General features: G+C 74.1%; 50 protein-coding genes and 1 pseudogene (2 of these 51 running past the window's edge). 28 read left to right on the top strand and 23 right to left on the bottom strand.

Going from position 1 to position 55993, the window contains the following annotated elements; all coding sequences use genetic code 11:
• Window positions 1-250: the beginning of an ABC transporter permease gene (locus OG422_RS27180; RefSeq protein ID WP_405746635.1), read on the bottom strand. It extends 746 nt beyond the left edge of the window; the window shows 250 of its 996 coding nt (coding positions 1-250); it begins with the start codon at window positions 248-250; its stop codon lies beyond the left edge, outside the window.
• Window positions 250-1845, bottom strand: a complete 1596-nt coding sequence (locus OG422_RS27175; protein WP_405746633.1) for an ABC transporter substrate-binding protein — start codon at window positions 1843-1845, stop codon at window positions 250-252. The genes OG422_RS27180 and OG422_RS27175 overlap by 1 nt, the downstream gene beginning before the upstream one ends.
• 346 nt (window positions 1846-2191) lie before the next feature.
• Between OG422_RS27175 and OG422_RS27170 the strand changes: the two genes are divergently transcribed.
• The 4 genes from OG422_RS27170 to OG422_RS27155 all read left to right on the top strand — a co-directional run bounded on the left by OG422_RS27170 (window position 2192) and on the right by OG422_RS27155 (window position 4460).
• Window positions 2192-3067 (top strand): hypothetical protein, encoded by an 876-nt coding sequence (locus tag OG422_RS27170; RefSeq protein WP_405746630.1) that lies wholly within the window; start codon window positions 2192-2194, stop codon window positions 3065-3067.
• A gap of 152 nt (window positions 3068-3219) precedes the next feature.
• The gene (locus OG422_RS27165) at window positions 3220-3669 is read left to right on the top strand and encodes a hypothetical protein (protein ID WP_405746627.1); all 450 of its coding nucleotides are present in this window, start codon (window positions 3220-3222) and stop codon (window positions 3667-3669) included.
• A complete protein-coding gene (locus OG422_RS27160) occupies window positions 3654-3809 on the top strand; it encodes a hypothetical protein (RefSeq protein WP_405746624.1) in 156 nt (51 codons plus the stop codon). Before OG422_RS27165 ends, OG422_RS27160 begins: the two co-directional genes overlap by 16 nt.
• A 219-nt stretch (window positions 3810-4028) precedes the next feature.
• Window positions 4029-4460 (top strand): hypothetical protein, encoded by a 432-nt coding sequence (locus tag OG422_RS27155; RefSeq protein ID WP_405746622.1) that lies wholly within the window; start codon window positions 4029-4031, stop codon window positions 4458-4460.
• A 58-nt stretch (window positions 4461-4518) separates the two neighbouring features.
• Here OG422_RS27155 and OG422_RS27150 read toward each other — a convergent pair whose 3' ends face one another.
• Window positions 4519-5742, bottom strand: coding sequence for a S1 family peptidase (locus OG422_RS27150; protein WP_405746620.1), 1224 nt, complete (start codon window positions 5740-5742; stop codon window positions 4519-4521).
• A 95-nt stretch (window positions 5743-5837) separates the two neighbouring features.
• Here OG422_RS27150 and OG422_RS27145 point away from each other — a divergent pair, with 95 nt between their 5' ends.
• Window positions 5838-6362 (top strand): cell wall hydrolase, encoded by a 525-nt coding sequence (locus tag OG422_RS27145; RefSeq protein WP_405746617.1) that lies wholly within the window; start codon window positions 5838-5840, stop codon window positions 6360-6362.
• A gap of 172 nt (window positions 6363-6534) precedes the next feature.
• On the opposite strand, the gene OG422_RS27140 is transcribed toward OG422_RS27145, so the two are convergent.
• The 7 genes from OG422_RS27140 to OG422_RS27110 form a co-directional block, all read right to left on the bottom strand.
• On the bottom strand, window positions 6535-7887 hold the full coding sequence (locus tag OG422_RS27140) for a hypothetical protein (protein WP_405746615.1): 1353 nt from the start codon (window positions 7885-7887) through the stop codon (window positions 6535-6537).
• Between the two features lie 146 nt (window positions 7888-8033).
• The gene (locus tag OG422_RS27135; RefSeq protein WP_405746613.1) at window positions 8034-9176 is read right to left on the bottom strand and encodes an acyl-CoA dehydrogenase family protein; all 1143 of its coding nucleotides are present in this window, start codon (window positions 9174-9176) and stop codon (window positions 8034-8036) included.
• Window positions 9173-10354: an acyl-CoA dehydrogenase family protein gene (locus tag OG422_RS27130; RefSeq protein WP_405746611.1), complete on the bottom strand. Its 1182-nt coding sequence runs from the start codon at window positions 10352-10354 to the stop codon at window positions 9173-9175. Before OG422_RS27130 ends, OG422_RS27135 begins: the two co-directional genes overlap by 4 nt.
• Complete coding sequence (locus tag OG422_RS27125) at window positions 10351-11349, bottom strand: NADPH:quinone oxidoreductase family protein (RefSeq protein ID WP_143944066.1); 999 nt, start codon at window positions 11347-11349, stop codon at window positions 10351-10353. The genes OG422_RS27130 and OG422_RS27125 overlap by 4 nt, the downstream gene beginning before the upstream one ends.
• A 184-nt stretch (window positions 11350-11533) precedes the next feature.
• On the bottom strand, window positions 11534-12721 hold the full coding sequence (locus OG422_RS27120; RefSeq protein ID WP_405746607.1) for a glycosyl hydrolase family 18 protein: 1188 nt from the start codon (window positions 12719-12721) through the stop codon (window positions 11534-11536).
• A 199-nt stretch (window positions 12722-12920) separates the two neighbouring features.
• A complete protein-coding gene (locus OG422_RS27115; RefSeq protein WP_405746604.1) occupies window positions 12921-13403 on the bottom strand; it encodes a hypothetical protein in 483 nt (160 codons plus the stop codon).
• A complete protein-coding gene (locus OG422_RS27110) occupies window positions 13400-14080 on the bottom strand; it encodes a helix-turn-helix domain-containing protein (RefSeq protein ID WP_143942171.1) in 681 nt (226 codons plus the stop codon). Before OG422_RS27110 ends, OG422_RS27115 begins: the two co-directional genes overlap by 4 nt.
• Before the next feature lie 191 nt (window positions 14081-14271).
• Here OG422_RS27110 and OG422_RS27105 point away from each other — a divergent pair, with 191 nt between their 5' ends.
• From OG422_RS27105 to OG422_RS27075, 7 genes are all read left to right on the top strand, one after another.
• The gene (locus OG422_RS27105; protein ID WP_405746599.1) at window positions 14272-15483 is read left to right on the top strand and encodes a pyridoxal phosphate-dependent aminotransferase; all 1212 of its coding nucleotides are present in this window, start codon (window positions 14272-14274) and stop codon (window positions 15481-15483) included.
• A gap of 245 nt (window positions 15484-15728) precedes the next feature.
• Complete coding sequence (gene egtA, locus OG422_RS27100; RefSeq protein WP_405746596.1) at window positions 15729-17024, top strand: ergothioneine biosynthesis glutamate--cysteine ligase EgtA; 1296 nt, start codon at window positions 15729-15731, stop codon at window positions 17022-17024.
• Window positions 17021-18337, top strand: a complete 1317-nt coding sequence (egtB, locus tag OG422_RS27095) for an ergothioneine biosynthesis protein EgtB (RefSeq protein ID WP_405746594.1) — start codon at window positions 17021-17023, stop codon at window positions 18335-18337. The genes egtA and egtB overlap by 4 nt, the downstream gene beginning before the upstream one ends.
• Before the next feature lie 44 nt (window positions 18338-18381).
• Window positions 18382-19137, top strand: a complete 756-nt coding sequence (gene egtC / locus OG422_RS27090; protein ID WP_405746591.1) for an ergothioneine biosynthesis protein EgtC — start codon at window positions 18382-18384, stop codon at window positions 19135-19137.
• The gene (egtD, locus tag OG422_RS27085) at window positions 19134-20096 is read left to right on the top strand and encodes an L-histidine N(alpha)-methyltransferase (RefSeq protein WP_405746588.1); all 963 of its coding nucleotides are present in this window, start codon (window positions 19134-19136) and stop codon (window positions 20094-20096) included. Before egtC ends, egtD begins: the two co-directional genes overlap by 4 nt.
• Before the next feature lie 139 nt (window positions 20097-20235).
• Window positions 20236-21141: a phosphatidylinositol-specific phospholipase C gene (locus OG422_RS27080; RefSeq protein ID WP_405746586.1), complete on the top strand. Its 906-nt coding sequence runs from the start codon at window positions 20236-20238 to the stop codon at window positions 21139-21141.
• Window positions 21142-21321: 180 nt separating this feature from the next.
• A complete protein-coding gene (locus OG422_RS27075) occupies window positions 21322-22332 on the top strand; it encodes a hypothetical protein (RefSeq protein ID WP_143942165.1) in 1011 nt (336 codons plus the stop codon).
• A 37-nt stretch (window positions 22333-22369) separates the two neighbouring features.
• Here the strand turns inward: OG422_RS27075 and OG422_RS27070 are convergent, their stop codons facing one another.
• Window positions 22370-23407: a phosphatidylinositol-specific phospholipase C domain-containing protein gene (locus tag OG422_RS27070; RefSeq protein WP_405746583.1), complete on the bottom strand. Its 1038-nt coding sequence runs from the start codon at window positions 23405-23407 to the stop codon at window positions 22370-22372.
• 201 nt (window positions 23408-23608) lie between these two features.
• On the opposite strand from OG422_RS27070, the gene OG422_RS27065 reads away from it, so the two are divergent.
• The gene (locus tag OG422_RS27065) at window positions 23609-24121 is read left to right on the top strand and encodes a DUF2165 domain-containing protein (protein WP_405746581.1); all 513 of its coding nucleotides are present in this window, start codon (window positions 23609-23611) and stop codon (window positions 24119-24121) included.
• Window positions 24122-24200: 79 nt separating this feature from the next.
• Here OG422_RS27065 and OG422_RS27060 read toward each other — a convergent pair whose 3' ends face one another.
• A complete protein-coding gene (locus OG422_RS27060; RefSeq protein ID WP_405746578.1) occupies window positions 24201-25373 on the bottom strand; it encodes an FAD-dependent monooxygenase in 1173 nt (390 codons plus the stop codon).
• Between the two features lie 357 nt (window positions 25374-25730).
• On the opposite strand from OG422_RS27060, the gene OG422_RS27055 reads away from it, so the two are divergent.
• From OG422_RS27055 to OG422_RS27040, 4 genes are all read left to right on the top strand, one after another.
• A complete protein-coding gene (locus tag OG422_RS27055; protein ID WP_405746575.1) occupies window positions 25731-26459 on the top strand; it encodes a PAS domain-containing protein in 729 nt (242 codons plus the stop codon).
• 64 nt (window positions 26460-26523) lie between these two features.
• Window positions 26524-26985: a universal stress protein gene (locus OG422_RS27050; protein ID WP_143942160.1), complete on the top strand. Its 462-nt coding sequence runs from the start codon at window positions 26524-26526 to the stop codon at window positions 26983-26985.
• A gap of 150 nt (window positions 26986-27135) precedes the next feature.
• On the top strand, window positions 27136-27351 hold the full coding sequence (locus tag OG422_RS27045) for a dodecin (protein WP_143942159.1): 216 nt from the start codon (window positions 27136-27138) through the stop codon (window positions 27349-27351).
• A 134-nt stretch (window positions 27352-27485) separates the two neighbouring features.
• Entirely contained in the window at window positions 27486-28925 is a 1440-nt protein-coding gene (locus OG422_RS27040) for an amino acid permease (RefSeq protein WP_405746572.1), read from the top strand.
• Window positions 28926-29004: 79 nt separating this feature from the next.
• Here OG422_RS27040 and OG422_RS27035 read toward each other — a convergent pair whose 3' ends face one another.
• Window positions 29005-29472 carry a hypothetical protein gene (locus OG422_RS27035; protein ID WP_405746569.1) on the bottom strand — a complete coding sequence of 156 codons (468 nt, stop codon included), beginning with the start codon at window positions 29470-29472 and terminating at the stop codon, window positions 29005-29007.
• A 407-nt stretch (window positions 29473-29879) separates the two neighbouring features.
• Here OG422_RS27035 and OG422_RS27030 point away from each other — a divergent pair, with 407 nt between their 5' ends.
• A complete protein-coding gene (locus OG422_RS27030; RefSeq protein WP_405746566.1) occupies window positions 29880-32255 on the top strand; it encodes a GH92 family glycosyl hydrolase in 2376 nt (791 codons plus the stop codon).
• A 58-nt stretch (window positions 32256-32313) separates the two neighbouring features.
• On the opposite strand, the gene OG422_RS27025 is transcribed toward OG422_RS27030, so the two are convergent.
• The 5 genes from OG422_RS27025 to OG422_RS27005 all read right to left on the bottom strand — a co-directional run bounded on the left by OG422_RS27025 (window position 32314) and on the right by OG422_RS27005 (window position 38045).
• Window positions 32314-32526 (bottom strand): EF-hand domain-containing protein, encoded by a 213-nt coding sequence (locus OG422_RS27025; RefSeq protein ID WP_143944688.1) that lies wholly within the window; start codon window positions 32524-32526, stop codon window positions 32314-32316.
• 69 nt (window positions 32527-32595) lie between these two features.
• The gene (locus OG422_RS27020) at window positions 32596-35052 is read right to left on the bottom strand and encodes an ABC transporter (protein ID WP_405746563.1); all 2457 of its coding nucleotides are present in this window, start codon (window positions 35050-35052) and stop codon (window positions 32596-32598) included.
• A 20-nt stretch (window positions 35053-35072) separates the two neighbouring features.
• Window positions 35073-36347 (bottom strand): NAD(P)/FAD-dependent oxidoreductase, encoded by a 1275-nt coding sequence (locus OG422_RS27015; RefSeq protein WP_405746561.1) that lies wholly within the window; start codon window positions 36345-36347, stop codon window positions 35073-35075.
• Window positions 36344-36538 carry a ferredoxin gene (locus tag OG422_RS27010; protein WP_143941284.1) on the bottom strand — a complete coding sequence of 65 codons (195 nt, stop codon included), beginning with the start codon at window positions 36536-36538 and terminating at the stop codon, window positions 36344-36346. Before OG422_RS27010 ends, OG422_RS27015 begins: the two co-directional genes overlap by 4 nt.
• A gap of 316 nt (window positions 36539-36854) precedes the next feature.
• The gene (locus OG422_RS27005) at window positions 36855-38045 is read right to left on the bottom strand and encodes a CapA family protein (protein WP_405746558.1); all 1191 of its coding nucleotides are present in this window, start codon (window positions 38043-38045) and stop codon (window positions 36855-36857) included.
• Window positions 38046-38687: 642 nt separating this feature from the next.
• Here OG422_RS27005 and OG422_RS27000 point away from each other — a divergent pair.
• The 4 genes from OG422_RS27000 (at window position 38688) to OG422_RS26985 (ending at window position 43620) form a co-directional block, all read left to right on the top strand.
• On the top strand, window positions 38688-41039 hold the full coding sequence (locus tag OG422_RS27000) for a glycosyl hydrolase family 95 catalytic domain-containing protein (RefSeq protein ID WP_405746555.1): 2352 nt from the start codon (window positions 38688-38690) through the stop codon (window positions 41037-41039).
• 143 nt (window positions 41040-41182) lie between these two features.
• Window positions 41183-41956 (top strand): triose-phosphate isomerase family protein, encoded by a 774-nt coding sequence (locus OG422_RS26995; RefSeq protein WP_405746552.1) that lies wholly within the window; start codon window positions 41183-41185, stop codon window positions 41954-41956.
• Window positions 41957-42020: 64 nt separating this feature from the next.
• On the top strand, window positions 42021-42491 hold the full coding sequence (locus OG422_RS26990; RefSeq protein ID WP_251076563.1) for an RpiB/LacA/LacB family sugar-phosphate isomerase: 471 nt from the start codon (window positions 42021-42023) through the stop codon (window positions 42489-42491).
• Between the two features lie 115 nt (window positions 42492-42606).
• Entirely contained in the window at window positions 42607-43620 is a 1014-nt protein-coding gene (locus OG422_RS26985; protein ID WP_405746550.1) for a zinc-dependent alcohol dehydrogenase family protein, read from the top strand.
• 93 nt (window positions 43621-43713) lie between these two features.
• On the opposite strand, the gene OG422_RS26980 is transcribed toward OG422_RS26985, so the two are convergent.
• Entirely contained in the window at window positions 43714-44871 is a 1158-nt protein-coding gene (locus tag OG422_RS26980; protein ID WP_405746548.1) for a glycoside hydrolase family 88 protein, read from the bottom strand.
• A gap of 449 nt (window positions 44872-45320) precedes the next feature.
• On the opposite strand from OG422_RS26980, the gene OG422_RS26975 reads away from it, so the two are divergent.
• On the top strand, window positions 45321-47162 hold the full coding sequence (locus tag OG422_RS26975; protein ID WP_405746545.1) for an alpha-L-fucosidase: 1842 nt from the start codon (window positions 45321-45323) through the stop codon (window positions 47160-47162).
• 146 nt (window positions 47163-47308) lie between these two features.
• Here OG422_RS26975 and OG422_RS26970 read toward each other — a convergent pair whose 3' ends face one another.
• On the bottom strand, window positions 47309-47479 hold the full coding sequence (locus tag OG422_RS26970) for a hypothetical protein (protein ID WP_251076564.1): 171 nt from the start codon (window positions 47477-47479) through the stop codon (window positions 47309-47311).
• A 413-nt stretch (window positions 47480-47892) separates the two neighbouring features.
• Between OG422_RS26970 and OG422_RS26965 the strand changes: the two genes are divergently transcribed.
• Complete coding sequence (locus tag OG422_RS26965; protein ID WP_405746541.1) at window positions 47893-49323, top strand: lipase maturation factor family protein; 1431 nt, start codon at window positions 47893-47895, stop codon at window positions 49321-49323.
• Here OG422_RS26965 and OG422_RS26960 read toward each other — a convergent pair.
• Window positions 49217-50302, bottom strand: a complete 1086-nt coding sequence (locus tag OG422_RS26960; protein ID WP_143941293.1) for a tetratricopeptide repeat protein — start codon at window positions 50300-50302, stop codon at window positions 49217-49219. The two genes, OG422_RS26965 and OG422_RS26960, sit on opposite strands and share 107 nt — an antisense overlap.
• Before the next feature lie 335 nt (window positions 50303-50637).
• Between OG422_RS26960 and OG422_RS26955 the strand changes: the two genes are divergently transcribed.
• Together OG422_RS26955 and OG422_RS26950 are read left to right on the top strand one after the other, a co-directional pair.
• Window positions 50638-51825 carry a lactonase family protein gene (locus OG422_RS26955; RefSeq protein ID WP_405746537.1) on the top strand — a complete coding sequence of 396 codons (1188 nt, stop codon included), beginning with the start codon at window positions 50638-50640 and terminating at the stop codon, window positions 51823-51825.
• Entirely contained in the window at window positions 51822-52163 is a 342-nt protein-coding gene (locus OG422_RS26950; RefSeq protein ID WP_405746534.1) for a hypothetical protein, read from the top strand. Before OG422_RS26955 ends, OG422_RS26950 begins: the two co-directional genes overlap by 4 nt.
• A gap of 88 nt (window positions 52164-52251) precedes the next feature.
• Here OG422_RS26950 and OG422_RS26945 read toward each other — a convergent pair whose 3' ends face one another.
• Window positions 52252-53142, bottom strand: a complete 891-nt coding sequence (locus tag OG422_RS26945) for a PaaX family transcriptional regulator C-terminal domain-containing protein (protein ID WP_405746532.1) — start codon at window positions 53140-53142, stop codon at window positions 52252-52254.
• 46 nt (window positions 53143-53188) lie between these two features.
• On the opposite strand from OG422_RS26945, the gene OG422_RS26940 reads away from it, so the two are divergent.
• Both OG422_RS26940 and OG422_RS26935 read left to right on the top strand, forming a co-directional pair.
• A complete protein-coding gene (locus OG422_RS26940; RefSeq protein ID WP_405746530.1) occupies window positions 53189-54835 on the top strand; it encodes an acyl-CoA dehydrogenase family protein in 1647 nt (548 codons plus the stop codon).
• Window positions 54836-54949: 114 nt separating this feature from the next.
• Window positions 54950-55449: pseudogene (locus OG422_RS26935) on the top strand (GrpB family protein); the annotation flags it as partial.
• Between the two features lie 129 nt (window positions 55450-55578).
• Here OG422_RS26935 and OG422_RS26930 read toward each other — a convergent pair.
• Window positions 55579-55993, bottom strand: partial view of a DUF6801 domain-containing protein gene (locus OG422_RS26930; protein ID WP_405746527.1) — the 3' portion only. The gene runs 392 nt beyond the window's last position; only the last 415 of its 807 coding nucleotides appear in the window; its start codon lies off the right edge, out of view; its stop codon occupies window positions 55579-55581.

Below are 55993 nucleotides of genomic sequence, written 5' to 3'. Positions count from 1 at the left end.
CGGTGAGCCAGTGCCACCACCGGCCGATCAGCGGCTGGTCGACGCCGAGGTTGTGGCGCAGCTGGTCGAGGTTGGCCTGCGAGGCGGTGAGCCCGGCGTCGCCCGCGTAGGCACGGACCGGGTCGAAGGGCGAGGCGGCGGCGACGGCGAAGACCCCGAAGGTGACGGCGAGGAGGACCGGCACGGCGAGCAGCGCCCGCCGGCCGGTCATCCGCGCCATCGCCGCCCAGGGCGGGGAGGTGCGCGTCATCACGTGGCGGGCTGCCAGTCCTCGACGTTCCACCAGGGCCCGGAGGCCAGGCCGTGGTCGTGCGGTTCGGTCTGGGTGGTCAGGCCCTTCCAGCGGTCGGCGATCACATAGACGTGGTCGACGTGGGTGAGGAAGGTGTAGGCGGGGTTGTCGACGAGGCGGCGCTGGACGGCGTCGTAGGCGGCCTTGCGGGTGGCCTTGTCGTCGGTGCGGCGGGCCTCGGTGAGCTTGGCGTCGACGGTCTTGTCGGCGTAGCGCGACATGTTGTTGAAGCCGTCCCCGGCCAGCGAGGAGTGCAGCAGGAGGTACTGGTCGAAGTCGGGATCGGCGGGGCTGCCGCCACCGGCGAGGACCGCGTCCTTGGCCATGCGCGGCTCGATGGCCTCCCAGGTGCCGGATTCGACCTTGGCCTCGATACCGGCCTTCTTGGCGTCGGAGGCGAAGGCGAGGGCGTGTTCCTGGCGGAGCTTGTCGCCGGAGAGGTACCAGAGGGTGAAGGAGGCGCGCTGGTGGCCCTTGGTGCGGATGCCGTCCGGGCCCTTCTTCCAGCCGGCGTCGTCCAGGATGTGCTCGGCCTTCGTCAGGTCGTGCGGGCGCTCGGTGCCCTTCGCGAACCAGGGGCTGTCGGTGGGCACCGGGCCGTAGGCGGGCTTCCCGGCGCCGTTGAGGATGCCCTTGACCATGGCCTCGCGGTCGACGGCGAGGTCGAGGGCGCGGCGGATGGCCTTGGCGCCGGTGACCGGGTTGCCGGTGGGCAGCGTGACGTTGCGGTAGTCGAAGGTCGTGGCGGTGACGGTGGTGCGGTGCTTGTCGCCCTTGAAGGTGGCGGCGAGTTCCGGCGGCAGGATGGCGCCGTCGAGGTCGCCGGAGCGCAGCCGGGTGGCGCGGATGTCGTCGTCCTTGATGATCGCCATGGTGAAGTTCTTCACCTTCGGCGCGCCGCCCCAGTAGTGCGGGTTGGCCTTGAAGGTGAGCTTCTCGCCCTTGGACCAGCGGGTGAGGACGTACGGGCCGGTGCCTATCGGCTTGGTGGTGAATGCGCCGTGGTTGATGTCCTGCTTGCCCGCGATGTGCTGCGGGGCGATGGGCAGGACGGCGCGCTCGGCGAACGGCGCATAGGGGTACTTGAGGTGGAAGACGACGGTGTGGTCGTCCTTCTTCTCGACGTTCTTGAGGGCGTCCAGCTCCGCCTTGGAGGCGTTGTTGGTCTGGGAGTCGAGGATGGTGGAGTAGGTGAAGACGACGTCGTCGGCGGTGAAGGGCTTGCCGTCGCTGAAGGTCACGCCGCGGCGGAGGCCGAAGGTGTAGGTCCGGCCGCTGTCGGTGATCTTGGGCAGTGCGGTGGCGAGTGCGGGCTTGAGACGCATTTCGGCGTCGTGGGTGAGCAGCCCGTCGAAGATCTTGGAGTTGCCGTCCTTGCCGTAGCCGAGGAGCGGGCTGAGCGTCTCCGGTTCGTACGCGATGCCGACCACCGCGGAGTCCGTGCGTCCGGTGGCAGCCTTGCCGCCGTCCGGTGTGGAACAGGCCGCCGCGCTCAGCGCGAGGCCGGCCGCCAGCGTCACCGCGGCGGCTCCCCGTAGGAACCGGGCCGTCATCCTCATGACTCCTCTGCATAGGGATCGCTATTGCATGGTCAACGCAATTAAAGCGTACGTAAAGGGACGCTGACGAAGCGGGGCGGGTCTGATAGTGGCCGGTACCGGTCGGTGACCGGTCGGGCACCCGCCGCGGCCCCGGGCGGCCGGTGCGGCAGCGGTTCCGGCGTGCGGACCTCGGTGGCAGACTGCTGCCCCCAACGGGACGGGGGCGACCGTGAGCGGCGATCAGAGCGGTGGGACGGGACAGGGGCCGACGCGGCCGGGGCGACGCGCTCGTGCGTGGCGGTGGATCCGGACCGAAGGCCGGTTCGTCGCCGACACGGTCCATCCGGAGTCGGCCGGGATGAGCCGCGGGCGGCGGCTGGCCACCTACGGCATCGCGCTTCTCTGCGCGGCGTTCCTGGTGGGCCTGGGGCTGGCGCGTTCCTACTTCACCGCCGGGACCGAGGCGCGCATCGGGGACAACGCGCAGAGCGCTCTCGACGCCGAGAAGGGCTACCTCCACGCCGCGTTCCGCCCCATGCTCCGCGGCGCCTACGGTCCCCCGTACTCCGCCTTCTCCCGTGCGCCGCTGAGCGCGCGCGAGATCGACGGGGTCCACCGCGGCGAGTACGACAGTTCCGTGCTGCGGGACAGCGTGGCGGCCACCGGGTTCAGCCTCGGCGCCCAGGACGCCTCGCCGGGCAGCGGTCAGGTCTCCTACGTCGACCTGGTCAGCGACAGCAGCTCGATGATCACCGTGACCGGTATCGACGCGACGCACATCCGCTGCCGGAAATCCGGGATGGTCGCCGAGATCCACACTCCCGCTCAGGGGGATTCGCCGATCAAGGGGCTGGCGTACAAACTTCAGGACCGCGCCGGAACGCCGAACGGGTTCATCACCGACATCGAGGATCCGCACTGGGGCGAGCCGTACTTCGCTCACCACACGATTCCGCTCGGCGGCGCGGCGGCCCCGCAGACGTTGAGCGTCCTGGGCGTCGCCGACCCCGGCGCGTACTGCACCTGGGACCTGGAAGCGCACTTCACGACCGACGACGGCGCGGAGCACCACACCCGGCTCAACGCCGAGCCCCTGGTCACCGAGGGCGGGCCCGGCAACGGGCTCGGCACCCAGCATCTCCAGGTGGATCTCGCCACGCAGATCCGGTGGCGGTGCGAGCACGGGCAGCGGAAACCGGAGGAGTGCGGCGGCGTGTTCCGCATCCGGCCGTAGGGCCCCACCCCCTGAACCCTCTCGCTCGCCGAACGCCCCTAAGGTGCAAGGAAGATCGCGAACCTGGGGCAGGGGACGAGTGGCGAACGTGGCGAACGAGCGGGATGAGGCACCGACGCGCAGGCGGGTCCTGTGGGGCATGTCCGCGCTGGATGACGTTCGTCCGCGACATCCGCGAGACCGAGGGCGTCGACATCCCCCCGCACGTCGCCGCGATCGAGGACACCGAGGCATATCTGACGTACGTGCTGCCCCGGATGCGTCCCGAACAGCGCTTCCTGGCCACCGAGTTCTCCCTCGTACGGTGCTGGAGGCAGCATCTGAGCGATCCCGTGCCCGCGTCGTTCGCCCGGCGCCGCGGCATCGCGGCGGACACCCCGGTCCGGCGGGCGCTCCGGGACGCCGCCGCACACCCGCTCCGGCAGGCCGACTGGAAGCAACTGCTGCTCGGCAGCGACTGGTTCGGCTCGCACCGGAAGTTCCTGACGCACCAGATGCAACGGTTCCGGGCCACCGGCCGCCTCGCGGTCGTCGCGTACGGCGTCGCCCAGGGCCCGCCATGGTCCGCGACATCGGGCCGGATTCCGTGCCCTGGCTGCTGAACAGCGTCTACTCCGACCTCACCGCCCAGCCCTCCGCCGACGGCACGCCCGCCCCCAACCCGGCCTGGTACGAGGAGTTCCGGGCCCTCCAGCGGACCGAGGACCGCCTTCCGGTGCGCACCGGGACCGTCCCGGTCTGACGCGGGCCGTCCGGCTCCCCCGTACCGCCCTGTCCGCACCTCACAGCGAATGGTCATGAATCCGTAATGCCGCCCACATCGGACGCAACCCGCGGCGTGCTCCGCCCCTCTGGAGGGGTGGCAGGAGCGTGACCGCTCCCGCTCGACCGTTACACCACGAGTGAACGACGACATGCTCCGTGGATGCCACCTGGGGGAGCTCCGCGGGAAGGGAAGTCCATGACCAGGACGGTAAAGACCGAGACGACCATGCCGAGTCGGCGGCGCGCGGCCGTGACCGGCGCGCTGGGGCTGGCCGCGGTGGCGCTCACCGCCGTGCCCGCCCACGCCAAGGGCACCGTGGAGGTGACGGCGCCCCGCACGGCGGCCGTCGGCAAGACCTTCACGGTCACCGCGCACGGGGACGATGACGCCGCCTCCTACCTGCGGATATGCCTGCAGGAGCGCAGCGGCGGGCAGGCGTGGCACCAGGTGACCTGCGGTGCCGTCGTCGAGCGGGGCGGCGCGGAGGCGCAGGCCGTGGCGCACCCGAAGAGCACGCATCGCGGCCCGGTGGAGTTCCGTGCGGTGGCGTACGGGCTGACCGGACCGCACGACCAGCACCCCAAGCAGTGGCGGACCTCGACCGTGGCGACGGTCCAGGTCCGCTGACGCACCCGGGGCCCCGGATCCGTGACGAACCCGCCGCGGATCCGGGGCCCACGGCCGGTCAGGCGCCGCCGGTCGTGAGGGTGAGCTGCCACTTCGTCAGCGCCTCGTCGACCGGCTGGAAGACCGTCAGGGTGTCGCCGCCGCCGCTGCACGTCGCGGTGGAACCGCCGGAGTGGATGCCGACCGCCTTCGGATCGCCGGGCTGGCTGACGTACGCGCCGCCGGAGTCGCCCGCGGTGGAGCAGGCGTTGGTGAACGACAGCCCGTCGACCACTGCACTGCCGTAGTCCACGGTCTGGTCGACGGCGGTGATCTCCCCGCAGTGCCAGCCGCTCGCCTCGCCGGAGCGGCACACGGACGTGCCGACCACGCCCTCCTGCGAGCCGGTGACCGCGGCGGGGGCGCCGCTCTGGCCGGCCACATCGGGGCTCAGTTGCCAGTCCGGCCGGTCCACGTCGACGAGACCGAAGTCGCCCTCGCGGTCGTCGACGCTGTGGGTGCCGCCGCGGTTGGAGGTGCCCAGTCGGCTGCCGTCCTTGCCGTACGCCACCTGGTCCGCGCTCTCGGTGCAGTGACCAGCCGTCAGGAAGCCCCGGCGGCCGCCGCCGGTCACGGAGAAGCCGATGGAGCAGATGCCCTCGTCGCCCGGCATCCACTTCTCGCCGCCGACAACCGTGCCGCCCTGCTGACGCGGCGCGTCGGCGGTGCGGACGGCGCGGACCGCGATGCCGGTGGGCGCGCCCAGCTGCTGCGCCGCCTCGACGAAGGAGTCGGTGGCGGCGGTCCGGGTGCGGGTGTCGATCCGGACCGTGAGGGCGTTGGCGCGTGCGTCGACGCCCCAACCGGTCACGCCCGGCACGCCCTTGCCCGCCCTGGCGTCGATCTGTTCCAGCAGCCCGGTGAGCTGGGCGCGGCTGTGGGTGACGCGCTGCGCGACGGCCCCGGCGTCCTTGACCCGCCGCGCGTCCGCGTCCCCGGTGACCGCGACGACGAGCTTGCCGCTCTTCTTGTCTAACCACGTTCCGGCGGCGCGGCCGGCCAGCGCCCGGCGCACCGCCTTCGCCGCACGCGCCGCCTCCGCCTCCTGCGCGAGCCGGGCCCGCGCCCCCTCCGGCGTCAGGCCGAGGTCCCGCCGCATCGCGTCGAGCATCCCGCGGTTCGTGGGCTGCGGGCTCGGGTCGGGGGACGGTGCGGCGTGCGCCGTGGCGAGCGGGGCGACGGCGGCCAGGACGACGGCGGCGGCCGCACCCCGGACGGCGGCCGTGCGGTGGCGACGGTGCATGGAGCTCTCCTCGCGGGTCGGATACGTCGGCCCGTCGAGCCTCCTCGACCCCGCCACCGTCGGCGCGGGCAAGATCGCCGCGGCATGATGGCCCGATGACGTCCGACACGCGGCACACCGGCCCCGGGCCGTGCGGCCCCGACCCGTTCGGCGGGCTGCCCCGGGCCCTGCGCGACATCGCCTACTCGGCGGCCCGCCATCCGGGAGCGGGGTCACCTGATGGCTCGTCACCGGGCGGGGACGGCGGCCCCGATCTGTCGGCGGGCGCCAACTGCCAGCTCTACGCATACGCGGTGCTGCGCCATCACGGGCTGGGGGTGCCGCCGCTGCGGTCGTCGGAGCTGTGGGCGGACACGGTCGCCACCCGCCGCGTCGCGGCCGCCCGCCCGCTGGACCTGGTGCTCTTCGACGGCGGTCCGGTGGCCGGACGCCCGGAGGGATACGGCGCGCACATCGGGGTGCACCTGGGCCCGGACCGGGTGCTGCACCTGTGCAAGGAGGTCGGCCACCCGGCGGTGTGGGGCTACGCGGACTTCGCGGCGCGGGCGCGGTATGCGCGGGTTTTGGGGGTGAAGCGGGTGGTACGGGGGACGGACCCGGAGGCCGGGGCGGCGGGCTGACGCCCGGTGGCGGGGCGGGCCACCGGGTGCTCGTCCGATGGGCGGCGGTGGCCGCCCGGTGGCGGTGGGCCGGTCACACCGGGGCCCGGCGGCGGGCTCCCCTCGTCGGCCGGCCCGTGCGGTGGCGGCGGCGCGAGCCGTGGACCGCGCCACCCTCCCCCGGACGGCCCCGTCAGAATCCCCCGCCGAACCCGTCCCCGCCGCCTCCGCCTCCGCCGAAGCCCCCGCCATCGCCGTCCCCGAACCCGCCGCCGAAGTCGCCGGGGTCGAAGTCGGAGCCGGAGAAGTCGCCGCCCTCGGTGCCGCCGAGGTCCGCGCCGTAGGCGTGCGGGGCCGTCATCAGATTGCCGAGCACGGTGCCCACCAGCATCGCGGGCAGCAGCCCGCCGCCGAAGTAGCCGCCCGCCCAGGGCGCGTAGGCGGGACCGGCGTCCCAGTAGGGGCGGTCGCCCTCGGCGGTGCGGACCGTGCGGGCCAGCGGCTCCCGGCCGTCGTCGAGGCGCGCCTTGTCGGCGGCGCAGACCGGGACGGTGCGCGGGGCGCCGCCCTCCGGGGCCCACGCCACGTCGACCACGGACGGCCCGTGACGCGGGTCGAAGAAGCACGGCAGGCGCCGCTCGGGCAGCGGGGCGCCGGTGCGGCGGGCGGCCAGCGTCGCGAGCGAGAACCGCCCGTCCTCCAACGCCGCGGTCACCGCCCGCACATCGTCCGGCTGCTCGGCCGCCGCCATCGCCGACTTGGCGGTCTCGTACGCGTCGAGCGCATGGCCGTAGTCGGCGCGCATCGCCTCGTCGGCGCCGGGCTCACCGGGCCGGAAGTCCAGCCGGTCCAGCTCCTCGCCGAACGCGGTGATGTCCTCGTCGACGACGACCCGCAGATCCTCCAGGGCGGCCCGCTCCTGCTCGGCGCGGCGGCGCCGGTTGCGGCGGGCGAGAGCGTACGCGCCGCCACCGCCGACGACGGCCAGTACGCCCAGCCCGACGAGGGTGCCGGTGCCCGGTCCCCCGCCGCCGTCGCCCTCCCAGGCGGCCGGGGCGTGGCCACCCGCCTGGTGGACGGCGGTGTCGACGAAGCTGTTCAGCCGCTCATCGACGGACGGGTATCCGGAACGCTTGACCGCGCCGACGAGGTTCTGCACGGCGCTCCGCTGCATCACCCGGGAGTCGGCCCCGGCGTTGAAGCCGTCGCCGAGCTCCACGGCGTAGACGCCGCTGATGCCGGTCTTGGTGCGCAGATCGCGCAGCAGGGTGTCGGGGTGGTACTCGGCGGCGCGGGGCAGCACCACGACGAAGACCGGCTTGCCGGAGTTCTCGATCTTCTTGGCGAGGGCGTCGGCCCGCTCGCGGGGCAGCAGTCCGGCGGCGCGCGGATCGACGTAGACCGGGCCCTTGCGGAGGGCCGCGGCGGCCTCGTCGAGCCCGCCCGCCGCCCGCGCCGGGGACGCCGGAGCCGCAACGGGCACCAGCAGCGCAGCCAGAAGGACCAGGAGGGGCAGGAGCAGCACACGACGGCTGACGGTCTTCATGCCCACGACGCTACCCGAACAGCGTATTCAAGACATCAGTCGCGACGGCGAGAAGCGAGGCCGGGCGCCCGGGGAGCCCTCGCGGACGACGTCCGGACGGCTGGGGCGGGGAGGGGCCGCCGCGCATACCTCCCCGCCCCGGGCGGTCACGGTGCGGGCAGCTCCACCAGCTCCGCCAGGGCAGCGCGGTGGCGGCCCGGGGCACCGAGCGCACTCTCGTCGCTCTTGGCCCGCTTGAGGAAGAGGTGCACCGGGTGCTCCCAGGTCATACCGGTGCCGCCGTGCAGCTGAAGGCACTCCTCGGCGGCCCGCACCGCGACCGGCGCGCAGTACGCCTGGGCCACCGCGACCGCGACCGGCGCGTCCGGGCTGCCGGTGGCCAGCGCGTCGGCGGCATGGCGGGCCGCGGCGCGGGCGGAAGCGATATCGAGCCAGAGGGCGGCCATCCGGTGTTTGAGCGCCTGGAAGGAGCCGACGGGACGGCCGAACTGGGTGCGGGTGGTGGTGTGCCGGACGGCCGTGGTCAGACACCATTCGGCGAGGCCGAGCTGTTCCGACGCGAGGAGCCCGGCGCCCGCCGTGAGCGCGGCGCGGACCGCCGCGACGGCGCGTTCACCGGTGGCCAGCGGCGTCCCGGCCACGCCGTCGAGGGTGAGCGTGGCGAGCGGGCGGGTCAGGTCGAGCGGGGTGAGCGGGGTCGTGATCACGCCCGTGGCGGGCGCGTCGACCGCGTACAGGGCAGGGCCCTGCGGGCCGTCGGCGGGGACGAGCAGCACCTCGGCCGACGGGGCGTCGGCGACGGAGGTGACCGTGCCGTGGAGGGCGCCGTCCGCATCGGCCCGGACCGGCGGCGCGGTGCGGAACGGCTGGTCGGGGGCGGTGGGCCACGGCACGGCGAGGACGCCGACGGTGCCGGCGGCCAGCCGGGTGAGCAGCGCGGCGACCGGCTCCCGCCCGGTGTCGCAGCCCAGCAGCGCGGTGACCGCGATGACGGCGCTGGTCAGATAGGGCACGCGGGCGACGGAGCGGCCGGTCTCCTCCAGCACGACGGCGGCCTCCCGGGCGCTCGCGCCCGCCCCGCCGAACTCCTCGGGGACCAACAGCCCGGCCGCGCCGATGCCGTTCGCCAGCGCGTCCCACAGACCGGCATCGCAGGCGCGGCCCGATTCGAGGTCGGCGAGGACGGTGGCGGGGCCACTGCGGGCGGCGAGCAGGGCGCGGACGGCGGCACGCAGATCGTCCTCGGTCTCGCCGTAGAGCAGGTCGGATGCGGGCGTGTCGGCGGTCATCGGGGGAGGTCCTTCCACGCGACGTCCTTGTCGGTCCGCGGCTCGGGCGGCAGTCCGAGGACGCGTTCGGCGACGATGTTGAGCAGCACCTCGGAGGTGCCTCCTTCGATGGAGTTCCCCTTGGCGCGCAGATAGCGGTACCCGGCCTCGCGCCCGGTGAAGTCGACGGTCTCGGGGCGGCGCAGCGTCCAGTCGTCGTACGTCAGGCCGTCCTCGGCGAGGAATTCCAGGTCCCAGCCGCTGATCTGCTGGGCGAGGCGGGCGAAGGCCAGTTTCATGCCGCTGCCCTCCGGGCCCGGGGCGCCCTTGGTGAGCTGCTGGCGCAGCCGTTCGCCGGTGAGCCGGGTGACCTCGGCGTCCACCCAGAGCGTGAGCAGCCGCCCATGGAGGTCGTGGGTGCGCAGTTCGGGGCGGGCGCGCCAGTCGGCGGCGGCGATGCCGATCATGCCGCCCTCGCGCGGGGTGGGGGCGCCGCCGATGGCGACCCGCTCGTTCATCAGGGTGGTGCGGGCCACCTCCCAGCCCTGGCCGACCTCGCCGATGCGGTGACTGTCGGGCAGCTGGACGCCGGTGAGGAAGACCTCGTTGAACTCGGCCTCGCCGGTGATCTGCCGCAGCGGCCGGACCTCCACGCCCGGGGCGGTCATATCGCAGACGAAGTACGTCAGGCCCTGGTGCTTGGGGAGCGCCGGGTCGGTGCGGGCCACGAGGATCGCCCAGCGGGCGAGGTGGGCGCTGGACGTCCAGACCTTCTGGCCGTCGATCACCCAGCGGTCGCCGTCGCGGACGGCGCGGGTGGCGAGTGCCGCGAGGTCGGATCCGGCGCCCGGTTCGCTGAACAGCTGGCACCAGACCTCCTCGCCGGTCCACAGCGGCCGCAGGTAGCGGCGTTGCTGAGCGTCGGTGCCGTGGCGCAGCAGGGTGGGCGCGGCCATGCCCAGGCCGATGGAGAGGCGGCCGGGGTCGTTGTCGGGGGCGCCCGCGGCGGCCAGTTCGGCGTCGACGACGGCCTGGAGGGTGCGCGGCGCGTCGAGCCCGCCGAGCCCTTCGGGGAAGTGGACCCAGGCGAGGCCGGCGTCGAAGCGGGCCCGCAGGAAGTCGAGCGGTGCGGTGGTGGCGGGCGGGTGCGCGGCCAGCAGCCGGGCGGTGCGGGCGCGCAGGTCGGCTGTGTCGGTCATCGGCCGTCCTCCGCTCCGGGCACAACGACGAGGCGGCCGGTGGTGGTGCCGTCGGCGACGCGCTGTACGGCGTCGGCGGCGCCTGCCATCGGCACCCGCTCGCCGATCAGCGGGGCGACGGCGCCCTTGGCGGCCAGCTCGGTGAGGGCTTCGTGGCAGGCGTCGACGGCGCGCGGGTCCTTGGTGTGGTACAGCCCCCAGTGGAGGCCGAGGATCGCGTAGTTCTTCACCAGGGCGTGGTTGAGGGCGGCGGTGGGGATCGCGCCGCTGGCGAAGCCGACGACGACGAGGCGGCCCTCGAAGGCGATGCATTTGACGGATTTGGCGTACGCGTCGCCGCCGACCGGGTCGTAGACGACGTCGGCGCCGCGGCCGTCGGTGGCGTCCTTCACGGCGGCGACGATGTCGTCGGCTCGCCGGTCAAGGACGAGGTCGCAGCCCAGGTCACGGGCGGTACGGGCCTTGTCGGCGCCGCCGGTCACGCCGATCACGCGGGCGCCCGCGGCCTTGCCGAGCTGGACGGCGGCGCTGCCGACGCCACCGGCCGCGGCGTGCACCAGCAGGGTCTCCCCCGCCTGGATCCGGGCCCTGCGGTGCAGGCCGAACCAGCCGGTCTGGTAGCCGATGTGGAGGGCGGCGGCACCGGCGTCGTCCAGGGACTCGGGCGCCGGGCGCACGGTCGCGGCATCGACGGCCACCCGTTCGGCGAACCCGCCGTCGGGGAGCGGCGGTTGGGCCAGCACCCGCTGCCCGACCGCACCGCGCGCGCCCTCCCCCACGGCCAGCACCTCGCCGCAGATCTCCACGCCCGGGGTGAACGGCAGCGGCGGCCGCACCTGGTACTGGCCGCGGCAGAGCAGCGCGTCCGGGAAGTTGACGTTCGCGGCCCGCACCCGCAGCAGCAGCTGCCCGGGGCCCGCCTGGGGCTCCGGTACCTCCTCCAGCCGCATCACCTCACGCGGTTCGCCGTTCGCGTGAACGCGCCATGCCTTCACCAGCTGCCTCCCGGGCCGTCGGTACGCGGACGGCGCGCGGACCGTGGGGGCTCCGGCACGCCACGGGCATACTAAGCGGTCGGTATGGCGGAGGGAACCGCTTCCGGAAACCGTCCGGCGGGCACGTCGGGCGCCCCGCGCACCCGCCCGCGGCCCGGCGCGAACGGGCGCGCCGGGCGACGGTTCACCGGACGGGGCGGTGCCGCACCGCGTGGGCACGCAGCGCCGCCCAGCTCCCCGGGTCCTCGAAACCGAGCGCCCACAGCCCCGTGCCACGGATGCCGTAGCTGTCCAGCACGGCCTTGTGCGCCGCGACGCCGCGCGCGTCCTGGTACCAGACCTCGTGGGTGTGGCCGTCGCGCCGGTAGGTGAAGTGCGGGGTGCCGGAGACGGCGTCGAAGCGGTACGCGGCGCCCGTCCGGCGGCGCAGCGCCTCCGCCTCCTGCCAGGTCCGGTGGGTGGCGCGGCCACCGGCGGTCCGGTCCCAGTCCCAGCCGTAGCCGGGGAAGGCGACCTCGATCTTGTGGCGGGGAACGGTGGCGGTGGCATGCCTCAGAAACGCGTCGTACCACTGCCGGGACGAGAGCGGCCCCGCCTCTCCACCGGACCAGTGCAGGTCGTAGCCCATGATCCGGAACCGGTCGGCGACCTTCCCCAACTCCCGGTAGTCGTACGCCGTACCGGAGCCGCCGGTCTGCGGCACGACGGTCACGATGCACTGCTTCCCGAGGGCGTGCAGCCGGGCGCAGAGGTCGGCGGTGAGCACGTTGTACCCGGTGGCGACGCGGGCACGCTCGGCGGCGGTACCGGTGAGGGCCATCTTCTCGTAGTCGAGGTCGATGCCGTCGTACCCGTGGCGCCCCACGGTACGGACCAGCGCCTCGACATGAACGGCACGCCGCCGCGGGTCGTGCATCAGCTCCGCCATGTCCTTCGCGCCGAGCGCTTCGGTGACGGTCGGCACCACCTTGATTCCGGCCCGCCGCAACCCCTGAACGATGTCGCGCCGCCCGGCCCCCGGGTGAGCGGTAACGGCCCTGTCACCGGTCGCCTCGTACCAGAACGGGCTGACGGTGTGCAGCTGATCGGCGTGGCGCAGCGCGTCACGGTAGGCGGCGTCGACGTCACCCCAGTAGGGCAGCCAGGCGGAGGCGGTACGGGGGCTGGTGGCGGTACGGGGTGGATCGGCGCGGGGGTGTGCATTGCGCGGCGCGGGGGCTGACGCCCCGGCGGGTGTGGTGAGGGCGGCGGTGTCGGAGACGGTCATGGCGGGCGCAGCCGTGGCGGCGGAAGCGAACGGTCCGGCCAGCGCGGCGACAGTGAGCAGGAGGGTGGTTCCGGTACGGGCCAGGGACGGTGAGGGACGGTCCATGATCCGAGCCTTGCCCGATGACACGGGAGACGTCCCGCACGGCTCCGCCGAACGGTGCCCGGCGGGGCGGGGGTGGGGCCGTATGAGGTAGGGGGCTGATGGGGGGCCAGGGGGGCGTGACGCGTCGGAAGTCCGCGGGCTCAGGGCGCAGGTATGCAGCAGTGCGGGGCCGCCCCCGGCCACGTCCGCCCCTCCCCCCTCACGTCCGCCCCTCCCGCTCCTGAGCATCCAGAAGGGCCGCCGACGGCGTGGCCCATTGGGCATGGACGACGGGGAAGCCCGCGCGGGCGCTCGCGTCGCAGACGAGGGCGTCGTCGTCGACGAGGTGGCGGACCTTCCGGCCGCGGGCGAGGCGCCGGAGCAGGTCGAGCTTGGCGTGGCGGGCCGGGCGGCGGTCGTCGTTGGCCCGCATCCAGAGCGTGCCCTCGGGCAGGCCGTGGGCGGCGAGCCAGTCGAGGGTGGGGCGGCGGTACTTCTCGGGGCGGCCGGTGAGGTAGGCGATCTCGCAGTCACGGGCGTCGGCCAGGGCCAGGGCGACGCCCTCGGCGAGCGGTGGGTCGTCGGGCGCGGCGGCGAAGAACGCCGCCCAGTCGCACGGGCGTCGGGCGAGGAAGCGCTGGCGGTGCCCGGTGTCGGCGAGGGTGCCGTCCAGGTCGAAGACCGCCAGGGGAGGTCGCGTCATGACGTGCCGTCCTCTCCCCGCGTCCCTGCGGACACGGCGCCGCCCGCCTCCCCGCCCGGCGTGACCTCGATCCGCCCCGCCTCCAGCGCCTGCGCGAAGGAGACGTGATCGTACGCGACGTCGACGCAGGTGGCGGTGGACATCCGGAGGCTGACGTCGGGCTGCGGGGCCGGGCCCTCGCCGTAGGCCGGGCCTTCGCCGGCGAGCGTGACATGGAAGGTGCCCTCGTCGAGGACGATGTCGAGGACGCCGGCACCGGGGGCGCCGGGCGTTCCCGGGTCGTCGGAGAAGTGGGCGGCGAGGCGGGTGAGGAGCGGGACGGCGAACCAGTGGGCGCGTACCGCGTCGGTGGGGCGGGGGTCGCCGAGGGCCGGGGCTCCCCAGTCGGCGAGGGCGGTGAGGACCGGCAGCAGCTCCCGCCCGCGCGGGGCGAGTTCGTAGACGAAGGCGGCGCCCGGTGGGGCGAGGCGGCGGCGGGTGACGAGGCCCTCGCGCTCCATGTCCTTGAGGCGGGAGGCGAGCATGTCGGTGCTGACGCCCGGGAGGTCGGTGTGCAGGTCGGTGTAGCGGCGGGCTCCGCCCAGCAGTTCGCGGACAATGAGGAGCGTCCAGCGGTCGCCGACGGCGTCGAGGGCGCGGGCGACGGCGCAGTACTGGTCATAACTTCGGCGCGGCATGGTTCCAGCATAGACATATGGTTGGACTTTCCAAGCGTGGACTTGGTAAAACCAAGTAGGGTGAGAAAACCGGGAATCCGCCGCGCCGCGCGGCGGACGCTGACCGGTCGGCGACGACGCGCGGGCGGGAGACCGCCCACCGCGCGAGACCGGCCACCGGGCCCGGCGAACGACGAAGGGGAGGCCGCGGTATGCAGTTCAAGCAGTCCAGCAAGATGGCCGACGTCTGCTACGAGATCCGGGGTCCGGTGATCGAGCACGCCGACGCGCTGGAGGAGGCCGGGCACAGCGTGCTGCGGCTGAACACCGGAAACCCCGCGCTGTTCGGCTTCGAGGCGCCCGAGGAAATCCTGCAGGACGTCATCCGCAACCTCTCCCGGGCGCACGGCTACACCGAGTCCCGCGGCATCCTCGCGGCGCGGCGCGCGGTGGCGCAGCACTATCAGGGCCGCGGGCTGCCCGAGGTCGGCGTCGACGACATCTACCTGGGCAACGGCGTCTCCGAACTGATCTCCATGGCCGTCCAGGCGCTGCTCGACGACGGCGACGAAGTCCTCATCCCGGCCCCCGACTTCCCGCTGTGGACGGCGGTGACGACGCTGGCCGGCGGCAAGGCGGTGCACTACCTCTGCGACGAGTCGGCGGACTGGCTGCCGGATCTGGACGACCTCGCGTCGAAGATCACCGACCGGACCCGCGCGCTGGTCATCATCAACCCCAACAACCCCACCGGTGCCGTCTACCCCCGCGAGCTGCTGGAGGGCATGCTCGATCTCGCCCGCCGCCATCAGCTGCTGGTCTTCGCCGACGAGATCTACGACCGGATCCTTTACGACGGCGAGATCCACCACCACGCCGCGGCGCTCGCCCCCGACCTGGTGTGCCTGACCTTCAGCGGACTGTCCAAGGCGTACCGCGTCGCCGGGTTCCGCTCCGGCTGGCTGGTGGTCTCCGGGCCGCAGCAGCACGCCGCCGACTACCTGGAGGGCCTGGGCACCCTCGCCTCCATGCGGCTGTGCCCCAACGCGCCCGCGCAGTACGCCGTCCAGGCGGCGCTGGGCGGCCGCCAGAGCATCGACGAGCTGGTGCTCCCCGGCGGCCGCCTCCGGGAGCAGCGGGACGTGGCATGGGAGCGGCTGAACGAGATCCCGGGCGTCTCCTGCGTCAAGCCCCGGGGCGCGCTGTACGCCTTCCCCCGGCTGGACCCGAAGGTGCACAGGATCCACGACGACGAGAAGTTCGTCCTCGATCTGCTGCTGCGGGAGAAGATCCAGGTCGTCCAGGGCACCGGCTTCAACTGGCCGCGCCCGGACCACTTCCGCATCCTCACCCTCCCGTACGCCGACGACCTGGACGCCGCCATCCGCCGCATCGGCCGCTTCCTCGCCGGTTACCGTCAGTGACCGGCCATCGGGCGGGGCGCCCCGGGTCCGGCGGCACCGCGCCGGACCCGGGGCCACCGCCGCACCGCCTCACCCGGACGGCCGTACCACCCGGGGGTACCCCGTTCCCCCGGCGCGCCGCAGCGCTCCGGCCCGCCGGGTGCCGCCGGCCGCCTCCGGGGTCGCGAAACCCCCTTGAGCACACGCGCCACAGCGGCTTAGGTGGAGGACGGCAGCCCAGCCGCCCCGGAGGGGAGAGGGAAGCGATGCCCGTACGACCCGCGGTCACCGAAGCCGAACTCGAAGCCCATCTGCGCGGAATCTGTTTCAAGACCGGTCCGCCCCGCCGGATCGGCGTCGAGGTCGAGTGGCTGGTCCACGACGCCCGCGCCCCCCGATGTCCCGTCGCACCATCCCGTCTGCGCACCGCCACCAACGCGCTGCGGGAACTCCCCCTCGCATCCCGCCTCACCTTCGAGCCGGGCGGCCAGCTGGAGCTCAGCTCCCCGCCCTCGGCCTCCCTGATGTCCTGCGTCGAGACGGTCGCCGCCGACCTGGCACAGGTCCGGCCCGTCATGCGGGCCCACGGCCTGGGACTCGCCGGTCACGGCCACAACCCCTGGCACGCCCCCAGCCGGGTCCTCGCCGAGCCCCGGTACGACGCGATGGAGGCGTACTTCGACCGCTGGGGCCCGGCCGGGCGCTCCATGATGTGCGCCACCGCGTCGGTGCAGGTCTGCGTCGACGCCGGGCACGAGGAGCCCGGACCGCTGGGCCTGGGCCGCCGCTGGCTGATGGCGCATCTGCTGGGCGCCGTGCTGTCCGCCGCGTTCGCCAACTCCCCCACCAGCGAGGGCTGTCCCACCGGCTACCGCACCACCCGGCAGCTGGTGTGGTCCCGGCTCGACCCGGCGCGCACCCTCGCCCCGCCGCAGGGCGACGACCCGCGCACCGCCTGGGCCCGGTACGTCCTCGACGCCCCGGTGATGTGCATCCGCGGGCCGCACGGCCCCTGGGACGCCCCCGAACACCTCACCTTCCGCGACTGGGTCCGCGGCGGGGCGCCCCGGCCACCGACCCGGGAGGACCTCGACTACCACGTCACCACGCTGTTCCCGCCGGTGCGCCCGCGCGGTCATCTGGAGCTGCGGATGATCGACGCGCAGGCCGGGGAGCGCGGCTGGGTGGTCCCGCTGGCCGTCACCGCCGCGCTCTTCGACGACCCCGAGGCCGCGGAGCGCGCCTACCGCGCGGTCAAGCCTCTCGCGGAGACCGCCGGTGCCCGCCCCGCGCCCCGTAATCCGCTGTGGCGCCGGGCAGCGCGCGCCGCGCTGACCGACCCGGAGCTGCACGCCGCCGCGCTGACCTGCTTCGACGCCGCGCGCGAGGCACTGCCCCGGCTGGGCGCCGCGCCCGAGGTCCTGGACGCAGTCGACGCGTTCACCGCGCGCTATGTCGCCCGTGGCCGCTGCCCCGCCGACGATCACCTGGACGCCCTGGACACAGCGGCCGCCGCGGGTCCGCCCGAGGCCGGTCTCACCTCTGGGAAGGACAGCCCGTGACCCACGATCCCGAGGCGCTGCGGACCCGCGCGGCCACCGCGCTGCTCGCCGCCCGCGACCGCACCCACCTGCTGACCGGCTGCGTCGAGGAGCCCGATCTCCTGGCCCAGCACTCTCCGTTGATGTCGCCGCTGGTGTGGGACCTCGCGCACATCGGCAATCAGGAGGAGCAGTGGCTGCTGCGCACCGTCGGCGGCCGCGACGCCCTCCGCCCGGAGCTGGACTCCGTCTACGACGCGTTCGCGCACCCCCGCGCCAGCCGCCCGACGCTGCCGCTGCTGGGCCCCGCCGAGGCGCACGGCTATGTCGCCGAGGTCCGCGGCCGGGTCCTGGACATCCTGGAGGGCTCCGCGCTGCGCGGCGGCCCGCTGCTCGACGCCGCGTTCGCGTTCGGCATGATCGCCCAGCACGAGCAGCAGCACGACGAGACGATGCTCATCACCCACCAGCTGCGCCGCGGCCCGGCCGCCCTCACGGCGCCGCCGCCCCCGGACACCGTCGACGGCCCGCTGCCCGCCGACGTCCTCGTCCCCGGCGGCCCGTTCACCATGGGCACCTCCACCGAACCGTGGGCGCTGGACAACGAACGGCCCGCACACCACCGCGTCGTGGCGCCGTTCCACCTCGACACCGCGCCCGTCAGCAACGCCGCCTATCTGCGCTTCGTCGAGGACGGCGGCTACGACGAGCCCCGCTGGTGGGCCGCCGAGGGCTGGGCGCAGGTCCGCGAGCACGGCCTGCGCGCCCCGCTGTTCTGGCGGCGCGACGGCGGCGGCTGGGTGCGCCACCGCTTCGGCGTCACCGAGGAGGTACCGCCCGACGAGCCGGTGCTGCACGTCAGTTGGTACGAGGCCGACGCCTACGCGCGCTGGGCGGGGCGGCGGCTGCCCACCGAGGCCGAGTGGGAGAAGGCCGCCCGCCACGATCCGGCGACCGGCCGCTCCCGGCGCTACCCGTGGGGCGACGCGGACCCGGCGCCCACCCACGCCAACCTCGGCCAGCGCCATCTGCGGCCCGCCCCGGTCGGCAGCTATCCCGAGGGCCGTTCGCCGCTGGGCGTGGGGCAGTTGATCGGTGAGGTGTGGGAGTGGACCGCCGACGACTTCCTGCCGTATCCGGGGTTCGCCGCGTTCCCCTACCGGGAGTACTCGGAGGCGTTCTTCGGCGGGGCGTACAAGGTGCTGCGGGGCGGGTCGTTCGCCGTCGACCCGGTGGCGTGCCGGGGCACGTTCCGCAACTGGGACCTGCCGGTGCGGCGGCAGATCTTCGCCGGGTTCCGTACCGCCCGCGACGCCGCCCCGGGGGACGCATGAGGCGCGCCGGGACGTCCGGGCCGTTCCGGGGAGGGTGGTGAGCGATGTGCCGTCATCTCGCCTATCTGGGCCCGCCCGTGCCCGTCCGGCAGATCGTTCTGGATCCGCCGCACGGCCTGTACCGCCAGTCGTGGGCACCCCGCCACCAGCGGCACGGCACGGTCAACGCCGACGGTTTCGGCGTCGGCTGGTACGCGCCGGGCGACCCCGAACCGGCCCGCTACCGCCGCGCCGGACCGATCTGGGCCGACGAATGCCTGCCCGGCATCGCGCGAGTGGTCCGCACCGGCGCGCTGCTGGCCGCGGTCCGCGACGCCACCGCATCGGGCGCCGACGCCGAGGCGGCCGCCGCGCCGTACACCGGCGGCGGGCACCTCTTCAGCCACAACGGCGCGGTCCGCGGCTGGCCGGAGTCGCTGGCGCCGCTCACCGCGTCGCTGCCGCCGGTCGATCTGCTGCGGCTGGGGGCCCGCTGCGACGCCGCGTTCTGCTGGGCCCTCATCCAACGTCGGCTCGCCCGGGGCGACGACATGGGTCAGGCGCTGGCGCACACCGTCGAGGCGGTGGCCGAGGCGGCGCCCGGCTCGCGGCTGACGTTCCTGCTGACCGACGGCACCGCCATCGCCGCCACCACCTGGGGCGACACCCTCTTCCATCTGTCGATCCCGGGCGGCGGCACGGTCGTCGCCTCGGAGCCGTACGACGACTCCCCCCACTGGACCGAGGTGCCCGACAGCACCCTGCTGCGGGCCGCCCGCGGCGGCGTCCACCTCACCCCGCTCAAGGAGCGCACCCCGTGAGCCCCTTCTCCCTCACCCGTACCCTGCCCGCCGACGCCACCGCGGCGGCGCTCCGCGCCGATGTCCGGCGGGGGCTGACCCACAGCCCCAAGGAGCTGCCGCCGAAGTGGTTCTACGACGCCCGCGGCAGCGAACTGTTCGACGAGATCACCCGGCTGCCGGTCTACTACCCGACCCGCGCCGAGCGCGAGATCCTGCTCGCCCGCTCCGGCGCGATCGCCGCGGCGACGGGCGCCCGCACCCTGATCGAGCTGGGCTCCGGCTCGTCGGACAAGACCCGTCACCTCATCGGCGCGCTGGAGAGCCTGCGCACCTACGTACCGGTCGATGTCAGCGCGTCCGCCCTGGAGGCGGCCGGTCGGGCGCTCCTCGCCGACCGTCCCGGGCTGACGGTGCACGCCCTGGTCGCCGACTTCCAGCACGGGCTGACGCTGCCGGACACCCCCGTCCCGCGGCTGCTGGCGTTCCTCGGCGGCACCCTCGGCAATCTGCTGCCCGCCGAACGCGCCGTGTTCCTGCACGAGATGCATGCGCTGCTCGCCCCGGGTGACGCGCTGCTGCTCGGCACGGACCTGGTCAAGGACGAGGCGACGCTGGTCGCGGCGTACGACGATCCGCAGGGCGTCACCGCCGCGTTCAACAAGAACGTCCTGCACGTCATCAACCGCGAACTGGACGCCGACTTCAACCCGGACGACTTCGCGCACCTCGCACGGTGGAACGCCGACGACGCCTGGATCGAGATGCGGCTGCGCGCCCGCCACGCGCAGAGGGTGAAGATCCCGGCGCTCGGCCTGGCGGTGCCGTTCGCCGCCGGTGAGGAGCTGCGCACCGAGGTCTCCGCGAAGTTCCGCGAGGCGGGCGTACGCGCCGAACTCGCCGCAGCCGGTATGGAGTTGACGCACTGGTGGACGGACGCGGCGGGGCGTTTCGCGCTGTCGCTGTCGGTACGCCGCTGACCCGCTCCGGCCCCTTCGCCGCCCACTCCGCCCCGCCGCACGGGTGCCGTGCGGCGGGGCCATGTGGTTCGATACCTCGATCACCTGTACGCACCGGTGGGTCCGGGCGTACGACGGACCAGGGGCAGGGGTGGCGGGGATGGGTCTGGATCGGCGGGGTTTCCTCAAGGGCGCGGCCGCGTTGGCGGGCGCCGGGATGCTGGCGGGCGCCGGGGCGGGCTCCGCGGTGGCCGCGCCCGGCCGCCGCACGGCGACGGTCTCCGCGCAGAACTGGCTGGCGGCGGTCGGCGACGCCACCCCCCTCCAGCGGCTCTCGATCCCCGGCACCCATGACTCGGGCGCCCGGCACGGCGGCCCCTGGGTGGAGTGCCAGAACACCGCGATCGGCGAGCAGTTGGCGAGCGGTATCCGCTTCCTCGACGTCCGCTGCCGCGCCATCGGCGATGTCTTCGCCATCCACCACGGCGCGTTCTACCAGGAGTTGATGTTCGGCGACGTGCTCAACGCCTGCCGGGACTTCCTTGCGGCGCAGCCGTCGGAGACGGTGCTGATGCGGGTGCAGCAGGAGTACTCCGAGGTGGCGGCGGAGGAGTTCCGCCGGATCTTCGACATCTACCTCGACGCCAAGGGCTACCGCCCGTTGTTCCGGCTGGACGGCGGGCTGCCGACGCTGGGCGAGGCGCGCGGCCGGGTCGTGCTGCTGGCGGACGCCGACGGCATGCCGGGCGTGCGCTACGGCGCGCCGGAGCTGTTCGACATCCAGGACGACTACATGGCGGAGCCGATCGGGAAGTTCCCGAAGGTCGAGGCGCAGTTCCGTAAGGCCGTGGCCGAGCCGGGCAAGTTGTTCGTCAACCACGTCAGCACCGCAGCGCTGCTGCCGCCCCGCTCCAACGCGGACCGGCTCAACCCGAAGGTCAAGAGCCTGCTGGAGGGCGAGGGCGCCGGCTGGCAGGGGCTCGGCATCGTACCGATGGACTTCCCCAACGAGACCGGGATGGCCGAGACCCTGATCCGGCACAACGTCGGGGACGCGCTGGCGTAGGAAGCGTGCGGGGGCGGTTCCTCGCGGCTGCCGCACGAAGGGCCGGGCGGAACCGGCCCCGGCCGACGGGCGGTTCGGCTGCCCGTTCGGGCAGGAGGTCTGCCCCGGGGCTCCTACCGTTCCCCGAGCGTGGCCGGTAGGCAGGGGAGAACGCCCCCGTGTCTTTCCGAAAGGCCGCCCATGCGCGCGCAGGAACCCGTCAAGAACCGCGACCAGGACGCCACCCGGGACCGTCCGCGCGCTGCCGTACCCCGGACGCCCGCGGTCGGCCCGGCGGCGGCGATGCACGCGTTGCAGCGCAGCATCGGCAACGCGGCGGCGTCCCGGCTGGTGGACGCCGCCCGGCACACCCGCGGCCCCGGCTGCGGCCACCAGGACGCGGCGCCGGTGCAGCGCACCCTGTCCTACGGGCCGTGGTCGCGGAAGTACCTCCAGGAGAAGGAGTTCATGCCGCTGCTGAACGCCGCGGACCCCGGGTCGCGGGCGCAGGGCATCGAGGCGCCCTTCGACTCCCTCATCGCGAAGGTGGAACAGGCCGGACGGCATGTGACGTTCCGGGAGGCGAAGCCGCCGCGGGGCCGGGCGGCGTTCTCGGTCGAGGAGGGCGAAGGCGTCCTCACCATCGACCCGCCGTCCGCGACCGCGAGCGCCCGGGAGCTGCGGGACTTCGCCACCACGCTGACCCATGAACTCCAGCACGCCGTGGACTTCGTGGAGAAGCGTTTCCCGACCGACAAGGAGGCGAAGTACGACGGGGACAGTGCGACGCAGCGGAAGACGGGGCAGATCGCCGCGGAGCTGCGGGCCTTCGGGGTGGAGGCGGCCGCCGCCGCGAAGCTGGCCATCGGCGACACCTACGAGGCGTCCGAGAAGCCGTTCAGCAAGCTGGCGAAGGGCCTGCCGTCCTCGTCGATCTCGCCGGAACAGCAGTCCCTGGTAGTGGAGTTCCAGCACCTCGCGTCGTACGACGCGGCCGGCGGGGACCTTCTGGCAGCCTTCCGGAGAGAAGGCGTGGAGAACAGCCGCATCCTGGACCGGCTCGCCGCCTACCTCCTCCAGTACGGGCTGATGCCCGAGCCCGGCCACGCACAGGCCCTCGCCTGGCTGCGGCAGAACCCGAAGGTGGTCGAGCGCGGCCTCGCGGAGGGCGCGCGCCTCTTCCACCGGCGCAGGCCCGAGCTGAAGAAGTAACGACGCGCCGGACCCCGCAAGGCCCGGCGCTCCCGCGTCACTTCCCGCCGCGCGGCTCCACCGCCTTCAGGACGGACGGCAGCGGATACCAGTCGGCGGTGGTGAAACTGGCGTGCGCCCCGGCGAGCTGCCGGACCCGGGCCAGCGCGTCGCCCTCGGACGGGCGGGTCCCGTCGATCGCCGGGACCACCTTGTGGGCGTCCGTCATGATCAGCAGATAGTGGCGGGTGTCGTACCAGGCGGTGTCGATGCCGTCGGCGAGGTACTTCGAGGCGTCGCCGTCGAACATCACGAACCACGGGCGCAGCGATGCGTCCGCGTACCGGCTGCGGGGGTCACCGGCGGCCGCGCCGTGCACCGCGGGGAAGGCCATGGCCTGCGACGCCTTGCCCTTGGCGGCGAGGTCCTTGAGGTGGCGGGCGTATTCGACGTCCGTCCAGAGCTTGTCGAGGGGGTTGTTCTCCTCGACGGTGCCGGGGATCAGCTCGAAGAGGAACTTCCCCTTGAGCGCGTCCCGTTCGGGCCAGCCTCCAGCGCGTACCGCCTCGTCGGGGGTGGTGTGTCCGGCGGCGAGGTCGCCGGGGCCGTAGACCGCGTCGCCCAGCTTCCCGCGGACCAGGGCGTCGAAGGCGGCGGGGCCGCGGCCACCCTTGTTGTTGAAGCCGTCCTTCATCTCGACCTTGATGAGCACCGGCCGGTGGCCGGGGTGCGCGTCGTGCCAGGCGCGCATATCGGCGAGGCAGCCGCCGAAGTCCTGGTCGCGGCCCTTGGTGCGCAGGTCGGCCGGGGTGGTGGCGCCCTCGCAGTTGCTGTTGTTGCCGAGCGGGTTGCTGTGCGAGACGCGCCAGGAGCGGCCGAGACCGTTGGTCCAGACGTCCAGCTCGACGAGGGACGCACCGGAGTCCAACGCGTCCGCGAGATACGGGTACTTGTCCTTCTCGTAGGCGTTGTGGACGCCGACGGAGGTGCTGGTGGCGTAGGTCGCCGGGGCCGTCTCCGCGCCCGCGGTGGCCGCCACCGTGATCATCCCGGCCGCCGCCACGGCCACCGCTCCGACGCCCCACACCTTTTTCATCCGTCCCGCTCTTCCGTCTCGATCCGCGACCGCGCACCGCGCCGCCGTCCGCCGGTCGCTCACCCGGCCGAATGGGCAGCAGAGTACGGGAGTTGACGCCGGGCGGTGGCGGAGAACGGCAGGTCGGGCACGTTCGGGCGGCGGCCGTGGCAGGCTGCACGGGCCGTGGCCGCAGGGGCCCGGCCGGCCAGGGGAGGAACCATGTCCGAGCGGACCACGCGAGGCGGATTGCCGGTCGCCGCGGTCGTGCTGACCGGGATCGTCGCGCTGTACATGGCGCTCGTCGCGTTCGGCAACATCACGGATTTCGGCACCAACCAGGAGTTCGTCCGTCATGTCCTGGCGATGGACACGACGTTCCGGGACGAAGACCTGATGTGGCGGGCGGTGACCTCCCGCACGGTGCAGGACGGCGCATACATAGCGATCATCGTCTGGGAGACGACGGCCGCGGCGCTGCTGGCCACGGGAACGGTGTGGTGGGCGCTGCGGCTGCGGCGGGACACCCCCGGGCGGGCACGGACGGTGGCGGTGGCCGGGTTGCTGATGGTGCTGGTGCTGTTCGGCGCCGGTTTCCTCGCGGTGGGCGGCGAGTGGTTCGCCATGTGGCAGTCGAAGCAGTGGAACGGGCTGGACGCCGCGACCCGCAACGTCACGGTCGCGGGCCTGGCCCTGCTGGTGGTGCAGGGGGCGGGGCGGCGGGCGGATGGCTGACAGCCGCCCCCCGGGAATGCAGGACCCCTACGGGCCCGGCGCCCCGGACGGCAGCCGGGCGCCCTCGGGCGCCCACCCCTCACCACCCGATCCGATACCCCGTCAGCCAGTCCGAGCCGCCATCGCCCTCCGCACGGCGACGCTGGGCGTCCTCCCGTTCCCGGTTGCCCTCGGCCGTGCCCACCCGTCCGGCCAGCCCGGCGCTGGCGGCGACCACCTTCTCGACGCGCTCGCGCCGTGCCGCCTCGAACGCGGCGTAGGCGGTGGGCGCGTCGGCGTGGTCGCGCAGCGCGCGGGCGAGCACCACGCCGTCCTCGATGGCCATGGAGGCGCCCTGCGCGGCGTTGGGCGCGGCAGCGTGGGCCGCGTCGCCCAGGACGACGAGCGGGCCGCGGTGCCAGCGCGGGGTGCGGGCGATGTCGTAGGAGCCGGAGGCGACGACGGTGTCCCCGGCGGCCCGGACCAGGGCGGCGGCGGGCGTGGCGTCGTCCGCGAAGAGTGCGGCGAGCCGGACGCGCCACTCGGCGGCGGTCGGCGCGGAGCCGCCCCTGGGCAGCTCCGCGCCGGGAACGTTGGCGAACCACCACACCTCGCCGCCGGGCGCCCGGGTGCAGCCGAGGAAGCCCCGCGATCCGGCGATCATGGTGTAGGTGTCGGGCGCCAACGGGACGTCGTCGGCGCGGGCGTAACCGCAGACCGTGTTCTGCCCGGTGTGGCGCGGACGCGGGGCGTCCGGGTCGATGAGGGTGCGGGTCACCGAGTGCAGCCCGTCCGCGCCGATGAGGACGTCGCCCTCGGCGGTGGTGCCGTCGGCGAAGGCGGCCGCCACCCGGTCACCGTGCGGGCCGGGCACGGTATCGGCACCGGTCAGCCGCTTGCCGTGGTGGACGGGGATACCGCGGCGGACCGCCTCGTCGTGCAGGACCCGGTAGAGGGTGGCCCGGCGCAGGGTGCGCGGGCCGAGGGCGGCGCCGTCGCCGCCGGAGATCGGGCGTTCGCCGCGCACCGCGCCGTCCGCACCGATCAGGGCGACCCGCCGGGCCGGGAAGGAGTGTGCGACGACGGGCCCGTGCGCGTCGATCACCCGGAGCGCCTCCAAGCCGTTGGTGAAGACGACGAGGAACGCACCCACGTCATCGGCACCGGTCGGATACGCCTCGAAGATCTCCGCCGCGATGCCCGCCTTGTGCAGCGCCAGCGCGGTCACCGTGCCCGCGATGCCGCCGCCGACGATCAGAGCCTTCCTCGCCATACGCTCCCCTGTTCCGTCACCGGCCGCGGGCCGGCGGAGGCGGCGTGGCCCGGCGCCGCGCCGTGTGCCCCCGGCCCGGGGCCCGGCGGCCCCGTCAACGTACCCGCCGCTCCCCCGCACCCGCCGGGGAACGCCGCGGCCGGTCACGGGCCCGTCGGCGGGGCACGGGCAAGGTCCACGCCCCTGGCGCGCGGTCCCCGGACGGGCACCCCCTCATGTGCGGTGGCCGACGGGACGCCGGTGCACGTCACCACGGCGGGCCGCAGGTTTAGGGGTACCCCGCCCGGGTCAGCGACTGCATGATTGTGCAGTGGTTTCCCCGCCGCTCCGAGGCGGGACGAGGAGGGTCGACAGGGCATGGCGGACGGAGCCGAGCCGGGCACGGTGCGCAGCGGAACACCGGACGGAGGCGGTCCGGGGGCCGCCGGGGACGCGCCGGAGGCCGCGCCGCTCCCGCCTCCGTGCCCGCCGGGACCCGCCCCGCAGAGCCCGTGGCGCAATCACTTCCTGACCCTGCTCGACCGGCTCCCCGCCCCGGTCGCGGTGTGCCGGGCGGACGGCGGGGTGCTGATCGCCAACCCTGCGATGGCCGCCGAGTGGGGCGTCGCCCCCGGACGGCTGTGCGGCCGTAACCTGCTGGACCTCTTCCGGCCGCGTGACACGGCCCAGTTGGACCGGCTGACGGAGGCGCTGCGACTGGGCCGCCGTTCCCGGTACCCGGTGGCGGTGGGCTGGCGGGGGGCGGACGGCGGGGCGCGGCAGGGCGAGCTGTCCCTCGACCCGGTGGGCGATCCGTCGGCGCGGCCCCCGGCGCTGCTGGCGCTGCTGAAGGTGCGGGAGTCGGCGCCGCCGCCCGCGCCGCGCGGCCAGGTCAGCCCGGTGGAGGGCCGCATCCTGGCGCTGGCCGCGGGCGGCGCCACCACCGCGGCGATCGGTTCGGCGCTGGGGCTGACCGTGGACGGCGTCAACTACCACCTCTCCCGGCTGGCGCGCCGCTGGCGGGTCCAGGGCCGTACCGCGCTGGTGGCCCGCGCCTACGTCCTGGGCGTCCTGGAGCCGGGCAGCTGGCCGCCGCGCGCCGCCTGACCGGACGTCGCGGCACCCGGTGCCCGGCCGTCCGTGCGGACGGACGTACGGATAACCTCAAGGGGTGGAGGAGAAGCAGCAGCCCGCGTTCGAGCGGGGCACGGACGGCCCGAAGGTCATCGTCGTCGGCGTCGACGGCTCGGACTCGTCGTGGCGGGCCGCCGCCTACGCCGCCGGGCTGGCCCGCCGCCAGGGCGCGAAGCTGGCGCTGGTCCACATCCAGCCGGTGCTGCCCGCCGGGGCGGCGATGGGCGCGCCGGTCGTCGACGCCACCCATGAGGTGGCCGAGGAACTGATGGCGGAGATCCGCCGGTCGACGGAGCGGCTGCAGGGCCTGTACCACATGCGCTGGGAGTTCCACACGCTGCGCGGTGACCCGTACTCCGGGATGGTGCAGATGGCCGACGAACTGCGGGCGGACGCCGTGGTCGTGGGCGCGTCGGAGTCGGCCGGGCACCGCATCATGGGCTCGGTGGCGGTCCGGCTGGTCAAGGCCGGGCGCTGGCCCGTGACGGTCGTCCCGTAGGGCCGGTCGTCACACTCCCGTCCACCCCGCACCGACAGGCCCTACGGCCGATACCGCTCCGGGCGGGTCAACTCCGCTGGTGGGCCCGGGGGCGCTGAGGCACGGTGAGAGGTGCACGGGCGGAGCGCCGCCCCGGCCAGGGAGACCACCGTGACCGACCACACCTACCGTGTGACAGAGATCGTGGGCACGTCCCACGAGAGCGTCGACGCCGCGATCCGCAACGGCGTACGGCGTGCCTCGCAGACCCTGCGCCACCTCGACTGGTTCGAGGTGGCCCAGGTGCGCGGCAACCTCGCCGACGGCGAGATCGAGCACTACCAGGTCTGCCTCAAGGTCGGCTTCCGGTTGGACGACGCGGGCTGACGCCCGTCGCGGCATGCCCCGGTGAACTCCCCGCCCGGCCGGCGTGAACCCCCGGGGAGAGACCTTCCCCGCCGGCCGTCGAGGGTCCATCATGAGCCGCCGTCAGGCTACGACGGAGGGTACGGAGGTCACCAATGGGGCTGCGCCCGGGACACGGAGTACTGCGCCGCAAACCGATCGAGCACATCGAGGAGGCGGAGGGCGGATCGGCCCAGCAGCTGACGCGGGTGCTGGGCCTGTGGCAACTGACCGCGATCGGCGTCGGCGGCATCATCGGCGCCGGAATCTTCACCCTGGCCGGTACGGTCGCCAACGGCAAGGCCGGGCCCGCCGTGCTGATCTCCTTCCTGATCGCGGGCCTCGCGAGCGCCGCGGCGGCGTTCTCGTACGCGGAGTTCGCCGGTCTGATCCCGAAGGCCGGATCGGCGTACACGTACGGCTACGCGGTCCTCGGTGAGCTGGCGGGCTGGTTCATCGGCTGGGACCTGCTGCTGGAGTACACCGCGATCGTGGCGGTGGTCGCCATCGGCATCTCCGGCTACTTCAGCTTTCTGGTGGGCGCGATGGGGGCGAAGCTGCCGGACTGGATGCTGGGCGCGCCCGGCACCGGACCGGGCCACCGGGTGGACCTCTTCGCGGCGGTCCTCTGCCTGCTGATCGCGTATCTGCTGACGCTGGGCATCAAGAACGCGGCCCGCTTCGAGATGATCGTGGTGGGGTTGAAGGTGCTGGTGGTGATCGGCGTCATCGCGGTCGGCTTCTTCCACATCAGAACCGCGAACTACCACCCGTTCTTCCCGTTCGGCGTGAGCGGCGCGTTCACCGGCGCGGCCACCGTTTTCTTCGCCGTCTTCGGCTACGACGCGATGAGCACGGCGGCCGAGGAGTCGAAGGACGCACAGCGCCACATGCCGAAGGCGATCATCTACTCGCTGGCCATCTCGATGGTGCTGTACGTCCTGGCGTGCCTGGTGCTGACGGGCATGCAGAACTACAAGGACATCGACCCGGAGAGCGGCTTCTCGTCGGCGTTCAAGTCGGTGGGGCTCAGCAGCGTCGCGGACGTCATCGCGGTCGGCGCGATCATCGGCATCCTCACGGTGATGTTCACCTTCATGCTGGGCGTGACCCGGGTGTGGTTCTCGATGAGCCGGGACGGGCTGCTGCCGAAGTGGTTCGCCAAGACCCATCCGACGCGGCACGTCCCGACCCGGGTGACCTGGATCGTCGGGGCGGCGTCGGCGGCCATCGCCGGATTCCTGCCGATCGGCGAGGCGGCGGAGCTGACCAACATCGGCATCCTGCTGGCGTTCGCGGTCGTCTGCATCGCGGTGATCGTGCTGCGCTACAAACACCCGGAACTCCCCCGGACGTTCCGCACCCCGGGCATGCCGGTGGTGCCCGCGCTCGGCGTGGTCTTCTCGCTCTGGCTGATCACGTTCCTGGAGTGGCAGACCTGGGTGCGGTTCGTGGTGTGGTTCCTGGTCGGCCTGGGCGTGTACTTCGGCTACTCCTACCGGCGCTCGGAGGTCGGGAAGGCCGAGCGGCGGGAGGCGGGTGACGGGACGTCCTGACGACGCACGGGCGGCGGGCCCCGGGGAGCGTCCCGGGGCCCGCCGCCTTTCCACGTCGCGGCTCAGAACACGTCGTGGCTCAGAAGACGAACGGACCCGGGTCCTGGGCCCCGGTGGCCTTGCAGGTGGCGGTGATGCCGAAGACGACGACCTTGAGGGAGGTGGCTTCGAGGCTGTCGCCGGAGGCGACGGTGCCGGTGAGCGGGCCGGTGCTGACGGCGCTGCCGGAGGGGATCGCGGGGTTGGAGCTGCCGCTGAAGGTGGCGGTGCCGGAGCCGTTCTTGGTGAGGGTGAGGGTGGATGTGACGGAGTTCGCGGCCACGTCGATGGGGGCGGTGACGGCCGAGGTGGAGACGCTGATGGTCGCGGCCGTGCCGTCCTGGGTGGCGGTGAGGGTGGCGGTGCCCTTGCCGTAGGTGCCGCAGTCGAAGCCGAGGGTGGCGGTGTCGGGGTTCACCGCACCGGCGGCCGGTGCCATGGCGAGGGTGCCGGCGAGTGCCGCGCCGACGGCGAGTGCGCTGCCGATGCCGAGCTTGCCGTGTCTCATCTGGGGTCCGCCTTCGTGTGGGGGGTACGCGATGGGGGTGGGTCGGGGCACCGGCCGTCGTGGTGCGGGCGGCGGGCGTCCGCGCGGGGCCGCGGCGCGGTCCCGTGCCGACACACGGATCTGACGCATGTTCAGCAACCTGAATGCGGAGCCCATTGAGGCACGGCCCCGCGCAGAGAACAAGGCCATGCCACGGAATTTCTTGACGTGTCATCGTCAAGGCATCGGGCGGCGGCCGGACCACTCCGCCCTCTTGACGGGCACCGGACCGCCCCCAAGAATGAGCCCGCCCTGACAACGTTGTCGGCCCGCTTTGCCGCGTCGGCCCCGGTGCCCGCCGTGCCGGGTGACCCGGTGCCCCGCCACGCCCGGTGGGCCGCGCGGCGCTCACTCCCGGAGGTCCACCCATGCCATGGCCCCGTCGCTCCCGGCTGCGTACCGCCGGTGCGGTGCTGGCGGCCGCGCTCGTCGGGGGCGCTCTCACGGCCCCCGCCGCGCAGGCCGCGCCCCCGTCCGGCCGCCTCACCGACCTGGTCAACCCGTTCATCGGCAGCCGCAACGACGGCAACACCTACCCGGGCGCCGCCGTGCCGTTCGGCATGGTGCAGCTCTCCCCCGACACCGGCCACACCACCGGCTACGACTACGACGACGACCACATCCGCGGGTTCAGCGCCGTGCACATCTCCGGTGTGGGCTGCGGTCTCGGCGGCGATCTGCCGACGCTGCCGACCACCGGCGACGTCACCGAGACCGACTACGCGAAGTACGCCGCCGCCTACCGCCACGGCGACGAGTCGGCCCGCCCCGGCTCGTACCGCGTCGAGCTGACGTCGTACGGCGGTATCGGCGCCGAGCTGACCGCCACCGCGCACACCGGGCGGCAGCGGTACGTCTTCCCGGCGACGGGCAAGGCCAATGTGCTGCTCAACGCGGGGCAGGCGCTGCACAAGGTGGTGTCCAGCCGCGTCGAGGTGCTGGACTCGCGCACCGTGCGCACCGCCGTCACCGGCCGCGGCTTCTGCCAGGACACCCTGCCGTACACGGTGTACACGCTCACCCGCTTCAACCGCCCCTTCGCCTCCTACGGGACGTGGCAGGGCGACACGGTGACGGCCGGTGCGAAGGGGTCGACGGCGGCGGGGCGGCACGGCGCGTACGTCCGCTTCGACACCCGGAAGGGCCGCACCGTCGAGGCGACCACCGCGATCAGCTATGTGGACGCGGCGGGCGCGGCGCGCAACCTCCGGGCGGAGGGCGGCACGTCCTTCGACCACGCGCGGGCCGCGGCCGACGCGGCGTGGGAGCGGCGGCTCGGGCAGGTGCGGGCCTGGGGCGGCGACCCGACGCTACGGCGGACGTTCTACTCGTCGCTGTACCGCTCGTTCCTCGCGCCCAACACCGGTACCGATGTGGACCGCCGCTACCGGGGCTGGGACCAGCGCATCCACCGGGCGCGCGGGTTCACGTACTACCAGAACTGGTCGCTGTGGGACACCTACCGCACCCAGGCGCAACTGCTGGCGCTGCTCGCGCCGCGGGAGTCGCGGGACATGGCGCTGTCGGTGCTGCGCGTCGGCAAGGAGAGCGGCTGGCTGCCCAAGTGGGGCTACGGCACGGTCGAGACGAACATCATGACCGGCGACCCGGTCACGCCGTTCCTGACCAACGCCTACCGGCAGGGGCTGCTCGCCGGGCACGAGGAGGAGGCGTACGCGGCGCTGAAGCGGAACGCCGACGGGGTGCCCCCGGCCGATTCGCCCGCGGTGGGCCGGGAGGGCAACACCCAGTACCTCAAGGACGGTTTCGTCCCGTTCCTCAAGGGCCGTCCGCACACCAAGCCCGGGGACTCCGACTTCGACCACGGTGGGTCGGCGACGCTCGAATACGCGCTGGCCGACGCGGCGTTGGCGCAGATGGCGCGCGATCTGGGGCATGGCGCGGACGCCGACCGGTACGCGGCCCGGGCGCAGAGCTATCGCACGGTCTTCGACGCCTCGACCGGCTTCTTCCGGGCGCGGGACGGGAAGGGCGCGTTCACCGGGCCCGCCGATCCGGCGAAGAGCGAGGGGTTCCACGAAGGCACGGCCTGGCAGTACCAGTGGCTGGTGCCGCAGGACCTGCCCGGGATGATCTCCCTCATCGGCGGCAGGAAGAAGGCCACCGAGCGGCTGGACTCCTTCTTCGCCTACGACACGCTGCTGAGGGACCCGGAGAAGACGGCGCGCGAGGTGTGGGTCAACGGCCCGTACGACTACTACAACGCGGACAAGTACAACCCGCAGAACGAGCCGGATCTCATCGCGCCGTACACATATCTGTCGACCGGTCAGCCGTGGAAGACGACGGATGTGGTGCATGCGGCGCTGACGCTGTTCACGGACACGCCGACCGGGATGACCGGCAACGACGATCTGGGGACGATGTCGGCGTGGATGGTGCTGTCGTCGATCGGGGTGTTCCCCGTGCAGCCCGGCACCGACACCTGGGGGCTGAGCACCCCGGTCTTCGACCGCGTCGACCTGCGGCTGGATCGCCGCTTCCACCCGGCGGGCGGCTTCACCGTGACGGCGCCCGGTACGTCGGCGAAGGACCGCTACGTCCAGTCGGTACGGCTCGACGGCGCCGGGCGGCAGCGGACGTATGTGACCACCGGCGAGCTGCGCGGGGCGCGGGAGCTGGCGTTCACCGTGGGCGGTTCGCCGTCCGGGTGGGGCACCGGGGCGGCGGACGCGCCGCCGCCGATGAACGCGGCGGCCGGGCGGCCGGGCCGCGCGGGCTGACACCGGCGCGGCGTCCGGGGCGGGCGGCGGCGGGCCGCGCCGCCCCGGGCGGGCGCGTTCAGCCCTGGAGCGTCTTCCAGAACTCGTCGAAGGACATCCGGCCGTCGCCGTCGGCGTCCTTGGAGTTGATGACCGACTCGGCGATCGGGCCGGTGACGAACGGGTCACCCATCTCGGCCATGGCGCGCTTGAATTCGTCGGCGGTGACCAGGCCGTCGCCGTCCCCGTCGAACCGCGCGAACTGCTCCCTGGCCTTCTCGATGTCTGCCATGCGAGTGCCCCCTTCGTGTGCTGGACGATCCGTGTCGCTGATATGACCTGCGTACATTAGCCGGGGTGGTCAGCGGGCGTCCGGGCGGGCCCCGGCGCGGGCCAGGTAGGGGGCGGTGCGGCTGCCGGGGGTGGCGGCGACCTCCCTCGGGGTCCCGGCGGCGACGATCCGGCCGCCGTCCGCGCCGCCCCCGGGCCCGAGGTCGATGACGTGGTCGGCGCCGGCGACCACGCCCATGTCGTGCTCGACGACCACGACGGTGTGCCCGGCGTCCACCAGGCCGTGCAGCTGGCGCAGCAGTACCTCGGTGTCGGCGGGGTGCAGGCCGGTGGTGGGTTCGTCGAGGAGGTAGAGGGTGTGGCCGCGGCGGGTGCGCTGGAGTTCGGTGGCGAGTTTGATGCGCTGGGCCTCGCCGCCGGAGAGTTCGGTGGCGGGCTGGCCGAGCCGCAGATAGCCGAGGCCCACCTCGCGCAGGGTGCGCAGGCTGCGGGCGGCGGCGGGCACGTCGGCGAGGAATTCCGCGGCGGTGTCGACGGTCATCGCCAGGACGTCGGCGACGCTCCGGCCGCGGTAGCTGATCTCCAGGGTCTCGGGGTGGTAGCGGGCGCCGTGGCAGGCGGTGCAGGGGGCGTAGGTGCCGGGCAGGAAGAGGAGTTCGACGGCGACGAAGCCCTCGCCCTGACAGGTCTGGCACCGTCCGGCGGCGACGTTGAAGGAGAAGCGTCCGGCGGTGTAGCCGCGGGCGCGGGACTCGTCGGTGGCGGCGAAGACCTTGCGGACCGCGTCGAACAGCCCGGTGTAGGTGGCGAGGTTGGAGCGCGGGGTGCGGCCGATGGGCTTCTGGTCGACGCGGACCAGCCGGCCGACGGCGGACAGGCCCTCGACGGAGGCGATCCGGGCACGGTCGTCGGCCGCGTCCTCGGCCTCGGGGTCCTGGGCTCCCGCCGGTTCCTCGGCCGTCCCCAGGTGGTCGCGGACGGCGTCGGCCAGGACCCGGGTGACGAGGGTGGACTTGCCGGAGCCGGAGACGCCGGTGACGGCGGTGAAGACGCCGAGCGGGAAGTCGGCGTCGAGTCCGCGCAGATTGTGCAGGGTGATGCCGCGCAGCGCGATGGTGCCGGTGGGCTTCCGGGGCGTGCGGTCCGGGGGCGGGGCGGGGTCGAAGAGGAAGCGGCGGGTGGCGGACTCCGCGGCGTCGGCGAGCCCGGCGACGGGTCCGCTGTGCAGGATCCGGCCGCCGTGTTCACCGGCGCGCGGGCCGACGTCGACCAGCCAGTCGGCGCTGCGCACCACGTCCATGTCGTGTTCGACGACGAAGAGGGAGTTGCCCGCCTCCTTGAGGCGTCCCAGGACGGCGAGGAGGGATTCGGTGTCGGCGGGGTGCAGCCCGGCGGAGGGTTCGTCGAGGACGTAGACGACGCCGAAGAGGCCGGAGCGCAGCTGGGTGGCGAGGCGCAGCCGCTGGAGTTCCCCGGCGGAGAGGGAGGGTGCGGGGCGGTCCATGGCGAGGTAGCCGAGGCCGAGTTCGGTGAGGACCTCGATACGGGCGACGAGGTCGCGGGCGAGGGTGGCGGCGACGCCGTCGTCGTCGCGGCGCGCGATGGGGGCCAGCAGCGCGGCGAGTGCGCCGAGCGGGCGGGCGGCCAGGTCGGCGATGTCGTGTCCGGCGAAGGTGACGGCGAGGGCTTCGGGGCGCAGCCGCCGTCCGGCGCAGGACGGGCACGGCTCCGTGATCAGGAAGCCGCGGACGCGGGTGCGCAGCGTCTCGCTCTTGGAGTCGGCGAAGGTGTGCAGCACATAGCGGCGGGCGCTCATGTACTGGCCCTGGTACGGGCGCTGGATACGGCCGGCCTCGCGGACCGGTTCGACGGTGACGACGGGCTGTTCGTCGGTGAAGAGGATCCAGTCGCGGTCGGCGGGCGGCAGGTCGCGCCAGGGCCGGTCGATGTCGTGGCCGAGGGTGGCGAGGATGTCGCGGAGGTTCTTGCCCTGCCAGGCGCCGGGCCAGGCGGCGACGGCGCCCTCGCGGATCGTCAGCGTGGGGTCGGGGACGAGGGAGTCCTCGGTGACGCGGTGGACGCGGCCCAGTCCGTGGCACTCGGGGCAGGCACCGGCGGCGGTGTTGGGCGAGAAGGCGTCGGAGTCGAGGCGTCCGGCGCCCTCCGGGTAGTCGCCGGCGCGGGAGAAGAGCATCCGCAGGGAGTTGGAGAGGGTGGTGACGGTGCCGACGGAGGAGCGGGCGGAGGGCGCGGAGCGGCGCTGTTCGAGGGCGACGGCCGGGGGCAGCCCGCTGACCTCCTCGACCTTGGGCGCGCCGACCTGGTGGATCAGGCGGCGGGCGTAGGGGGCGACGGACTCGAAGTAGCGGCGTTGCGCCTCGGCGTAGAGGGTGCCGAAGGCCAGCGAGGACTTGCCCGATCCGGACACCCCGGTGAACGCGACCAGCGCGTCCCTCGGGATGTCCACATCGACGGTGCGGAGGTTGTGCTCACGGGCGCCGCGCACCCGTACGTACGAGTCGGTCATCCCTCCATGATCGGGCACCGTCAGGCGGGGGCGAGAACCGCCCGCGCGCGGGCGCGTGCCTCCTCCCAGGGCAGCGGGGTGGCGACGACCGCGCGGAGCGCCCTGACCTGGCGCGGCGGCAGTCCGGCGGCGAGGATGCCGGTGGCGGAACCGTCGCGCCCGTAGAGGGCGACGGCGCTGCGGGCGGCGCGGTCCAGGACGGTGGTCTCCGTACGGTCGGCGCCCGCGGTGAGCCCGTACGCCTGGAGCTTGATGCCGTACTGGTCGGACCAGAAGTACGGCACGGGGGCGAAGGGGCGGCGCTCGGGGGCGGGCGCCGGGGTGGGGGCGCCGGGTGCGGTTTCCGCGGCGAGTTCGGCGAGGAGGTTGCGGGCGGCGGCCATGCCTTGTTCGGTGGCGTTCATCCGGTGCTCGAAGCGGAGCGGGACGCCGTGCAGCGGGTGGTCCCAGCGGGCCACGTCCCCGGCGGCGTAGATGCCGGGTACCGCCGCGCAGTACGCGTCGCAGCGCAGCCCGTCGGTGGTGTCGAGGGCGGGCTCGCCGCGCAGCCAGCCGACGGCCGGTTCGGAGCCGATGGCCAGCAGGACGGTGTCGGCGGGCAGTTCGGTGGCGTCGGTGAGCCGGACGCCACCGACGGTGCCGGGCACCGGACCGGCGAGGAATTCCGCGACGTCGCCGGTGAGCAGGCGGACGCCGCGGGTGCGGTGCTCCTCGGCGAGCAGCGTGCCGACCTCGGGCCCCACCGCGTGGGCCATCGGGACGCGGTCGCGGCCGATGAGCGTGACGTTGTGTCCCAGCTCGCGTGCCACGGCGGCGGCTTCGCAGCCGAGGACGCCGTTGCCGACGATGACGAGGCGGTGCCCGGCGCCGGACAGCCGGGCGCGGAGCGCGACGGCGTCGTCGAGGGTGCGCAGGGTGAGGACGCCGTCGAGGCCGTCCGCGCCGGGCAGGGTGCGGGCGGCGACGCCGGTGGCGACGATCACTCCGGCGCAGGTCAGGCGGGTGCCGCCGTCGAGCGTGAGGGTGCGGGTGGCGGCGTCCAGGCCGGTGGCGCGGGTGCCGAGCCGCAGGTCGAGGTCGAGCGGGGCGAGCTGGTCGGCGGTGCGCAGCAGCAGCCGCTCGCGCTCCCAGGTGCCGTGCAGCAGCTGCTTGGACAGCGGCGGGCGGTCGTACGGCAGGTGGGGTTCGTCGCCGATCAGGGTCAGCGGCCCGGTCCAGCCGGAGCGGCGCAGCGTCTCGGCGGCGGCCAGTCCGGCGGCGGAGGCGCCGACGACGGCGACGGGACGGGCGGTCATGCGTGCAGCTCGATGACACCGGCGGGGCAGAAGGCGGCGGCCTCGCGGACCGCGTCGTGCCGCTCGGCGGGCGGCGCGTCGTCGAGCAGGACGACGACGCCGTCCTCGTCCCGCTGGTCGAAGACCTCGGGGGCGACGAGCACGCACTGGCCCGCGGCGCAGCACTTGTCGGCGTCAAGGGTGATCTTCATGGCCGGTAACTCCTGGGGTGTGTGGGCGGGTTGGGGTCGATCATCCGGCGCAAGGACGGTACCGCCGCCGGCGGACGACAGGCAGGGCGCGGCCGCCGTGGATCGACATATCGGCAGGGAACGGGAGGGCGGCCGACGAGTAGGGCCGCCCTCCCGGGCCGGGGCGCTCGGCCCGAAGCGGGCCGTCAGCGCGTCGAACCGGCCGCCCACCGGCACGCCCGCCGGTCAGCCGCCACGCCGTTCCGGACCGCGGGCCGCCCGGCCCGCCCCACAGCCGCCGCTACGCGCACGGCGGGGGCCACCCACACCCCCGCGCTCAGCGTCCCGCCTTGAGCCCCGATGCGGCGGCACCCCTGCTGAGCACCGTCTTGCCGATCGCGGCGCGCTCCTTGACCCACTTCTTGGTGCGGCCGAGGTTGAGGGTGCGCAGCGGCTGGTCGCGGGTGAAGAGCTGGGGGACGTACTCCGCGTCGGTCACCTGCCAGCGCTCGCCGGACCGCTCCGGCGGGGCGAAGCGGAAGCGTGCGACGGTGCCCCAGTTGCCCTCGGGCTTCTTCATGGCACCGGCGATCTGGTCGCCGAGCCCGTAGACGACCCAGACGCCGTTGACCTTCTCGTACGCCTGCGGGGTGCGCGAGCCGGTGCCCAGGATCAGGTCGATGTCGGGACGGCCGTCGGTCTCCGATGCGGTGAGGGCGCGGGCCAGGGCGAGTTGGGTGGCGTCGGGGGCGGTGCGGTACTCGGTGCCCCACTCCACGCCGACCACGACGAGGTCGGCGCCGGCCCGCCGGGCGGCGCGGGCGTCGGCGATGATCCGCTGCTCGTCGACGGGGTTCACCGCCCAGGGCCGGTCGCCGCGGGCGGTGGCCCGGCCCTCCCCGAGGGCGTAGGAGAGGTGGGCGATCTCGGCGCCGCCGCGCGCCCGCAGCAGCGCGGGCCGGGAGCCCTCGGCGGCGTCCCGCGCCGACCCGGTGTGCCGCATCCCGACGGTGTCCAGCGCCTCCAGGGTGGACCGGACCCCGGCGTCGCCGCGGTCGAGGGTGTGACCGGAGGCGGTGGCGCAGGAGTCGAACCCGGCGTCCTTGAGGGCGGTGGCGACCTGGGGCGGGGCCTGGAAGGCGCCGGAGCTGGTGAAGGGGCCGGTCAACGGGCCGAGCGGGGTCCCCAGATGGCAGAGGGCGAGGTCGGCACCGGCGATGACGGGTTTGATGCCCTTGAGCATCGGCCGGTAGTCGTACCCGGTCGGTGCGACCCCGCGCCGCGCGACGTCCGGCGCGTCCTCCTTCGCGGTGTCCAGCACCGACGGGTACGAGGCGAGGACGTCCCCGGACGCGACGAGGGTGAAGGGCGACTTGGCCGCCGAGGGCGGCGGGGCACCGGCGTGACCGCCCGCCGCGGCCGGTGCGGACGGGGCCGGGCGGGACGGCGGGGCGGCCGACGGGGCACCACAGCCGACGGCGAGGGCGGCGAGCAGGGCGGTCGCCGCATACCGGGTGTACGGAATCATCCCTGACGCATATCAGGATGATTCTTCGGATAAGCAGTGGAAAGGGTGGGTTGCGGGTTTATCGCCTGGACGGCGGCGTGGCCGAACCGCGGCGGACCCGGCAGGGCACCGGACGGACGGAACGGGCACGGCGGCCCTCCCCGGGCTCGCCCTCGCCGCCGAGGTGCTGCGCGGCCTGTGGGCGGCACCGCGTCCGGCGGACGGCGGGCCGGAGCGGATGGCGGCGGTGTGCGACGAGTGGGCCGCGCTGGTCGAGGAACGGGCGGCGCGGCTGCGGACCGGGTACGACCCGGGGCTGGTGGTCCGGGGAGCGCGGCTGTTACGGGTACTGCCGCGCGACGCCCGGCGGAAGGCCGCCGTCCACGGCGACGCCAACCCGGGCAACATCCTCGCCGCCCGTCCCCACCCCTGGCCGGCCATCGGCCCCAAGCACCCCGCACCGGGAACCCCACCCCGTACTGCACATCAACCCCCTTCCCCCACACGTCAGTTGGCCGTCCGAAATCCGCTCACCCCTCCGACCTGCACCCCGTACGAGGGCTTCCGGATCCACCGGTGGGGCCCCACCATGCGGTGGGGCCGGTGCGGCGGGCGGCCGTCCCGTGCGCCCGTTCCCCGCCGCGCGCGCCGACTGGAGGCCGCATGGCCGTCGAACCGTCCCCGTCGCACCGCTCCCCCGCCTCCCCGCCGAGACGGCGCGTCCTCGGGGTGGCGCTGGCCGTCGGCGCGGTGGGCGCCACCGGGGGCGGGGAGGTGGCCGCGGCCACCCCGAGGCCCGCCCCGGCGCGCGACGCGCAGCCCGACGACCCCTGGGTGCGGATCCTCGACGACGCCGACCCCGTCTGGCGGCGGCTGCCCGCGGCGTGGCACGAGGCGCCGTTCCTCGGGAACGCGCTGCTGGGCAGCCAGGTGTACGCCGAACCGGACGCGAACGCGGTGCGGTTCACCGTGCAGCACAGCGAGGTCCAGGATCACCGGCCGGAGTTCGGCGCGCTGTTCGGGCTGGCGCGGCTGCCGGTGGGGCACTTCACGCTGGAGCCGTCCGGCACGATCACCGCGGTGGACTGGCGGCTGCGGCTGCGCGACGCGGAGCTGACCGGCACGGTCACCACCGATCGCGGCACCCTCACGGTGCGCGCGCTGGTGCACACCTCCCGTTCCGTGCTGGCCGTCGAGGTCGTCCCGAGCGCCGGGGAGCGGGCGTTCCGCTGGCGGTTCCATCCGGCCGAGGCGATCAGCCCGCGCGCCGCGTTCAAGCCGGTGCCCGAGGGGTACACCGGCAATCCGCCCGCCCGGATCGAGGAGCACACGGGGGCGCGCGCCGCCGTGCAGCCGCTGCTGGCCGGTGGGGCGCACGTCACGGCGTGGCGGGAGCGGACCGGCGGGCACGGGGCGCGGACGCTGTACGCGGCGGTCGCCCCGGCGCGCCCGGACCGCGCGGTGCGGCGCCGGGCACTGCGGGCGGTGCGGGACGCCGCCGCACAGCCGTACGACGCGCTGGCCGCAGACCACCGGTCGTGGTGGCACGCCTACTTCCGCCGCGGTTTCCTGTCCGTACCGGACTCCCGGCTCCAGCGGTTCTACTGGATCCAGCTCTACAAGGCGGCGTCCGCGGCACGCGCCGCGGCGCCGGTGATGGCGACCTGCGGCCCCTGGCTGGAGCCGACACCGTGGCCCGCCACGTGGTGGAACCTCAACGTCCAGCTGGAGTACTGGCCGATCCACGGCGCCAACCACCTCGAACTCGACGCCGTGACACGGGCGTTGAGCGAGTACCGGGAGGCGCTGTCGGAGCAGCTGGAGGCGCCGTACCGGGCCGGGTGCGCGGGCATCCCGCGGACCACCGACCGGTTCCTGCGGGGCGGCGCGGCGGTGGCGAACGGCGGGTACCCGATCGGCGTCCCGGGGCAGGACCCGCCGACGCCGGAGGTCGGCAATCTGACCTGGGCGCTGCACAACGTGTGGCTGACCTACCGTCACACGATGGACGAGGGCGTGCTGCGCGACGTCCTCTTCCCGCTGCTGCGCCGGGCGGTCGCCTACTACCTGCGGTTCCTGGAGCCGGGGCGGGACGGCCGGCTGCACCTGCCGGCGACGTTCTCACCGGAGTACGGCGTGGACGCGCCGGACTGCACCTACGACCTGGCGCTGCTGCGGTGGGGCTGCGTGACGCTGCTGGACGCGGCGCGGACGCTGGCGGTGTCCGATCCGGCGGCGGACCGCTGGCGGGAGGTGCTGGCCCGGCTCGCGCCGTATCCGGTGAACGCCGACGGCTTCATGATCGGCGCGGGCGTCCCGTTCGCGAAGTCGCACCGCCACTACTCCCATCTGCTGGCGGTGTACCCGCTGTACGACGTCACCTGGGAGCAGCCGGAGCACCGGGAGCTGATCGAGACGTCGCTGCGGCACTGGGTGGGGTTCGAGGGCGCATTGCAGGGCTACACGTTCACCGGCGCGGCGTCGATGTGCGCGCAGATGGGACGGGGCGAGGAGGCGCTGGGCCATCTGCGGACGCTGCTGGACCGCTTCATCCGGCCGAACACGATGTACGAGGAGTCGGGCCCGGTCATCGAGACGCCGCTGTCGGCGGCGCAGTCGCTGCACGACATGCTCTGCCAGAGCTGGGGCGGGGTGATCCGGGTCTTCCCGGCCGTTCCGGCGGCCTGGCGGGAGGCGCGGCTGCACGATTTCCGCACCCAGGGCGCGTTCCTGCTGAGCGCCGCCCGCGCCGGGGGCCGTACGCGCTGGGTACGGCTGTTCAGCGAGGCCGGCGCGGTGTGCGTGGTGCGGCACTCGCTGCCGCCCGGCCCGGTGGCGGTCACCGACGGGCACGGCCGCCCGCTGCCGTACGAGGAGGCCGGTCCGGGGACGCTCCGGCTGCGGCCGGCCCGGGGCGGCACCGCGCTGATCGCCCCGCCCGGGGAGCGGCCGGACACCCGGCCCGCGCCGGTCACGCCGGACGGTCCGGCGCCGCGGTGGGGGTTGCCGGGGTGAGGGGGCCCGGCGGTCGCGCGGTGCGGCCGCCCGGTTCCGTGACACGCCTCGGGATCGCGCCACCTCATCACAGCGAAGCTGTGAAATTCACGTCTTGATTTGAGAACTTCACATGTGATTCTGTTTGAAGCATCATGAATGACGTGATCCCTGAGAACTCGACGTCCGCCGTGCGCCCGCGCCCGGTGGTCGGCGTCTCGCTGAAGCTCTACTTCGGCCTGGCGCGGACCCGGGCCTGGCTCGCGGAGGTGGCCGCGCTCCGCGACGCCCTGGCCGCGCTCCCCCGCCCCGTCGACCTCTTCGTCCTCCCGGCCTTCCCGGCGCTCGCCGACGCCCGCGAACTGCTGGCCGGAACCGGCATCGGCTACGGCGCCCAGGACGTCCACTGGGCCGAGAGCGGCGCCTGGACCGGTGAGGTCTCCGCGGGCATGCTCGCCGAGACCGGCGCCCGCTATGTCGAGGTCGGCCACGCCGAGCGCCGTCGCCACTTCGGCGAGACCGACGAGACGGTCGCCGCCAAGACCCGGGCCGCCACCCACGCCGGTCTGGTCCCCGTCATCTGCGCCGGTGAACGCCGCGCCGACGACCTCGCGGGCGCCGCCGAGGAAACGCTCACCCAGGTCCGCGCCGCCCTGTCCGGCGCCGTCCCCGGCAGCGAGGTCGTGATCGCGTACGAGCCGGTCTGGGCGATCGGCGCCCGCGAACCGGCACCCGCGAGCCATGTCCGCGCGGTCACCGACGCGATCCGCGGTGCGCTGTGCGACCACGACGTCCGCGGCCGGCTGATCTACGGCGGGACCGCGGGCCCCGGGACGTACACCGAACTGGGCGGCGCCGTCGACGGGCTGTTCCTGGGGCGTCTCGCGCACGACACCGAGGGCCTGCGCAAGGTCGTCGAAGAGATCGCCGCCGGTTGACCGGCCCGCACCGCCGCCACCCGCATCCCCCCGGCCCCACGGCCCCACCCCTCAGGAGCACACCGTGACCACCGCCCAGGACACCGTCCGCATCGCCATCGGCGCCGACGACGCAGGCGTCGTCATGCGGGACGCGATGATCGCCTACCTCACCGAACGCGGCTACCCCCTCACCGACATGAGCGCCGCCCCGTCCGAGGACTACCCCGACGTCGCCGAGCGCGTCGCGCAGAGCGTGGCACGCGGCGACCACGACCGCGCCGTGCTGATCTGCGGCACCGGCATCGGCATGGCCATCGCCGCCAACAAGGTCCCCGGCATCCGCGCCGCGCAGATCCCCGACAGCTACAGCGCCGAGCGCGCCCGTAAGTCCAACGACGCGCAGATCGCCTGCTTCGGCAACCGCACGATGGGCGTCGAGGCCGCGCTGGTCTGCCTGGAGCACTGGCTGGTCTCGGAGTTCGCGGGCGGCGGCTCGGCGCCCAAGGTCGAGAAGATCAGGCAGGTCGAGTCCCGCAACCTCCTCACGGCCTGACCGCCGGGGCCGGGGCGGAGACCGGATCGGACCACGACGGCGGATCCCCGCCCCGGCGCCCACCCAGGAGCCCCCGTACCCTCTCCCGCACCTCTTCCGAAAGGCGGTAACGACCATGCGCGCAGTTGTCATCGAGGAACCGAACAAGCTGTCCGTGACCACCGTCGCGGACCCCACGCCCGGCCCCGGCGAGGTCGTCGTCAAGGTCACGGCCGCCGGGCTGTGCGGCACCGATGTGCACATGCTCGCGGGCGAGTTCGGGCCCACCCGGTACCCGGTGATCCCCGGCCACGAGTTCTCCGGCGAGATCGTCGCGGTCGGCGCGGGCGTCAGCGGCTACGCGGAGGGCGACGCCGTCGCCGCCGACCCGGCCCTCTACTGCGGCGCCTGCCACTTCTGCTCCATCGGCCGCGGCAACCTCTGCGAGCAGTGGGGCACCATCGGCATCACCGTCGACGGCGCCTGCGCCGAATACGTCAAGGTCCCTGTCCGTAACCTCTACCGGCTGCCGGAGACCGTCCGCCTGGAGCACGCCCCGCTCATCGAGCCACTGTCGACGATCGTGCGCGGCTTCGACATCGTCGACCCGCGGCTCGGCGACAACTTCCTGATCTACGGCGCGGGCACCATGGGCCTGCTCTACCTCCAGGTCGCCCAGCGGGCCGGTGCCGCCTCCGTATCGGTCGTCGACATCAACGAGGACCGGCTCGCGGTGGCCCGCCAACTCGGCGCCGACGCCGTCGCCACCACAGCGGACGCGCTCACCGACGACCACCCGCGCGGCTGGCAGGTCGTCACCGACTGCACCGGCAACATCCGCGCCATCGAGGACGGTCTGACCCGGCCCATCCGCGGCGGCACCTTCCAGCAGTTCGGCTGCGCCCCCGACCAGGAGAAGGCGCGGTTCTCGCCGTTCCGTATCTACAACGACGAGATCCGCATCGTCGGCAGCATGGCGATCCTGCACAGCTACGGCCGCGCCGTGGAACTGCTGGGCAAGGGCGTCATCGACTCCGAAACGATGATCACGCACCGCTTCGGCCTCGACCGGTACGCCGAGGCCCTGGAAACCTTCAAGAAGGGCACCGGTCGCAAGCTGCAGATCGTCCCGAACGGTGCGGCCGGCTGACCACCCACCGCACCCGCACGCCGGACGCCCGCTGACCGGCAGGCGCCGGGCCGGTGCCGCCCCACCGTCGCGACACCGGCCCGGCCTCTCCCCCTATCCCACCAACGCCGCCAACTCCGTCCCCGCCAGCAGAAAGCCGCCGACCCCGAAGTCGGCGGTGCTGTCGGGGCCGACCGGCTGGCCCGACTCCGGCCGGTCGCCCTCGGGCTGGACGTGGCCGAGGAAGCCGTCCGGGTGCACGGCGTGGGTGACAAGAGCGTGCCAGGCGCGGGCGGCGACCGGGCGGAAGAGGCGGGCCGGGACGAGTTCGGTGCGCAGCGCGTACGCCGTCGCGTGGAGGAAGAAGACGGTGCCGCTGGTCTCGGGTCCCGGCAGGTGGGCGGGGTCGGCGAGGTTGACGTTCCAGAAGCCGTCGGGGCGCTGGATGCGGCGGAGCGCGCGCAGCTCGGTGGTGAGCGCGGCGCGGTAGGCGGGCACGTGCCGGTGGTCGGCGGGGAGCACGGCGAGCACCTTGGTGTGGGCCCCGGCCACCCAGCCGTTGCCGCGCGACCACAGCACCGGCTTGCCGTCAGGCGAAACGATCCCTCCGGGCAGGAAGCGCTTGTCGCGGTACCAGAGCCCGCTGGCTCCGTCGAAGAGTCCCGGGCCGCCCTCGGCGTTGCGGGTGTGGAGGTAGAAGGTGTGCATCGCCTCCGCGTAGGCGGCGTCGCCGCGCACCGCGCCGAGGCGGGCGAACGGCGGCATCGCCATGTGCAGCGCGTCGTCCCACCACCAGTCGTCGTGCTTGACCGCCGCGGAGTCGACCATCGCGCGCACCGACGCGTCCAGCGCCGCGATCTTCGCCTCGTCCGGCGCGCGGTCCAGCCCGTACAGGTCCAGATACGCCTGCCCCGCGCACTGGTTGTCGGCGTGACGGGTGGTGACGCCGTCGTTCAGCCCGTAGCTGTGCTTCTCGGCCCAGCCGCGGGCGTACGCGGCGTAACGGGGCTCGCCGGTCAGCCGGTGCAGGGCGAGCAGTCCGCTGAAGAACGTGGCGCGGGCCCATTTGTTGTCGCCCGGGTCGGTGTGCGCCCCGATCCAGTGATCGGCGACGCGCCGCAGCACCGCGACGATCTCGGCCCGCGGGGGCAGTCCGCCCCCCGCGTCCGCCCGGTCCGGCGCCGCGGCGCGGTCGCCACCGGCCGCGAACGGGGACAGGCCACCCTCGACGGCCAGCACGGAGCCGGTGGCGAGAAAGTGCCGACGTTCCATGACACACCCCTTCCGGGTACGACGATCGAGCACGAGCACCACGGGACGGGCCGGGGCCGGGAGCTGCCCGGACGGGGCGGCGCGGGGCCGCGGACGAGGCCGGGCGGAGCGTACGGGGCGGCCCGGCGCGACCCATCCCGTTCACGTACGGGAACGCTGTTCGTTCATGGGAAGCGTTGTCATGGTGACAGCGAACCCCACGCCGGGGAAGGGGCCGGACGGGAGCGGTCGAACGGCGCCCTCCCCACCCCCGAAGATCCGAGGTCTCTTCGCCCTCCTGTCCCGACACCCCGTAACTCCCCTCCCTCACCCCCGATTTGCTCCGACCTTTGTCCGATCCCAGGGCTTCCCGTGGCGCCAGCTCCGCTGCACCATGCGGGTGGTACGGCGGGCGGTGCGTCCAGGGGACGGCGGCCGTCGGAGTCATCCACCGAGTGAAGGAGCCCGCGATGGGACGCCGCATCGGATCGGTCCGGCTGTGGGGAGTGCTGGGGCTGCTGGGGTCGCTGCTGCTGGCCGCGGGTTTACCCGCCGGGGCGGCGGCGCGGCGCGGGCCCGGGGGCGGCGGCTCGGGGCCCGGGGTGAATCACGCGGTCGACGATCCGTTCACCGCCGATCGCACCTCCTGGTGGCGGCAGGACCGGTTCGGCATGTTCGTCCACTTCGGCGCGTACTCGAATCTGGAGGGCGAGTACACCCGGCCCGACGGCACCGTCTGCCGCGACGCGGAGTGGATCAAGCGGCAGTGCAAGATCCCGACCGACGCGTACGAACGGCAGGCCGCCACCTTCGACCCGGCGGACTTCGACGCGCGGGCGCTCGTGCGGGCGGCCAAGGACGCCGGTCAGCGATACCTCGTCATCACGACCAAGCACCACGACGGCTATGCCATGTGGCCGACGCGGCAGAACACCTGGAACCTGCGCGACCACTCCGCGTTCGATCCGCACCGCGACCTCCTCGCCGAGCTGAAGCACGCCGCCGACGCCGCCGGGATCAAGCTCGGCTTCTACTACTCGATCTGGGACTGGCACGACCCCGACTTCGCCGACCCGGCGACCTTCCCGCGCTACAAGAAGCGGATGTACGCGCAGCTCAAGGAGTTGGTCGACGGCTACGACCCGGCGCTTTTGTGGTTCGACGGCGACTGGGACGCCGACGATCCCGTCAACCGCTGGTCCCGCCGCGACGGCGCCGATCTCCAGGCGTATCTGCACCGGCTGAATCCGGACCTGATCGTCAACAACCGCGTCGGCAAACGCGGGGTGACCGACGGCGACTTCGGCACTCCGGAGCAGAAGATCCCCGACGAGCCGGTGGCCGGTCAGCTGTGGGAGAGCTGTATGACGCTCAACGACCACTGGGGCTTCGCCCGCTACGACACCCACTGGAAGTCACCGGCCACGCTCGTCACCAACCTCCTGACCGCGGCGAGCCGCGGCGGAAACTATCTCCTCAACGTCGGCCCGGACCGCCGCGGCCGTGTTCCGCAGGCATCCCTGGACCGGCTGCGGGAGACCGGCCGCTGGCTCACCGCGTACGGGCAGGGCGCCGCGGTGTACGGCGCCGGGTACACCGGGCTCGTCGCGGAACCGTCGTGGGGCACGGTCTCCCGGCTCGGCGACGCCCTCCACGCCTCGGTCGCCTCCTGGCCGGAGCCGGGCGGTGCGCTGCATCTGGCGGCACGGGCGCCGTTCACCGTCACCGGTGCGCGGGTGCTGGGCAGCGACCGGCCGGTCACCGTCACGCCCAGGGGCGACGGCTACGACCTGACGCCGACGGGCCCCGCGCCCGGCCCGCTCCCGGCCGTGATCCGGCTGGCGATCACGCCCCCGAAGGCGGCGCCCGCCGGGCACGGTACCGGGCTGTGGGCGCGGAGTTGGGACAACGACGCCTTCGCGGGCGCGCCGGTGGTGTCCGGCGTCGACCCGACGGTCAACAAGTCGTACCGCTTCGACGGCTCCCCGGACCCGCGGATCCCGGCGGACCGGTTCAGCACCCGCTGGAGCGGCCGGATCGAGCCGCGCTACGACGAGACATACACGCTGACCACCGTCTCCGACGACACCGTACGCCTGTGGATCGACGGCCGGCTGGTGATCGCTCACGCCACCCCGCACGAGGTGGCCGTCGACCGGGCGACGGTGCGGCTGACGGCCGGGCACCGGCACCGCATCCGGATCGAGCACACCCAGCGCTCCGGCGAGGCGCATATGAAGCTGCTGTGGTCGAGCCCCAGCCAGTCCCAGCAGATCGTGCCGAGCCGCCAGCTGTACCCGGACGGGCGCTGACGCCCGGGACCTGCACGGCGACGGGGAGCGGCAGCCGGATCGCTGCCGCTCCCCGTCGCGCGCCGCTCCCGGCCGGGAGCGGGCGGTGCTGCGGTGCCGGGACCCCCTCCGCACCCCGGGATCCGGGGGCGGACGGGTACTCCGGGTCAGTCGATGCCGCGGAAGATGTGCGGCTCGACGGGCTCCTCGTCACAGCCGGCGAGCCGGACCGGAGCACAGCGGCCCCACACCTCAAGGTTGCGGACTTCCTTGATGCGGCCGGGACGTTCGCGCTGCTTGGAGCGGGGCTCCTTGTACTGCGTCTTGTCGAATGCCACCACGCACTCCTTCATTCAGAGATATGGATTCCGACGCGGTGGCGCCTCGTTCACAAACCGGGAGGTCGGCCAGGGTTTGTGGCGTTCCCGCGACGGGCCAAATGGTGTTGGCGTCTCCCAGGAGGGTCGTCCGTCGTCCCCCACCCTAACGACACCTCACCCCTCACGCGCGACTTTTCCCGGCGGCTTCGTCCCCTCCTGCCCCTGGCACGGGTTCCGTCCGCGGCGCGTCGGCCCCGGTCATCGGCCCGGACGGGGCGGCCGGCGGGCGCCGCGGCCGCCCGGCGGGGCCCGCCATTCGGATGACCGTCGCCGGTCCGTCCGGGGACCACCGCCCGGACGTACCGGCGCGTCGGGTGGCGGCCGGAGCGTCTGCCCGCAGGGCGGCGCCGGGTGGTGCTACCCCTGGGCGGGTGGATTGGTTCACCGACTCCGGTTACTGGCTCGGCCGCCTGGTCTTCCAGCGGCTGCTGGCCCTCGTCTATCTGACCGCGTTCGTGGCCGCGGCGCGGCAGTTCCGGGCGCTGATCGGCGCGCGGGGGATGCTGCCCGTGCCGCGCTTCGTGGCGCGCGTACCGTTCCGCGCCGCGCCGTCCGTCTTCCATCTGCACTACTCGGACCGGTTCTTCGCCACGTGGGCGTGGGGCGGGGCGCTGCTGGCCGCCGCGGTGGCCGCGGGCGCCGCCGACGCGGTGCCGCTGGGCGTGGCCATGGCCCTGTGGGCGGTGCTGTGGGTGCTGTATCTGTCGATCGTGAACGTCGGTCAGACCTGGTACGGCTTCGGCTGGGAGTCGCTGCTGCTGGAGACCGGGATGCTGGCGGTCTTCCTCGGCAACGACGACATCGCGCCGCCGGTCCTCGTGATGTGGCTGCTGCGCTGGCTGCTGTTCCGGGTGGAGTTCGGCGCCGGGCTGATCAAGATGCGCGGGGACCGCTGCTGGCGCGATCTGACCTGTCTCTACTACCACCACGAGACGCAGCCGATGCCGGGTCCGCTGAGCTGGTTCTTCCACCGTCTGCCGCGCCCGCTGCACAAGGTCGAGACCGCCGCCAACCATGTGGCGCAGCTGGCGCTGCCCGTGCTGCTGTTCACCCCGCAGCCGGTGGCCGGGTGGGCGGCGGTGGCGATGGCCGTCACGCAGCTGTGGCTGGTGTTCTCCGGCAACTTCGCGTGGCTGAACTGGCTGACCCTCGCGCTCGCCCTCTCCGTCGCCGCCGGGGCCCGCCCCTGGGTCGCCTCGCCGCCGCTCCCGGCGGGCGCCCCGGTGTGGTTCACCGTCCTGGTCTGCGCGCTGACCGCCGGGGTCCTGGTCCTCAGCTACCGCCCGGCCCGCAACCTCCTCGCCCGCCGCCAGCGGATGAACACCTCGTACGAACCGCTGCACCTGGTCAACTCGTACGGCGCCTTCGGCAGTGTCACCCGGGTGCGGCGGGAGGTGGTGGTGGAGGGGACGGCGTCGGCGGTGGACGGGCCCGACACGGTGTGGAAGGAGTACCTCTTCCGCGGGAAGCCGGGCGAGGTGGGGCGGCTGCCGCGCCAGTTCGCCCCCTACCATCTGCGGCTCGACTGGCTGATGTGGTTCGCCGCGCTGTCGCCGGGCTACGCCGCGGGCTGGTTCGGCGGCTTCGTGGAGCGGCTGCTCGTGGGCGACCGGGACACGCTGCGGCTGCTGCGCGGCAATCCGTTCCCGGACGCCCCGCCGCTGCGTGTGCGGGCCCGGCTCTTCGAGTACCGCTTCACGACGTGGCGCGAGCTACGGGAGTCAGGCGCATGGTGGCACCGTCGAGAAGTCCGTCTGTTTCTGCCGCCCACCGCGCGGTCACCTCGTCCCGGAAGGCGGTGAGCGTCCGCAGCGCCTCCCGCAGTCCGATGCGGCGGAGCTCCCGCTCCAGCACGTCGAGTTCGGCGAGCGTCTCGACGTGGTCGCGGCCGATCCGGGAGCGGGATTTGGCCAGGCCCAGCGCGGCCAGGGCGCGGCCGCGGGGCTCCTCCATCTCCGTGAACTCCCGCAGCGCGAGGGCGTACATCTTCCGTGCCTGACCGTATCGCCCGGCGCGGAAGAGGACGTTGCCGCGCATCTTGTGGTTGTAGGCGAGGGCGGCGGCGAGGTCCATGGTGCGGCATATCGCCTCCGCCTCGGACAGCAGCTCCAGCGCGGGGTCGGTCTCGCCCTGCGCCGAGCGGACGTCCGCCACGCCGCGCAGCGACCAGGCGTGGCCGCGACTGTCATCCGCGGCGGCGGCGATGGCGACGCACTCCTCGAAGAGGGCCAGCGCCTTGGGGAGGTCGCCGGTGTTGCGGTGCATCTGCGCGATGCCGGACAGCGCCCAGACCGCGTGGCGGGGCTCGCCGTGGGCCCGCGCCTGTGCCAGGAGCTGTTCGTGGAGGTCGGCGACGGCGGCGTAGTCGCCCTGGATGCGGCCGGTCTCGGCGAGCCCGGCCAGGGCGTAGCCGTGGGCCAGCCGGTCGGCGCCGTCGGCGAGGGCGACGGCGTGGGTGAGCAGACGGCGGGCGAGCGGCAGCGCACCGCACTGCCGGGCGAGGGTGCCGCCGCTCCACAGCGCCCAGCCCATGGCGCCGCTGTCGCCCGCCTCCCGGGCGTTGCGGTAGCTGTCGCGCCAGGCGGCACCGGCGGCCTCGACCCGGCCCAGGCGGCGGTTGGCCTCGCCCGCCGCGAGGGCGGCGCGGGCCCGCTCCAGCGGGCTTTGGGCCTCCGCGCGGGCGCGCACGGCTGCGGCCAGCACCTCCTCGTAGGAGGAGTTGACGCCGAGCTTCGCGCCCAGCGCGCCCTGGTACTCGGGGGCGAATGCCTTGCCGTACATGTCGCGGTGCCCTCTCCTTCGTGATCCGTCTTGATCACGAAGGCTACGAAGTCGGGCCTGTAGCCCGAATCCGCCGCAGTGCCCGTCCTCATGTACCTCTGAAGTGCTACGCGTTGCCCCTCCTGTCATCACCGCGATGTACGGGTGGTCCCCCGCCCAACAGAGGGAACACCGAGCGCAGATGACGGCCCGTCGGTTCCGGTGGCCCCGGTCCGCGCTCCCCCGCGGCCCGCCGTCCCCTTGCCGCGCCGCGCCGTCCGGGTCAGGCTGACTCCCGTCCATCCGCGGGTGCTGTACGGTCCGCGGGCCGCGGTCGCCGGATACCGAGGTGGAGCATGAGCGCAGCAGGGACGGGGCCGGGCTTGGGCCGTCGGCGTTTTCTCGGGGGCGTCGCCGCCGGGCTGGCCGTCACGGCCGGGGGCACGGCGCTGACCGGCCGCGACGCCACCCCGGCGCAGGCCCGGGGCCGGGAGGACGCCCGGCGACCGCGGGCGGCGCGGCCCGTGCTCCTGGGGACGTACACCTCGTCGGGCGGCGCCGGTGTCATCCTCGCGGAGTACACCGCGGACGGCACGCTGACCTCCACCGGCGCGGTCGGCGGCGTTCCCGACCCGTCGTATCTGGCCCTCTCCCCCGACGGCACGGCGCTCTACGCGGTCGACGAGCAGCAGGAGGGCGCGGTGACCGCGCTGGCGCTGCCGGAGCAGGGGCCGCCGAAGGTGCTGGGCAGCCGTCCCACCGGCGGCGCCGGGCCCTGCCATCTGTCGGTCCACCCGGGCGGCCGCTGGCTGCTGAGCGCCAACTACACGTCGGGGAACGTGGCGGTGCACCCGATCGACCCGGCGGACGGTTCGCTGGGCGAGCGGACGGATCTCGTCACCCATTCCGCGCCGCCGCCCGGCCCCGGCCAGGACGGGCCGCACGCGCACCAGATCGTCACCTCCCCGGACGGCGGCCATGTCCTCGCGGTGGACCTGGGGACCGACACGGTCTACACCTACCGGCTGGACACGTCCGCCGGGACGCTGAGCGAGGTGGCGCGGGCGGCGCTGCGGCCGGGGGCGGGGCCGCGGCATCTGACGTTCCATCCATCGGGCCGGTTCGCGTATCTGGCGAACGAGGTCGACAACACGGTGGTGGTCTGCGGCTACGACCAGGGCAGCGGGCGGCTGACTCCGGGCGAACCGCAGCCGACCGGGACCGGCGAGGGCACCAGCTATCCGGCGCAGTTGCTGGTCACCGCGGACGGCGCGTTCGCGTTCCTGGCCAACCGGGGGCACAACAGCCTGACGCGGTACGCGGTCGAGGACGGCGGGGCGCGGCTGCGGCTGCTGGACACGGTGCCGGTGGGCGGCGACTTCCCGCGGCAGATCGCCTTCTCGCCGGACGGGCGGCTGCTGTTCGCGGCGAACCAGAAGTCGGGGACGGTGACGGTGTTCGCGGTCGACGCGGACTCCGGTGCGCTGGTGCGGCGCGGGGAGCCGTTCGTGGCGGCGGCCGCGGTGTGCGTACTGCCGCGGTGAGCGGGCCCGCCGCGCCGCGGAAAGTTTCACTGGACGATGTCCGGCCCACAGTGATCGGCTCGCAATCCTTCGCCGCACGAATCGACTTGGGGCTCCTCAAAGGTGTTGCCGATCCAGACCTGCTCGGAGGCCCCACACCCCTCACACCGGATTCGCGCGTATTCGCCTCCATCGCAGAATACCCAGCGGACAAACCGGGGGCACCGAAGTTCATGGGTTCCGCGAAAATGAGCGTCCTGAACCTTGTGCCGTACCACCACGGCGTGCTCACACGCATCTTCATCGACTGGCCCCAACCACTGGCCGCCGCCGTCGATTTCCTGGTCATCAACGATTGAGCGCATGAGCCGCCGCGATGGCGGTGCTGCCCGACAGCCGTTCGCAGTTCTGGCTGAGCCTGGTCACGGTGGCGGTGGTGCTGGTGGGCTACGAGGTCCGGCGGCGGGCCCCGGCGGCTCCGGACCGTACGGCGCCCGCGGGACCGGTCCCGGAGCCGGACGTCGTGGGGGCGGCGACCGGCGAGAGGTAGTGGCGGAGCAGATCGCGCAGGTGGTCGACGAAGGCGTCGTAGCTCTGCCGCAGGGCGCCGCCGGGCCAGTCGGCGGGCAGCAGGGCCGCGGGCAGCAGCGGGTCTGTCAGCAGATGACGCTGGGCCGCGGCGGCGACGGTGAAGCGGTGCGCGGGGTCATCCGCGGCGCCGAGCCGGGCGTCGAGGTCGCGGGCGCGGGCGGCCCAGCCGTCGAGGTCCCAGAGCTTTCCCGCGAGCGCGACCGGGTCACCGTCGGGGGTGCCGGTGAGCCAGGTGCACTGGTCGGCGGCGGCCGGGCGGGGCCGGTCGAGGTTGGCGGGGCGCAGCCAGCTGCCCTCGCGCAGCTCGGCCAGGCGCAGCCCGTCCATGGCGCGGCGCAGCGCGGTGCGTTCGGCGGCGGTCCGGCGCTCGCCGGTGACCAGGGCGATCTCCCAGACACCGGTCCACGGCAGGGTGCGCGGGGTGCGGCTGTCGTCCTGACGGCGCTGGCGGGCCAGCAGCCGGGAGGTGAGGGCGTAGTCCCCGTCGGCGTGGGTGAGGTCTCCGGCGGCCACCATGCGGGAGAGTGCGACACGGACCGTGCCCTCGGCGATGCCGAAGAGTTCTCCGATACGGACGAGGGCGCGGACCGGCAGTTGCGCCGGATGGTTTCCGAGGAGGGTGCTGAGGACGACGGAGCGCGCGGTGAGCGGCCGTACCCCCAGGTCCTCCGCATCGTCCGCCGCGCTCCGCAGGGTGCCCGTGGGGGCCGCCCCGCGGGTGCCGTCACAGCCGTCCGCGCCGTTCATTCATTACATCCTTTCCACGCTTGTCGTACAACTGTAACGTCGAGGTATGACCGTCACTCATGAAGTCGTGAATCAGCCGCCGCCGCTGACCGGTTTCACCGCCGCGGACGAGCCGGCCCTGCTGGAGACGTTGCGCCGGGAAGGCGCCGGATGGGGCGAGCGGGAGGTGACCGAACTGGGCGCGCTGGCGGGCACCGCGGCCGTCCAGGAGCAGTCCCGCTGGGCGGAGGAGGTGCCGCCCCGGCTGCACACCCACGACCGCTTCGGCCACCGCGTCGACGAGGTCGAGTTCCACCCCGCCTGGCATCAGCTGATGACGGTCGCCGTGGAGCAGGGGCTGCACGCCGCGCCCTGGGCGGACGACCGGCCCGGCGCCCATCTGGTGCGCGCCGCGAAGTTCTACCTCTGGTCCCAGGCCGAGCCGGGCCACGGCTGTCCGGTGTCGATGACGTACGCCGCCGTCCCGGCGCTGCGGGCCGCACCCGAGCTGGCGGCGGCGTACGAACCGCTGCTTACCGCCTGCCGCTACGACTACGGGCTGCGGCCGCCGCTGACCAAGTCGGGCCTGATCGCGGGCATGTCGATGACGGAGAAGCAGGGCGGCTCCGACGTCCGCGCCAACACCACGCGCGCGGTGGCCGCCGCCGACGGGAGCTACCGGATCACCGGCCACAAGTGGTTCACCTCCGCGCCGATGAGCGATGTCTTCCTGACCTTGGCACAGACGGCGGAGGGTCTCAGCTGTTTTCTGCTGCCGCGCGTCCTGCCGGACGGCAGCCGGAACGGGCTGCGGCTGATGCGCCTCAAGAACAAGCTCGGCAACCGCTCCAACGCGTCGGCGGAGATCGAGTACGAGGCGGCGGTGGCCTGGCCGGTGGGTGAGCCGGGGCGCGGGGTGCGGACCATCGTGGAGATGGTCAACATGACCCGCCTGGACTGCGTGCTGGGGTCGGCCGCCGCGATGCGGGCCGGGCTGCGGCAGGCGCTGCACCACACCGCGCACCGGCGGGCGTTCGGCCGGGCGCTGGACCACCAGCCGCTGATGCGGTCGGTCCTCGCGGATCTCGCCGTCGAGTCGGAGGCGGCGACGCTGCTGGGGATGCGGCTGGCGGCCGCCGTGGACCGCTCGCAGGCCGGGGACGCGCGGGAGGCGGCGCTGCGGCGGCTGGCGCTGGCGGCCGCCAAGTACTGGGTGTGCAAGCGCGGCAGCACCCATGTCGGCGAGGCGCTGGAGTGCCTGGGCGGCAACGGCTACGTCGAGGAGTCCGGGATGCCGCGGCTCTACCGGGAGGCGCCGCTGCTGTCGATCTGGGAGGGCTCGGGCAATGTCGCGGCCCTCGACGTGCTGCGGGCGCTCCAGCGCGAACCGGAAGCCCTGGAGGCCTACTTCGCGGAGATCGACGCCGCCGCGGGCGCCGACCGGCGGCTGGACGCCGCCGCCGCCGGGCTGCGGAAGCTGCTGGGCGAGCTGGCCGACCCGGAGCGGGCGCAGCTGCTGGCCCGCACCGTTGCCGAGCGGATGGCGCTGGTGCTCCAGGGCGCGCTGCTGGTGCGGTACAGCTCCCCGGCGGTGGCCGACGCGTTCTGCGCCTCCCGGCTGGACGGGGCGTGGGGCAACGCCTTCGGCACCCTGCCACCCGGCACGGACCTCACGGCGATCCTGGAGCGCACCCGTCCCGGTGACGCGCACTGAGGCCCGGGCGGCGTAGGAGGCGGACGACGGCGGACGGGAGTGCGCCCGGCGGACACGGCCCCGCGGGGCGCACACGGGGGACCCGCGCGGCCGCCGGGGCGGTAGCGTCCGTCCATGCCCTTCGACGATGAGACCGCCCCGGTGGCCGTGGTCGCCTACCGGCCGTGCTGGCCACGGGAGTTCACCGAGCACGCCGTCCGGCTGCGGGCCCTCCTGGGGGACCTCGCGGTCGCGGTCGACCATGTGGGCCCCACCTCCGTACCGGTCTGGCGGCGAAGGACTGCCTCGGCATCCAGGTGCGGACGGCGCCGCTCGACAAGGAGTGCGCGGAGCGGGCCACGGCGCTGCTGGCGGCGACCGGGTTCCAGCGCCGCCCCGAGCCGTGGAACCGCACCGAGGTCTCGTCCGGCCACCGCTGCCGCAAACTGGTCTTCGCCCCGCCCGTCGGCGCCCGCCGGTGCACCATCCATCTGCGGGAGCACGGCGGGCCCAACGCCCGGTACGCGCTGCTCTTCCGCGACCACCTGCGCGCGGACGCCGCCGCCCGCCGGGCCTGGGGCACGTTCAAACAGCGGCTTGCCGCGCAGGTACCGGACCTCGCCGCCCACGGCCAGATCAAGGAACCGGCCACCGAGGCACTGATGCTCGGGGCCGAGCGGTGGGCGGCGGCGACGGGGTGGGCGCCGTCCCGAGACGGAACCCGGCACAGGCGGGCGGACACCCGCCGGGCAGGGCCACGGTGTTCAGGATCCGTCGCCGGCCGCATGGCCCTGCTTCTGCCGGACCCCGTCCCACCACGCGGCGACGCCCGCGGCGAGCGTGCCGACGGCCGGGAGGGCCACGAAGCCGAAGTCCTGACCGGTGCCCGGGGGCGAACCCGGCACCGGGCGGTGGCCCGCCGGACTCCTCCCGTCAGCGCCTCCGTCGGCGGGGCGGGACGGCCCCGGGCCCGGGCCGGGGGTGTGGGACGGTCCCGGGTCCGCCGGGGCCCGCGTGATCGTGAACGAGGCGATGGCGACGGGCCGTCCGCCCGACGGCGTGCACCGCGTGTCGATCACGCCCCGCACGCTGCCGTCCGACGCCCGTCCGACGAGATGCAGCACGAGGTCACCGGCGGTGAGCCGGCCGGGGCCCGGGCGGCTGAAGGCCAACGCGGGC

Origin of the sequence: Streptomyces sp. NBC_01525 (assembly GCF_045040405.1) — a bacterium.
GTDB classification, from domain to species: Bacteria; Actinomycetota; Actinomycetes; order Streptomycetales; family Streptomycetaceae; genus Streptomyces; species Streptomyces benahoarensis.
Note: the sequence above shows the minus strand (reverse complement) of the source record. Positions and strands in the feature narration are given on the sequence as shown.

What these genes read in the sequence shown, in the direction of transcription:
- OG422_RS27175 (WP_405746633.1), bottom strand. Translation starts at nt 1,845, where the DNA reads ATGACGGCCCGGTTCCTACGGGGAGCCGCCGCGGTGACGCTGGCGGCC.
- OG422_RS27170 (WP_405746630.1), top strand. Translation starts at nt 2,192, where the DNA reads ATGAGCCGCGGGCGGCGGCTGGCCACCTACGGCATCGCGCTTCTCTGC.
- OG422_RS27165 (WP_405746627.1), top strand. Translation starts at nt 3,220, where the DNA reads ATGACGTTCGTCCGCGACATCCGCGAGACCGAGGGCGTCGACATCCCC.
- OG422_RS27155 (WP_405746622.1), top strand. Translation starts at nt 4,029, where the DNA reads ATGACCAGGACGGTAAAGACCGAGACGACCATGCCGAGTCGGCGGCGC.
- OG422_RS27150 (WP_405746620.1), bottom strand. Translation starts at nt 5,742, where the DNA reads ATGCACCGTCGCCACCGCACGGCCGCCGTCCGGGGTGCGGCCGCCGCC.
- OG422_RS27145 (WP_405746617.1), top strand. Translation starts at nt 5,838, where the DNA reads ATGACGTCCGACACGCGGCACACCGGCCCCGGGCCGTGCGGCCCCGAC.
- OG422_RS27140 (WP_405746615.1), bottom strand. Translation starts at nt 7,887, where the DNA reads ATGAAGACCGTCAGCCGTCGTGTGCTGCTCCTGCCCCTCCTGGTCCTT.
- OG422_RS27135 (WP_405746613.1), bottom strand. Translation starts at nt 9,176, where the DNA reads ATGACCGCCGACACGCCCGCATCCGACCTGCTCTACGGCGAGACCGAG.
- OG422_RS27130 (WP_405746611.1), bottom strand. Translation starts at nt 10,354, where the DNA reads ATGACCGACACAGCCGACCTGCGCGCCCGCACCGCCCGGCTGCTGGCC.
- OG422_RS27120 (WP_405746607.1), bottom strand. Translation starts at nt 12,721, where the DNA reads ATGGACCGTCCCTCACCGTCCCTGGCCCGTACCGGAACCACCCTCCTG.
- OG422_RS27115 (WP_405746604.1), bottom strand. Translation starts at nt 13,403, where the DNA reads ATGACGCGACCTCCCCTGGCGGTCTTCGACCTGGACGGCACCCTCGCC.
- OG422_RS27110 (WP_143942171.1), bottom strand. Translation starts at nt 14,080, where the DNA reads ATGCCGCGCCGAAGTTATGACCAGTACTGCGCCGTCGCCCGCGCCCTC.
- OG422_RS27105 (WP_405746599.1), top strand. Translation starts at nt 14,272, where the DNA reads ATGCAGTTCAAGCAGTCCAGCAAGATGGCCGACGTCTGCTACGAGATC.
- egtA (WP_405746596.1), top strand. Translation starts at nt 15,729, where the DNA reads ATGCCCGTACGACCCGCGGTCACCGAAGCCGAACTCGAAGCCCATCTG.
- egtC (WP_405746591.1), top strand. Translation starts at nt 18,382, where the DNA reads ATGTGCCGTCATCTCGCCTATCTGGGCCCGCCCGTGCCCGTCCGGCAG.
- OG422_RS27080 (WP_405746586.1), top strand. Translation starts at nt 20,236, where the DNA reads ATGGGTCTGGATCGGCGGGGTTTCCTCAAGGGCGCGGCCGCGTTGGCG.
- OG422_RS27075 (WP_143942165.1), top strand. Translation starts at nt 21,322, where the DNA reads ATGCGCGCGCAGGAACCCGTCAAGAACCGCGACCAGGACGCCACCCGG.
- OG422_RS27070 (WP_405746583.1), bottom strand. Translation starts at nt 23,407, where the DNA reads ATGAAAAAGGTGTGGGGCGTCGGAGCGGTGGCCGTGGCGGCGGCCGGG.
- OG422_RS27065 (WP_405746581.1), top strand. Translation starts at nt 23,609, where the DNA reads ATGTCCGAGCGGACCACGCGAGGCGGATTGCCGGTCGCCGCGGTCGTG.
- OG422_RS27060 (WP_405746578.1), bottom strand. Translation starts at nt 25,373, where the DNA reads ATGGCGAGGAAGGCTCTGATCGTCGGCGGCGGCATCGCGGGCACGGTG.
- OG422_RS27055 (WP_405746575.1), top strand. Translation starts at nt 25,731, where the DNA reads ATGGCGGACGGAGCCGAGCCGGGCACGGTGCGCAGCGGAACACCGGAC.
- OG422_RS27040 (WP_405746572.1), top strand. Translation starts at nt 27,486, where the DNA reads ATGGGGCTGCGCCCGGGACACGGAGTACTGCGCCGCAAACCGATCGAG.
- OG422_RS27035 (WP_405746569.1), bottom strand. Translation starts at nt 29,472, where the DNA reads ATGAGACACGGCAAGCTCGGCATCGGCAGCGCACTCGCCGTCGGCGCG.
- OG422_RS27030 (WP_405746566.1), top strand. Translation starts at nt 29,880, where the DNA reads ATGCCATGGCCCCGTCGCTCCCGGCTGCGTACCGCCGGTGCGGTGCTG.
- OG422_RS27025 (WP_143944688.1), bottom strand. Translation starts at nt 32,526, where the DNA reads ATGGCAGACATCGAGAAGGCCAGGGAGCAGTTCGCGCGGTTCGACGGG.
- OG422_RS27020 (WP_405746563.1), bottom strand. Translation starts at nt 35,052, where the DNA reads ATGACCGACTCGTACGTACGGGTGCGCGGCGCCCGTGAGCACAACCTC.
- OG422_RS27015 (WP_405746561.1), bottom strand. Translation starts at nt 36,347, where the DNA reads ATGACCGCCCGTCCCGTCGCCGTCGTCGGCGCCTCCGCCGCCGGACTG.
- OG422_RS27010 (WP_143941284.1), bottom strand. Translation starts at nt 36,538, where the DNA reads ATGAAGATCACCCTTGACGCCGACAAGTGCTGCGCCGCGGGCCAGTGC.
- OG422_RS27005 (WP_405746558.1), bottom strand. Translation starts at nt 38,045, where the DNA reads ATGATTCCGTACACCCGGTATGCGGCGACCGCCCTGCTCGCCGCCCTC.
- OG422_RS27000 (WP_405746555.1), top strand. Translation starts at nt 38,688, where the DNA reads ATGGCCGTCGAACCGTCCCCGTCGCACCGCTCCCCCGCCTCCCCGCCG.
- OG422_RS26985 (WP_405746550.1), top strand. Translation starts at nt 42,607, where the DNA reads ATGCGCGCAGTTGTCATCGAGGAACCGAACAAGCTGTCCGTGACCACC.
- OG422_RS26980 (WP_405746548.1), bottom strand. Translation starts at nt 44,871, where the DNA reads ATGGAACGTCGGCACTTTCTCGCCACCGGCTCCGTGCTGGCCGTCGAG.
- OG422_RS26975 (WP_405746545.1), top strand. Translation starts at nt 45,321, where the DNA reads ATGGGACGCCGCATCGGATCGGTCCGGCTGTGGGGAGTGCTGGGGCTG.
- OG422_RS26960 (WP_143941293.1), bottom strand. Translation starts at nt 50,302, where the DNA reads ATGTACGGCAAGGCATTCGCCCCCGAGTACCAGGGCGCGCTGGGCGCG.
- OG422_RS26955 (WP_405746537.1), top strand. Translation starts at nt 50,638, where the DNA reads ATGAGCGCAGCAGGGACGGGGCCGGGCTTGGGCCGTCGGCGTTTTCTC.
- OG422_RS26945 (WP_405746532.1), bottom strand. Translation starts at nt 53,142, where the DNA reads ATGAACGGCGCGGACGGCTGTGACGGCACCCGCGGGGCGGCCCCCACG.
- OG422_RS26940 (WP_405746530.1), top strand. Translation starts at nt 53,189, where the DNA reads ATGACCGTCACTCATGAAGTCGTGAATCAGCCGCCGCCGCTGACCGGT.